This is a genomic window from Enterovirga aerilata (assembly GCF_013044135.1).
Classification (GTDB): Bacteria; Pseudomonadota; Alphaproteobacteria; order Rhizobiales; family Beijerinckiaceae; genus Enterovirga; species Enterovirga aerilata.
In genome coordinates, this window is the sequence record NZ_JABEPP010000001.1 from 886311 (window position 1) to 943746 (window position 57436).

The 57436-nt window shown below is 69.5% G+C and carries 47 protein-coding genes and 1 pseudogene (2 of these 48 only partly in view); 16 read left to right on the forward strand and 32 right to left on the reverse strand.

Annotation, left to right across the window (positions count from 1 at the left end):
• From flhB to alaS, 4 genes are all read left to right on the forward strand, one after another.
• Nucleotides 1–880, forward strand: the 3' portion of a protein-coding gene (gene flhB / locus HJG44_RS04440; RefSeq protein ID WP_171217080.1) for a flagellar biosynthesis protein FlhB. Its footprint begins 188 nt before the window's first position; 880 of the gene's 1068 nt are visible here — the last part of the coding sequence; its start codon lies off the left edge, out of view; the stop codon is at nt 878–880.
• 30 nt (nt 881–910) lie between these two features.
• Entirely contained in the window at nt 911–3436 is a 2526-nt protein-coding gene (gene cckA, locus HJG44_RS04445; RefSeq protein WP_171217081.1) for a cell cycle histidine kinase CckA, read from the forward strand.
• Nucleotides 3437–4354: 918 nt separating this feature from the next.
• Nucleotides 4355–5440 (forward strand): recombinase RecA, encoded by a 1086-nt coding sequence (gene recA / locus HJG44_RS04450; RefSeq protein ID WP_171217082.1) that lies wholly within the window; start codon nt 4355–4357, stop codon nt 5438–5440.
• A 135-nt stretch (nt 5441–5575) separates the two neighbouring features.
• The gene (gene alaS, locus HJG44_RS04455; protein ID WP_171217083.1) at nt 5576–8233 is read left to right on the forward strand and encodes an alanine--tRNA ligase; all 2658 of its coding nucleotides are present in this window, start codon (nt 5576–5578) and stop codon (nt 8231–8233) included.
• A gap of 27 nt (nt 8234–8260) precedes the next feature.
• On the opposite strand, the gene hutU is transcribed toward alaS, so the two are convergent.
• The 3 genes and pseudogenes from hutU to HJG44_RS04470 form a co-directional block, all read right to left on the reverse strand.
• Complete coding sequence (gene hutU / locus HJG44_RS04460; protein WP_171217318.1) at nt 8261–9928, reverse strand: urocanate hydratase; 1668 nt, start codon at nt 9926–9928, stop codon at nt 8261–8263.
• 95 nt (nt 9929–10023) lie between these two features.
• A pseudogene (hutH, locus tag HJG44_RS04465) lies at nt 10024–11547 on the reverse strand (histidine ammonia-lyase); the annotation flags it as partial.
• A 169-nt stretch (nt 11548–11716) separates the two neighbouring features.
• Complete coding sequence (locus HJG44_RS04470; RefSeq protein ID WP_171217085.1) at nt 11717–12262, reverse strand: adenine phosphoribosyltransferase; 546 nt, start codon at nt 12260–12262, stop codon at nt 11717–11719.
• 61 nt (nt 12263–12323) lie between these two features.
• Here HJG44_RS04470 and HJG44_RS04475 point away from each other — a divergent pair, with 61 nt between their 5' ends.
• The gene (locus HJG44_RS04475; protein ID WP_171217086.1) at nt 12324–12515 is read left to right on the forward strand and encodes a hypothetical protein; all 192 of its coding nucleotides are present in this window, start codon (nt 12324–12326) and stop codon (nt 12513–12515) included.
• Between the two features lie 4 nt (nt 12516–12519).
• On the opposite strand, the gene HJG44_RS04480 is transcribed toward HJG44_RS04475, so the two are convergent.
• The 8 genes from HJG44_RS04480 to HJG44_RS04515 all read right to left on the reverse strand — a co-directional run bounded on the left by HJG44_RS04480 (nt 12520) and on the right by HJG44_RS04515 (nt 21197).
• Complete coding sequence (locus tag HJG44_RS04480; protein ID WP_171217087.1) at nt 12520–13395, reverse strand: S-methyl-5'-thioadenosine phosphorylase; 876 nt, start codon at nt 13393–13395, stop codon at nt 12520–12522.
• Between the two features lie 77 nt (nt 13396–13472).
• Nucleotides 13473–14375: a cytochrome c1 gene (locus tag HJG44_RS04485; RefSeq protein ID WP_171217088.1), complete on the reverse strand. Its 903-nt coding sequence runs from the start codon at nt 14373–14375 to the stop codon at nt 13473–13475.
• A 31-nt stretch (nt 14376–14406) separates the two neighbouring features.
• On the reverse strand, nt 14407–15684 hold the full coding sequence (locus HJG44_RS04490; protein WP_171217089.1) for a cytochrome b: 1278 nt from the start codon (nt 15682–15684) through the stop codon (nt 14407–14409).
• A 21-nt stretch (nt 15685–15705) separates the two neighbouring features.
• Nucleotides 15706–16275, reverse strand: coding sequence for a ubiquinol-cytochrome c reductase iron-sulfur subunit (gene petA / locus HJG44_RS04495; RefSeq protein ID WP_281411465.1), 570 nt, complete (start codon nt 16273–16275; stop codon nt 15706–15708).
• Between the two features lie 186 nt (nt 16276–16461).
• Nucleotides 16462–17877, reverse strand: a complete 1416-nt coding sequence (locus HJG44_RS04500) for an MATE family efflux transporter (RefSeq protein ID WP_171217091.1) — start codon at nt 17875–17877, stop codon at nt 16462–16464.
• A 48-nt stretch (nt 17878–17925) separates the two neighbouring features.
• Entirely contained in the window at nt 17926–19776 is a 1851-nt protein-coding gene (locus HJG44_RS04505; protein WP_171217092.1) for an ABC transporter ATP-binding protein, read from the reverse strand.
• 80 nt (nt 19777–19856) lie between these two features.
• Nucleotides 19857–20279: a nuclear transport factor 2-like protein gene (locus HJG44_RS04510; RefSeq protein ID WP_210260898.1), complete on the reverse strand. Its 423-nt coding sequence runs from the start codon at nt 20277–20279 to the stop codon at nt 19857–19859.
• 60 nt (nt 20280–20339) lie between these two features.
• A complete protein-coding gene (locus HJG44_RS04515) occupies nt 20340–21197 on the reverse strand; it encodes an SDR family oxidoreductase (RefSeq protein WP_171217094.1) in 858 nt (285 codons plus the stop codon).
• 230 nt (nt 21198–21427) lie between these two features.
• Between HJG44_RS04515 and HJG44_RS04520 the strand changes: the two genes are divergently transcribed.
• On the forward strand, nt 21428–23044 hold the full coding sequence (locus HJG44_RS04520; protein ID WP_171217095.1) for a peroxidase family protein: 1617 nt from the start codon (nt 21428–21430) through the stop codon (nt 23042–23044).
• On the opposite strand, the gene HJG44_RS04525 is transcribed toward HJG44_RS04520, so the two are convergent.
• Genes HJG44_RS04525 through HJG44_RS04535 form a run of 3 tightly spaced genes read right to left on the reverse strand, consistent with a single transcriptional unit; the run spans nt 23041 to nt 26155 of the window.
• On the reverse strand, nt 23041–23985 hold the full coding sequence (locus HJG44_RS04525; RefSeq protein WP_171217096.1) for a serine/threonine dehydratase: 945 nt from the start codon (nt 23983–23985) through the stop codon (nt 23041–23043). The two genes, HJG44_RS04520 and HJG44_RS04525, sit on opposite strands and share 4 nt — an antisense overlap.
• 45 nt (nt 23986–24030) lie before the next feature.
• The gene (locus tag HJG44_RS04530) at nt 24031–24933 is read right to left on the reverse strand and encodes an aldose 1-epimerase family protein (protein ID WP_171217097.1); all 903 of its coding nucleotides are present in this window, start codon (nt 24931–24933) and stop codon (nt 24031–24033) included.
• Between the two features lie 49 nt (nt 24934–24982).
• Nucleotides 24983–26155 carry a lytic murein transglycosylase gene (locus HJG44_RS04535; protein ID WP_171217098.1) on the reverse strand — a complete coding sequence of 391 codons (1173 nt, stop codon included), beginning with the start codon at nt 26153–26155 and terminating at the stop codon, nt 24983–24985.
• A 134-nt stretch (nt 26156–26289) separates the two neighbouring features.
• On the opposite strand from HJG44_RS04535, the gene ftsH reads away from it, so the two are divergent.
• Nucleotides 26290–28152, forward strand: coding sequence for an ATP-dependent zinc metalloprotease FtsH (gene ftsH / locus HJG44_RS04540; protein ID WP_171217319.1), 1863 nt, complete (start codon nt 26290–26292; stop codon nt 28150–28152).
• A gap of 132 nt (nt 28153–28284) precedes the next feature.
• On the opposite strand, the gene leuD is transcribed toward ftsH, so the two are convergent.
• The 6 genes from leuD to HJG44_RS04570 all read right to left on the reverse strand — a co-directional run bounded on the left by leuD (nt 28285) and on the right by HJG44_RS04570 (nt 35957).
• Complete coding sequence (gene leuD / locus HJG44_RS04545) at nt 28285–28887, reverse strand: 3-isopropylmalate dehydratase small subunit (protein ID WP_171217099.1); 603 nt, start codon at nt 28885–28887, stop codon at nt 28285–28287.
• A gap of 198 nt (nt 28888–29085) precedes the next feature.
• A complete protein-coding gene (gene fdxA, locus HJG44_RS04550; protein WP_171217100.1) occupies nt 29086–29421 on the reverse strand; it encodes a ferredoxin FdxA in 336 nt (111 codons plus the stop codon).
• A gap of 120 nt (nt 29422–29541) precedes the next feature.
• The gene (locus HJG44_RS04555; protein ID WP_171217101.1) at nt 29542–29844 is read right to left on the reverse strand and encodes an RNA-binding S4 domain-containing protein; all 303 of its coding nucleotides are present in this window, start codon (nt 29842–29844) and stop codon (nt 29542–29544) included.
• 9 nt (nt 29845–29853) lie between these two features.
• Nucleotides 29854–33438, reverse strand: coding sequence for a helicase-related protein (locus HJG44_RS04560; protein ID WP_246736072.1), 3585 nt, complete (start codon nt 33436–33438; stop codon nt 29854–29856).
• Between the two features lie 390 nt (nt 33439–33828).
• Nucleotides 33829–34620: a DUF3108 domain-containing protein gene (locus HJG44_RS04565; protein WP_171217102.1), complete on the reverse strand. Its 792-nt coding sequence runs from the start codon at nt 34618–34620 to the stop codon at nt 33829–33831.
• An 80-nt stretch (nt 34621–34700) separates the two neighbouring features.
• Entirely contained in the window at nt 34701–35957 is a 1257-nt protein-coding gene (locus tag HJG44_RS04570) for a GTP cyclohydrolase II (protein ID WP_171217103.1), read from the reverse strand.
• Nucleotides 35958–36145: 188 nt separating this feature from the next.
• Between HJG44_RS04570 and HJG44_RS04575 the strand changes: the two genes are divergently transcribed.
• Nucleotides 36146–36670, forward strand: coding sequence for a hypothetical protein (locus HJG44_RS04575; RefSeq protein WP_171217104.1), 525 nt, complete (start codon nt 36146–36148; stop codon nt 36668–36670).
• Here HJG44_RS04575 and ppa read toward each other — a convergent pair.
• Both ppa and HJG44_RS04585 read right to left on the reverse strand, forming a co-directional pair.
• Nucleotides 36661–37227, reverse strand: coding sequence for an inorganic diphosphatase (gene ppa, locus HJG44_RS04580; RefSeq protein WP_171217105.1), 567 nt, complete (start codon nt 37225–37227; stop codon nt 36661–36663). The two genes, HJG44_RS04575 and ppa, sit on opposite strands and share 10 nt — an antisense overlap.
• Before the next feature lie 94 nt (nt 37228–37321).
• Nucleotides 37322–37828: a GNAT family N-acetyltransferase gene (locus HJG44_RS04585; protein WP_171217106.1), complete on the reverse strand. Its 507-nt coding sequence runs from the start codon at nt 37826–37828 to the stop codon at nt 37322–37324.
• A gap of 224 nt (nt 37829–38052) precedes the next feature.
• Between HJG44_RS04585 and HJG44_RS04590 the strand changes: the two genes are divergently transcribed.
• Nucleotides 38053–38775 carry a fused DSP-PTPase phosphatase/NAD kinase-like protein gene (locus HJG44_RS04590; RefSeq protein ID WP_171217107.1) on the forward strand — a complete coding sequence of 241 codons (723 nt, stop codon included), beginning with the start codon at nt 38053–38055 and terminating at the stop codon, nt 38773–38775.
• On the opposite strand, the gene HJG44_RS04595 is transcribed toward HJG44_RS04590, so the two are convergent.
• Nucleotides 38759–40618: an ATP-binding cassette domain-containing protein gene (locus HJG44_RS04595; protein ID WP_171217108.1), complete on the reverse strand. Its 1860-nt coding sequence runs from the start codon at nt 40616–40618 to the stop codon at nt 38759–38761. The two genes, HJG44_RS04590 and HJG44_RS04595, sit on opposite strands and share 17 nt — an antisense overlap.
• 98 nt (nt 40619–40716) lie before the next feature.
• On the opposite strand from HJG44_RS04595, the gene HJG44_RS04600 reads away from it, so the two are divergent.
• Entirely contained in the window at nt 40717–41313 is a 597-nt protein-coding gene (locus HJG44_RS04600) for a formyltransferase family protein (protein WP_171217109.1), read from the forward strand.
• A 78-nt stretch (nt 41314–41391) separates the two neighbouring features.
• The gene (locus tag HJG44_RS04605) at nt 41392–41706 is read left to right on the forward strand and encodes a hypothetical protein (protein ID WP_171217110.1); all 315 of its coding nucleotides are present in this window, start codon (nt 41392–41394) and stop codon (nt 41704–41706) included.
• A 7-nt stretch (nt 41707–41713) separates the two neighbouring features.
• Here HJG44_RS04605 and recF read toward each other — a convergent pair whose 3' ends face one another.
• From recF to HJG44_RS04620, 3 genes are all read right to left on the reverse strand, one after another.
• Nucleotides 41714–42859: a DNA replication/repair protein RecF gene (recF, locus tag HJG44_RS04610; protein ID WP_171217111.1), complete on the reverse strand. Its 1146-nt coding sequence runs from the start codon at nt 42857–42859 to the stop codon at nt 41714–41716.
• Nucleotides 42860–42965: 106 nt separating this feature from the next.
• Nucleotides 42966–44099: a DNA polymerase III subunit beta gene (gene dnaN, locus HJG44_RS04615; protein ID WP_171217112.1), complete on the reverse strand. Its 1134-nt coding sequence runs from the start codon at nt 44097–44099 to the stop codon at nt 42966–42968.
• A 117-nt stretch (nt 44100–44216) separates the two neighbouring features.
• Nucleotides 44217–45251, reverse strand: coding sequence for an aspartate-semialdehyde dehydrogenase (locus HJG44_RS04620; protein ID WP_171217113.1), 1035 nt, complete (start codon nt 45249–45251; stop codon nt 44217–44219).
• 1847 nt (nt 45252–47098) lie between these two features.
• On the opposite strand from HJG44_RS04620, the gene HJG44_RS04625 reads away from it, so the two are divergent.
• Nucleotides 47099–48811: a cation:proton antiporter gene (locus tag HJG44_RS04625; protein WP_171217114.1), complete on the forward strand. Its 1713-nt coding sequence runs from the start codon at nt 47099–47101 to the stop codon at nt 48809–48811.
• 145 nt (nt 48812–48956) lie between these two features.
• On the forward strand, nt 48957–49277 hold the full coding sequence (locus HJG44_RS04630; RefSeq protein WP_171217115.1) for a hypothetical protein: 321 nt from the start codon (nt 48957–48959) through the stop codon (nt 49275–49277).
• On the opposite strand, the gene leuB is transcribed toward HJG44_RS04630, so the two are convergent.
• On the reverse strand, nt 49271–50380 hold the full coding sequence (gene leuB / locus HJG44_RS04635) for a 3-isopropylmalate dehydrogenase (RefSeq protein ID WP_171217116.1): 1110 nt from the start codon (nt 50378–50380) through the stop codon (nt 49271–49273). The two genes, HJG44_RS04630 and leuB, sit on opposite strands and share 7 nt — an antisense overlap.
• 128 nt (nt 50381–50508) lie before the next feature.
• Between leuB and HJG44_RS04640 the strand changes: the two genes are divergently transcribed.
• Nucleotides 50509–51576 carry an Ldh family oxidoreductase gene (locus tag HJG44_RS04640; RefSeq protein WP_210260900.1) on the forward strand — a complete coding sequence of 356 codons (1068 nt, stop codon included), beginning with the start codon at nt 50509–50511 and terminating at the stop codon, nt 51574–51576.
• Here HJG44_RS04640 and HJG44_RS04645 read toward each other — a convergent pair.
• Both HJG44_RS04645 and ykgO read right to left on the reverse strand, forming a co-directional pair.
• Entirely contained in the window at nt 51558–51707 is a 150-nt protein-coding gene (locus HJG44_RS04645) for a hypothetical protein (protein ID WP_171217118.1), read from the reverse strand. The two genes, HJG44_RS04640 and HJG44_RS04645, sit on opposite strands and share 19 nt — an antisense overlap.
• Nucleotides 51708–51795: 88 nt before the next feature.
• On the reverse strand, nt 51796–51921 hold the full coding sequence (ykgO, locus tag HJG44_RS04650; protein WP_171217119.1) for a type B 50S ribosomal protein L36: 126 nt from the start codon (nt 51919–51921) through the stop codon (nt 51796–51798).
• Between the two features lie 196 nt (nt 51922–52117).
• On the opposite strand from ykgO, the gene HJG44_RS04655 reads away from it, so the two are divergent.
• Nucleotides 52118–52804, forward strand: coding sequence for a fumarylacetoacetate hydrolase family protein (locus HJG44_RS04655; RefSeq protein WP_171217120.1), 687 nt, complete (start codon nt 52118–52120; stop codon nt 52802–52804).
• Between the two features lie 70 nt (nt 52805–52874).
• Nucleotides 52875–53327 carry a DMT family transporter gene (locus HJG44_RS04660; RefSeq protein ID WP_171217121.1) on the forward strand — a complete coding sequence of 151 codons (453 nt, stop codon included), beginning with the start codon at nt 52875–52877 and terminating at the stop codon, nt 53325–53327.
• 21 nt (nt 53328–53348) lie between these two features.
• Here the strand turns inward: HJG44_RS04660 and dnaA are convergent, their stop codons facing one another.
• From dnaA to HJG44_RS04675, 3 genes are all read right to left on the reverse strand, one after another.
• Nucleotides 53349–54794, reverse strand: a complete 1446-nt coding sequence (gene dnaA / locus HJG44_RS04665; RefSeq protein WP_430395032.1) for a chromosomal replication initiator protein DnaA — start codon at nt 54792–54794, stop codon at nt 53349–53351.
• Between the two features lie 764 nt (nt 54795–55558).
• On the reverse strand, nt 55559–55825 hold the full coding sequence (gene rpsT / locus HJG44_RS04670) for a 30S ribosomal protein S20 (RefSeq protein ID WP_171217123.1): 267 nt from the start codon (nt 55823–55825) through the stop codon (nt 55559–55561).
• A gap of 160 nt (nt 55826–55985) precedes the next feature.
• Nucleotides 55986–57436: the 3' portion of a lysine--tRNA ligase gene (locus HJG44_RS04675; RefSeq protein ID WP_171217124.1), read on the reverse strand. It continues 244 nt past the right edge of the window; the window shows 1451 of its 1695 coding nt (coding positions 245–1695); its start codon lies off the right edge, out of view; the stop codon is at nt 55986–55988.

Sequence of the window (57436 nt, forward strand, 5' to 3'; positions counted from 1 at the left end):
CCATTTCCTGGGGAATGCGCACCTGGTGCCGGACGGTCCGGGCGCGATGCTGGCGGCCGGGCGGCGCGCCCTCCTCGTCGGGCTGCAGGCGGCGGCGCTGCCGGTCGGCTTCCTGATGGTCGCGGCACTGGCAGCCGGGCTGCTGCAGCACCGCCCGCTCTGGACGGTCGAGCCGCTGAAGCCGAAATTCGAGCGCCTGTCCCCCGGCGCCGGCTTCAAGCGGATCTTCGGGCTGCAGGCCCTCGGCCGGTTCGGCAAGGGCCTCCTGAAGATCGCCGTGGTCGGCGTCGTCGCCGGGGTGGCGCTCTGGGGCGAGCGCGAGCGGCTGGAGGCGCTCGTCACGCTGGAGGCGGCGGACCTCGTCCGGGTCATGACGCAGGTCGCCCTGCGCCTGCTCGGGCTCGCGCTCGCGATCTACGCCGTGATCGCGATCGGGGACTACGTCGTGGCCCGCTTCTCGTGGATGCGCCGCCTGCGCATGTCCAAGCAGGAGCTGAAGGACGAGCTGAAGGAGCAGGACGGCAATCCGGAGATCAAGGCGAAGCTCCGGCAGATCCGCGCCCAGCGCCTGCGCCGGCGCATGATGGCCGAGGTGCCCAAGGCGACCGTCGTGGTCGCCAACCCGACTCACTTCGCGGTCGCGCTGCGCTACGAGGCGGGCCAGGCGGCCCCGGTCTGCGTCGCGAAAGGCGTCGACGAGCTCGCGCTGCGCATCAGGAGCGTTGCCGAAGAGCATCAGGTGCCGGTCGTCGAGAACCCGCCGCTCGCCCGCGCGCTGCACGCCGCCGTCGAGATCGACGACGAGATACCGGTCGAGCACTACAAGGCGGTCGCGGAGGTGATCGGCTTCGTCTTGCGGCTGAAGCGGCGCGCATCGTAACGAGGTCTGGCCGGAGGGCGACGCGGCAGCATGGCCGAGTATACGCAAGTCACGAACGGGTTGGCGATCGATCGGTCCGAACGCCCGGGCTATGTCGGGCTGCTGCTGGCGCTCGGCGCGGTCTTCGTGGCCGCCTTCGCCGGGCTGAGCTTCGTGTCCAACGAGCAGGCGCAGCCGCTGATCCTCGGTCTTCTCGCCGTACTGGCGATGATCGGCGTCTTCTTCGTCTTCGCGGTCGCGATCGGGACGGTGCGCTTCGCCGGCGCCGGCGCCCGCAACGACCTGACCAAGATCCTGGCGGACAGCTCCGCCGACGGGCTGCTCGTCGTGGAGGAATCCGGCCGCGTCATCTACGCCAACGAGCGCTATCTCCGCCTGTCCGGTGCCGAGAAGGGCGCCGAGGTGAGGACGGTGGAGCGCCTCTTCACCGGCGGGCCGGAGATCTCCGAGGCCGTGTACCGCCTGGCGCAGGCGGCGCGGGAGCAGCGGACGGCGACGGAGGAGGTCCGCCTCAGCCCCGCGCTCGGCGGGGCCCGGGAATTCGGCTGGTACCGCCTGCAGGTCAGGCCGCTGCCCCGTCCCGGCAACAGGGTGGCGACGCTCTGGAGCGTCGCGGACGTCACGCAGGACCGCGAGCGGCACGAGAACGTCTTCCAGGAGCTCCAGCACGCGATCGACTATCTGGACCATGCGCCGGCGGGGTTCCTGTCGACCGACCGCTCGGGCGCGATCGTCTACATGAACGCGACCCTGGCCGAATGGCTCGGCCACGACCTCGCCAAGGTCGGTTCGGGCGGGCTCAAGCTGCCCGACATCATGCCCGACGCGGTCGTGGCCATGCTGATCTCCGCCTCGGGCCCGCCCGGCGAGGCGCGCACCGAGACGCTCGATCTCGACCTGCGGCGCCGGCAGGGCGGCACGCTCCCGGTCCGGCTCTACCATCGGGTCGCCTTCGGCCCGGACGGCACGGCGGGTCCCTCGCGCACGCTCGTGCTGAACCGCTCGCCGGGAAGCGGGCTGGAGGAGGGGCAGCGCGCCGCCGAGGTGCGCTTCGCGCGCTTCTTCAATTCCTCGCCGCTGGCGATCGCGACGCTCGATGCCGGGTTCCGGATCGTCGGGTCCAATCCCTCCTTCCTGCGCCTTTTCGGCGAGCGCGCCGGCCCGGGGCGGGGGAATGCGGCCTCGGCCCTCGACCTGGTCGCGCCGCCGGACCGCGCCCGGCTCGAGGCGGCCCTCGCCGCCGCCGCCTCGGGCGAAAGCCGCGCGCTGGACGTCGCCCTCGCGCGCGAGGGGGGCCGTTCGGCGCGGCTCTGGATCAGCGCGGTGGCGGACGGCGACGCCGCCGAAGACGAACGCGCGATCCTCTACGCGCTCGACACCACCGAGCAGCGGCTCCTCGAGCAGCAATTCGCCCAGGCGCAGAAGATGCAGGCGATCGGCCAGCTGGCGGGCGGCGTCGCGCACGATTTCAACAACGTGCTGCAGGCGATCATCGGCTATTCCGACCTGCTCCTCGCGAGCCACCGGCCGACGGATCCGTCCTTCCAGGACCTCATGCAGATCAAGCAGAACGCGAACCGGGCGGCGAGCCTGGTCCGGCAGCTGCTCGCCTTCTCCCGCCGCCAGACGCTCCGGCCGGAACTCGTCAAGCTCGGCGAGACGCTGTCCGACCTCTCCCTGCTCCTGAAGAGGCTGCTCGGCGAGCGCGTGCAGCTCGAGATGCGCCAGGGTCGCGATCTCTGGTTCGTCAAGGCGGACGTGAACCAGCTCGAGCAGGTGATCATCAACCTGGCCGTGAACGCCCGCGACGCCATGCCGGACGGCGGCACCGTGACGATCGCGACGGAGAACGTGGACGAGGCGGAGGCGCGCCGCCTCGACCTCGCCGGGATGCCCGCGGCGGATTACGTCCGGATCGAGGTGTCCGATACCGGCACGGGCATCCCGCCCGACATCCTCGACAAGATCTTCGAGCCGTTCTTCACCACCAAGGAGCTCGGCAAGGGGACCGGCCTCGGCCTCTCGACGGTCTTCGGCATCGTCAAGCAGTCGGGCGGCTTCATCTATGTCGATTCGACGGTCGGCAAGGGCACCACCTTCTCCATCTACCTGCCGCGCTTCGTTCCCGAGGCGGAGGCGGAGGCCAAGCCCGACCAGAAGGAGGAGAGGCGCGCCGCGGACATGACGGGGCAGGGGACCGTGCTGCTCGTCGAGGACGAGGATGCGGTCCGCGCCGTCAACGCCCGCGCGCTGTCGGCCCGCGGCTACACCGTCCTGGAGGCGGCCTCGGGCGTCGAGGCGCTGGAGATCGTGGATGCGCACGAGGGCACGATCGATCTCGTCGTCTCGGACGTGGTGATGCCCGAGATGGACGGGCCGACGCTCCTCGGGGAGCTTCGCAAGCGCCGGCCGGAGCTCAAGGTGATCTTCGTGTCGGGCTATGCCGAGGACGCCTTCGCCAAGCACCTGCCGGAAGGCGAGAGCTTCTCCTTCCTGGCCAAGCCCTTCAGCCTGAAGCAGCTCGTCGAAACCGTGAAGGGCGCCGTCCAGCGCTGAGGGCCTGCCGGCGTGACGGAGAGCCCGGCCGCCTTTCCCGGCCCTGCGGCCGCCGGGGATGACGCCGGCGTCTCCACTGTCATTCCCGGCCGGAGGCGCCTGAAGGCGCCGGAGGGGAAGGGAATCCAGGGGCGTCGTCCGCGGTGGGAGGTGTGCTGGATCCCCTTCCCGGCCCTGCGGGCCGCCGGGGATGACGGTGGAGCCGCCTTTCCCGCCTGCTGCGCAGGCGCGGGGGATGACAGGCGGCTTGACATTCATAGGAATATAGTCTAGATCGGCTCCGTCCTCTTCGCCGAGGGGCGCTCTCGCGAGGCGTCAACAGAGCGGAAGAGCTTGAATGGGCCGGAATGGGCGAGAGCCCAGGCCGGCTGACGCGGCGCCTGCGGGCGGGTTTCGCGAACCCGCACTCGGGGAGCCGGACCAGCGCCGCCCTCCGGGTAATACGGCCCGGGCGCCAGTGCAGCATGGCTAGTGTTCTCTCCTCCGGCAACGGGCGAGGGGGCGGAAGAGCGGCAGGTCCGGTCCAAAATCGCCGCCCGTGCCGGGAAAACCCGGACGCGGTGCTTGTCGTCTGGATCCTCGGGTCAAGCCCGAGGATGACAGGCGGGCGGGCATCGCGGGGACGCCGAAAGGCTCCTCTAAAAAATTGATCGAGCGTTTCGGCGTCCCACGCCCCTCGACCAATTCACCCGCTCTTTGAAGTCGCCCGTCCTGACCGACCCCGCCCCGGGGAGGGACGGCGCGTGGGCGCTTTCAGGAGAGCGCCCGGAGATGGGCCGCCGCATGGCGCTTCCGGTCTCGAACACCCGCGGGCTCCGACGGGTCCGACCGGGCTTGCAGGATGAGAACAAAACAGGTACATGTGGCGTACAGCTCGCGTTGAGCTGACGCGCCCAGCCTGCCATAAGGACCCGCCCAATGGCTCAGTCAGCCCTTCGGATCGTCGAAAGCCCCTCCATGGACAAGACCAAAGCGCTCGACGCGGCGCTCTCCCAGATCGAGCGCTCGTTCGGCAAGGGCTCGATCATGCGGCTCGGCAAGAACGAGAAGGCGGTCGAGATCGAGACGGTGCCGACCGGCTCGCTGGGCCTGGACATCGCGCTCGGCGTCGGCGGCCTGCCGCGCGGCCGCGTGGTCGAGATCTACGGGCCCGAATCCTCCGGCAAGACCACCCTCGCGCTGCATACGGTCGCGGAGGCGCAGAAGAAGGGCGGCATCTGCGCCTTCATCGACGCCGAGCACGCGCTCGATCCGGTCTATGCCCGCAAGCTCGGCGTGAAGCTCGACGACCTCCTGATCTCGCAGCCCGACACGGGCGAGCAGGCCCTCGAGATCGCCGATACGCTCGTCCGCTCCGGCGCCGTCGATGTGCTCGTGGTCGATTCGGTCGCGGCGCTGACCCCGCGCGCCGAGATCGAGGGCGAGATGGGCGATCTGCAGCCCGGCTCGCAGGCCCGCCTCATGAGCCAGGCGCTGCGCAAGCTCACGGCCTCCATCTCCCGCTCGAAGGCGATGGTCATCTTCATCAACCAGATCCGGATGAAGATCGGCGTCATGTACGGCTCGCCCGAGACCACGACGGGCGGCAACGCGCTCAAGTTCTACGCCTCCGTCCGCCTCGACATCCGCCGCGTCTCGACCCTGAAGGACCGCGACGAGGCGATCGGCAACTCGGTCCGCGTCAAGGTCGTCAAGAACAAGGTCGCGCCGCCCTTCAAGCAGGTCGAGTTCGACATCATGTTCGGCGAGGGCATCTCCAAGGTCGGCGAGCTCATCGACCTCGGCGTGAAGGCCGGCATCGTGGAGAAATCCGGGGCCTGGTTCTCCTTCGACAGCCAGCGCCTGGGCCAGGGCCGCGAGAACGCAAAGACCTTCCTCAAGGAGAACCCGGACATCGCCGGGCGCATCGAGAGCGCGATCCGGCAGAATGCCGGGCTTCTCGCCGAGCGCATCCTGGAGAACGCGACGCCGACGGACGACGATCTCGACGAGGGCCAGCCGTAACCCGGAGCGTCGCGGCCGGGCTCGTCTGGCGGGCGCCGCCACCGCGCCTCGCTCGACAAGCTCCTGACCCGTCACTAGAACTCGGGTCTCTCGGCCGCCGACCGGCGGCCGCACGCATTTCAGGTTCCGCGCGCGATGTCCGGCGTCAACGAGATCAGGTCCACCTTCCTCGACTATTTCGCGAGGAACGGACACGAGGTGGTGGCCTCCTCGCCCCTCGTTCCGCGCAACGACCCGACATTGATGTTCACCAATGCCGGGATGGTCCAGTTCAAGAACGTCTTCACCGGCGTCGAGCGGCGGCCCTACGACCGTGCCGCCACCGCCCAGAAATGCGTGCGCGCGGGCGGCAAGCACAACGATCTCGACAATGTCGGCTACACGGCCCGGCACCACACCTTCTTCGAGATGCTGGGCAACTTCTCCTTCGGCGACTACTTCAAGGACCGCGCGATCGAGCTCGCCTGGAACCTGATCACGAAGGAGTTCGGCCTGCCGAAGGACAAGCTCCTCGTCACGGTCTATGCCGACGACGAGGAAGCCGCGGGGCTCTGGCGCAGGATCGCGGGCTTTCCCGACGAGCGGATCATCCGCATCGGCACCTCGGACAATTTCTGGCAGATGGGCGATACCGGCCCGTGCGGGCCCTGCTCGGAGATCTTCATCGACCAGGGGCCGGCCCTGCAGGGCGGCCCCCCCGGCTCTCCGGACGAGGACGGCGACCGGTTCCTGGAGTTCTGGAACCTCGTCTTCATGCAGTTCGAGCAGGTCGAGCCGGGCAAGCGCATCCCGCTGCCGCGGCCCTCGATCGATACCGGCATGGGCCTGGAGCGGATCGCCGCCATCCTGCAGGGCGTCCACTCGAACTACGATACCGACCTCTTCCGCGCGCTGATCGATGCGGTGGCGCACCAGATCGGCCGCGGCCCCGACGAGGGCACGCGCGCCTCCTACCGGGTCATCGCCGACCATCTGCGCGCCTCGGCCTTCCTCGTCGCCGACGGGGTGCTGCCGTCCAACGAGGGCCGCGGCTACGTGCTCCGCCGCATCATGCGCCGGGCCATGCGGCACGCCCAGCTCCTCGGGTCGCGCGAGCCGCTGATGTGGCGCCTCGTCCCGGCGCTCACGCGCGAGATGGGCCAGGCCTATCCGGAACTGATGCGCGCGGAGCCGCTCATCGTCGAGACGCTGCGGCTCGAGGAAACGCGCTTCCGGCGCACGCTCGAGCGCGGCCTTGCGATCCTGGAAGACGAGACCCGCGGGCTCGGCCCCGGCCAGTCCCTGTCCGGCGAGACGGCCTTCACGCTCTACGACACCTACGGCTTCCCGCTCGACCTCACCCAGGACGCGCTCAAGGCGCGCGGCATCGGCGTCGACACGGAGGGCTTCAAGGCCGCGATGGAGCGCCAGCGCGAGAAGGCCCGCGCCGCCTGGGCCGGGTCGGGCGAGGCCGCGACCGACGCCGTGTGGTTCTCGCTCCGCGAGCGGGTCGGCGCCACCGAGTTCCTCGGCTACGACACCGAGAGCGCCGAGGGCGTGGTCACGGCGCTCCTCAAGGACGGCCGGGAGGTCGAGGCCCTGTCGGCCGGCGAGACGGGCCTCGTCGTCGTCAACCAGACGCCCTTCTACGGCCAGTCGGGCGGTCAGGTCGGCGATACGGGCCAGATCCGCGCAGCCGGCCTGCTGGTCCAGGTCGCCGATACGGAGCGCAAGCTCGGGGACGTCTTCGTCCATCATGCGGCGGTGGAGGAGGGGACGCTGCGGGTCGGCGCCGCCGTCGAGCTTCATGTCGATTCCCGGCGCCGATCGGCGATCCGGGGGCACCATTCGGCGACGCATCTCCTGCACGAGGCGCTTCGCCGCGTGCTCGGCGATCACGTCGCCCAGAAAGGCTCGCTGGTCGAAGCCGAGCGGCTGCGTTTCGATTTCAGCCACCCGAAGCCGATGACCGAAGCCGAGATCCGCGAGGTCGAGGACATCGCCAACCGGCTCGTTCTCCAGAACGAGCCGGTCGTGACGCGGCTGATGGCGGTCGACGAGGCGGTCGCTTCCGGCGCGCGCGCCCTGTTCGGCGAGAAATACGGCGACGAGGTCCGGGTCGTGTCGATGGGCACGGATCGCGAGGCCGGCGGCAGGTCGTTCTCGGTCGAGCTCTGCGGCGGCACGCATGTCGGGCGCACCGGCGATATCGGGCTCATCGCCATCGTGTCGGAAGGCGCGGTCGCGGCGGGCGTGCGCCGCATTGAGGCGCTGACCGGGGAGGCGGCGCGGCGCCATCTGGCGGGCGAGAGCCGGACGCTGCGCGAGATCGCGGGCCTTCTGAAGGTGCCGGTCGCGGAGGCGCCCGAGCGGCTCGCGGCGCTGGTCGAGGAGCGCCGCCGGCTCGAGCGCGAGGCCGCGGAGCTCCGCCGCAAGCTCGCCATGGGCGGCGGGGGCGGCGGCTCGGCCGACGAGATCCGCGAGGTGAGCGGGGTGAGATACCTCGCCAAGGTCCTGCGGGACGTGCCCGCGAAGGACCTGAGGCCGCTCGTGGACGAGGCGAAGAAGCGCGTCGGGTCGGGCGTGGTCGCCTTCGTGGCCGTGGACAAGGACGAGCGGGCCTCCATCATCGTCGGCGTGACCCAGGACCAGGTCGCGAACCGCAACGCCGTCGATCTCGTGCGGGCCGGCGCTGCCGCGCTCGGCGGCAAGGGGGGCGGAGGACGGCCCGACATGGCCCAGGCGGGCGGGCCGGACGGAGCTCAGGCCGAGGCGGCCCTCAAGGCCGTCGAGGCGGCGCTCGCGGCCGCCTGACGGGCAGAGGCGGGCGCGACGGCCTTTTCAGCCGAGGCTCGGCAGGTTGAGGCCGTGCTCTCGGGCGCAGGCGACGGCGTCGTCGTAGCCGGCATCGGCGTGGCGCATGACGCCGGTGGCGGGGTCGTTCCACAGCACGCGCTCGATGCGCATGGCGGCTTCGGGGGTGCCGTCGCAGACGATCACCATGCCGGAATGCTGCGAGAAGCCCATGCCGACGCCGCCGCCATGGTGCAGCGAGACCCAGGTCGCGCCCGAGGCGCAGTTGAGGAGCGCGTTCAGCAGCGGCCAGTCCGAGACTGCATCGGAGCCGTCCCGCATCGCCTCCGTCTCGCGGTTGGGCGAGGCGACCGAGCCCGAATCGAGATGGTCGCGGCCGATCACGACCGGCGCCTTCAGCTCGCCCCTGGCGACCATCTCGTTGAAGGCGAGGCCGAGCCGGTGGCGGTCCCCGAGCCCGACCCAGCAGATGCGCGCCGGGAGACCCTGGAACTTGATCCGCTCCTTCGCCATGTCGAGCCAGTTGTGGAGATGGCTGGCGCCCGGCATCAGCTCCTTCACCTTGGCGTCGGTGCGGTAGATGTCCTCCGGATCGCCCGAGAGCGCGCACCAGCGGAACGGCCCGACGCCGCGGCAGAAGAGCGGGCGGATATAGGCCGGCACGAAGCCCGGGAAGTCGAAGGCGTCGGCCACGCCCTCCTCGAAGGCCATCTGGCGGATGTTGTTGCCGTAATCGACCACCGGCACGCCCATGCGATGGAAGTCGAGCATGGCCCGGACATGCTCGGCCATGGAACGCTTGGCAGCCTTCGTGACGCCCGAAGGATCGCGCTCGCGCGCCTCCTCCCATTGCGCGACGCTCCAGCCTTTCGGCAGGTAGCCGTTGACCGGGTCATGCGCCGAGGTCTGGTCGGTGACGCAGTCGGGCCTGACGCCGCGCCGGACGAGCTCGGGGAGGATCTCCGCCGCGTTGCCGAGAAGCGCGACCGAAAGCGGCTTCTTCGCCGCGCAGCTCCGCTCCACGATGGCGAGCGCATCGTCGAGGTCGCGGGCCTGCACGTCCACGTAGCCGGTGCGGAGGCGCATCTCGATCCGGCTCGCCTGGCATTCGATGGCGAGGCATGAGGCGCCCGCCATGGTCGCAGCGAGCGGCTGCGCCCCGCCCATGCCGCCGAGCCCGGCCGTCAGGATCCAGCGGCCGGCGAGGCTGCCGCCGTAATGCCGGCGGCCCATCTCCACGAAGGTCTCGTAGGTGCCCTGAACGATGCCCTGCGAGCCGATATAGATCCAGGAGCCGGCCGTCATCTGGCCGTACATCATGAGACCCTTGCGATCGAGCTCGTGGAAATGCTCCCAGGTCGCCCAGTGCGGCACGAGATTCGAGTTCGCGATCAGCACGCGCGGTGCGTCCGCATGGGTGCGGAACACCCCGACCGGCTTGCCGGACTGGACGAGCAGCGTCTCGTCCGCCTCGAGCCGCTTCAGGGCCGCCACGATCCGGTCGAAGCTCGCCCAGTCGCGCGCCGCCCGCCCGATCCCGCCATAGACGACGAGCTCGCCCGGCCGCTCCGCCACGTCCGGATCGAGGTTGTTCATCAGCATGCGGAGCGGCGCCTCGGTCAACCAGCTCTTCGCCTCGATCTCCGGGCCGTGCTTCGCCCGGATCACGCGGGCATTGTCGAGGCGGGGGGGCAGCGTGCTCATGCTAGGCTCTTCGGGGGAACGGCAGGAGAAGGCGGCGGCGGCGCGCTCCGAGGCTGGAGGCGTTCAGCTTCGGGGAGGTTCGGGTCGTCCACGGCCGGCAATCGACAGGCGACGGCCCTGGCGAGCTCACCGCTGCGGACGAGTTCCGCCGCCGCCGCGATGTCCGGCGCGAAGAAGCGGTCCTCGACGAGGGGCGGCACGGCTTCGCGCAAGCGTGAGAGCGCCGCCTCGAGCGCCGGGCTCGACGCCAGGGGGCGGCGGAACTCGCAGCCCTGGGCTGCCGCCAGCAGCTCGATCGCGACGACCTGGGCGGCGTTCTCCGCCATGGGCAGGAGGCGGCGCGCGCCATGCGCCGCCATGGAGACGTGGTCTTCCTGATTGGCCGAGGTCGGTATGGAATCGACGCTTGCCGGATAGGCGCGCTGCTTGTTCTCCGAGACGAGCGCGGCCGCCGTCACCTGCGGGATCATGAAGCCGGAATTCAGCCCGGGCCTCGGTGTCAGGAAGGCAGGAAGGCCGGACAGCACCGGATCGACCAGCATTGCGATCCGCCGCTCGGCGAGCGAGCCGATCTCGCACAAGGCCATGGCGATCATGTCGGCCGCGAAGGCCACCGGCTCGGCATGGAAATTTCCGCCCGAGAGGACCTCGGCGGTGTCGACGAGGACGAGCGGGTTGTCGGAGACGCCGTTCGCCTCGGTCGCCAGCGTGACCGCCGCCTGGCGCAGGAGGTCGAGGCAGGCGCCCATCACCTGCGGCTGGCAGCGCAGGCAATAGGGATCCTGGACACGGTCGTCGCCCGTGAGATGCGAGGCGCGGATCTCGCTCCCCCTCATCAGCTCGCGGAGCGCGGCCGCGATCTCCGCCTGGCCGCGATGGCCGCGGAGCGCCTGGATGCGGGCATCGAAGGGCGTGTCGGAGCCGCGCGCCGCATCGGTCGTGAGCGCGCCGGTCACGAGCGATGCCTGGAGGACGCCCTCCGCGCGGAACAGGCCCGCGAGCGCGAGCGCGGTCGAGAATTGCGTGCCGTTGAGGAGGGCCAGACCCTCCTTGGCGCCGAGCCCGAGAGGCGGCAGCCCGAGCGCGGCAAGGCCCGCATCGGCCGGAACGACGGCGCCCTCGCGCCAGAAGGAGCCCGAGCCCATCAGCGCCGCCACCATATGGGCGAGAGGGGCGAGGTCGCCCGAGGCGCCGACCGATCCCTGGCCCGGGATCACGGGCAGGATGCCCGTCTCGAGGCAGCGCGTGAGATAGGAGAGGGTGCTCCATCGGATGCCGGAGGCGCCCTGGGCGAGGCTCGCGACCTTGAGCGCCATCATGAGGCGGGTCACGGCCGGATCGATCGGCTCCCCGACCCCGGCCGCATGCGACAGGACGATGTTGCGCTGGAGCGTCTCGAGATCGGCGCGATCGATGCGGACGCTCGCGAGCTTCCCGAACCCGGTATTCACGCCGTAGACGGGATTTCCTTTCCGGACGATCCCGCCGATCACGGCGGCGGAGGCGTCGACCGCCTCCCGGCAGCCCTCGTCGAGCCGCACCTCCGCGCCGAGATACACCTCGCGCCAGGCGGAGAGGGGGACCGATCCAGGTCTTAGCGAGACCGGCATGGCACGCTCTCCTCGTTGCGCTCGAGAAGGCGCCGAAGGCGGTCGGACAGGCGCGGATCGTCGGCGTCATTGCGCCGCGACATGCGAAGCGCGCGGCGTCCTGGCTTGGGGAACTCGACGGCCATGATCTTGCCTCCCCGAAGGTGTCCTTCGAGCTCCTGGCGACCGTTCAATGCCCCTCGAAGCTCATGAGCGTGCGCACCTCGAGGCCCGCGTCGCGCAGCTTATCCGCTCCCCGGAGCTCGGGCAGGTCGATCACGAAGCAGGCTGCGATCACCTCCGCCCCGATTTGCCGCAGCAGCTTCACGGCGGCGAGCGCCGTGCCTCCCGTCGCGATCAGGTCGTCGACCAGGATCACGCGCTCGCCCTTGACGAGCGCGTCGGCATGCATCTCGATCTCGTCCTCGCCGTATTCCAGCAGGTAGGAGACCCGTACGGTCTTGTGCGGCAGCTTTCCCTTCTTGCGGATCGGCACGAACCCGGCCGAGAGCTGATGGGCCACGGCTCCCCCCAGGATGAAGCCCCGCGCCTCGATGCCGGCGACCTTGTCGGCCTTGCCGCCCGCATAGGGATGGACGAGCTCGTCGACCGCGCGGCGGAACGCTCCCGCGTCGCCCAGGAGGGTCGTGATGTCCCGGAACATCACCCCGGGCTTCGGATAATCCGGGATGGTGCGGATGGCGTCGCGCAGGTCGCGGGGGAGGAGCTGGTGCATGGCGGCGCTACGGATGCCAAAGTCATGCCCCGCGTCAACCCGAGCCGGAGCCATCGCGCCGATGAACGGATCCAACAATCCCGTCACCCTGGTCGATATCGACGTGCCCTTCGGCCGGCTCGTCGCCTTCTTCGTCAAGGCGAGCCTCGCGGCCATCCCGGCCGCGATCATCGTCTGGGTGATCCTGTGGCTGATCGCGGCGGTCGTCTGGGGCCTGCTCGGGTTGTCGTTCTTCAGGCCTTTCCAGATCTAACGGCTCAGGCCCGCAGCACGCGCCCGGCGACCGCATCGAGCTTGGCGAGGAGGGCCGGATCGCGCGCGGCGGGCGCGGTCATGATGGCGTGGTCCAGGGCCCGGTCGGACTTCGCGGGGCATGGTTCCCGCTCGGCCGGGAAGTCGCGCGCGAGGCGGGCGACCAGGCGGGCAGCGTTGCCCGCATTCGCCTTCGCGACCGCGATGATGTCGGACACCTCGACCGCATGGTGCTCCGGGTGCCAGCAATCGTAGTCCGTCACCATGGCGACTGTCGCATAGGTGATCTCGGCCTCGCGCGCGAGCTTCGCCTCCGGCATGTTGGTCATGCCGATCACGTCGTAGCCTGCCGCCTTGTAGGACAGCGACTCGGAGAGGCTGGAGAATTGCGGCCCCTCCATGCACAGATAGGTCCCGCCCCGCGCCACATCGATGCCTTCGGCGGCGGCGGCCTCCGCGATCCGCTGCTGCAGGCGAGGCCCGACCGGATGCGCCATGGAGACATGGGCGACGCAGCCCTGGCCGAAGAAGGAACTCTCCCTCTTGTAGGTCCGGTCGACGAACTGGTCGACGAGGACGAAGCGCCCGGGCGGCAGCTCCTGCTTGAAGGAGCCGCAGGCGGAGATCGAGACGAGGTCGGTCACGCCGGCCCGCTTCAGGACGTCGATATTCGCCCTGTAATTGATATCGGACGGGGCGTAGCGGTGGCCGCGGCCGTGCCGGGGCAGGAAGACGACGGTAGTCCGCCCGAGGCGGCCGATCCGCAGCGCATCCGAGGGCTCGCCCCAGGGCGAGGCGATCCGCTCCTCCCGGATCTCCTCCATCCCGGGCAGGTCGTAGACGCCCGAGCCGCCGATCACGCCGAGGATGGCCTTTGTCATGTCCGCCCCAAAACGAAGATGGCCGGGTTTGTCCCGGCCATCGCGATCGAAAGCAAGCTTCGGGCTGACCGCAAGCGTCAGCCCGTCGGTCCGAGCGGCGCCGTGCCGGGCGCGCCTTCGGCCTCGCCGCCGACCTGCGCCCAGACCTTCTTCTTCACGTAGTACATCAGGTACGAGAACACCGCGAGGAAGATGATGACCATGAAGCCCATGCGCTTGCGCTGCTCGAGCGCGGGCTCGGCGGTCCACATCAGGAAGGCCGCGAGGTCCTTCGAGTACTGCTCGACGGTCTCCGGGACGGGGGAGCGGCCGTCGGGCCCCTTCGGATACTCGACCTGCCCGTCGGAGAGCGGGTTCGGCATCGCGATGACGTGGCCGGGGAAGTACTTGTTGTAATGCCCGCCCGGCGGGACCGTGAAGCCGGCCGGCGGCTCCTCGTAGCCCGTCAGGAGCGCGTGGATGTAGTCCGGCCCGTGCTCCTGGTACTGGAGGAACGGGATCACGTCGACGATGAACCAGGGGAAGCCGCGCTCGAAGCCGCGCGCCTTGGCGATCACCTGCAACGGGGGCGGCGCCTTGCCGCCATTCGCCGCGGCCGCCGCGTTCTCGTTCGGGAACGGGGGCGGAATGAAGTCGGCCGGCCGCCCGGGACGCTCGAACATCTCGCCCGCGTCGTTCGGGCCGTCCTGAACCTTGTACTCGGCCGCGAGCGCCGTGACCTGGGCCACCGAGAACTGGGGCCCGCCGTTCTGGGCCAGCGTGCGGAACGGGATCTTGAGCTGGTGGCAGGCCTGGCAAACCTCCCGGTAGACCTTGAAGCCGCGCTGCAGCTGGGCCCGGTCGAAAGTCCCGAAGACGCCGGCGAAGGTCCAGCTCTGGCGCGGCGGGTTCGGCGTGCCTTCGGCCGCCTGGACGGTCGCCGCACCGGCGAGGGTCCCCACCGCGAGGGCTGCGGCGAGAAGGGCGTGTCTGGTGTTCATCTGGATGTGAGCCCCGAGATCTCGATGCCGGTCAGCCGCGGGTCGACGGTTCGGCCGCCGCGCCGACCGGCATGCCTGCTCCGCCCTTCTTGCCGAGCACCGTCTCGGCGATGGAGGAGGGAAGCGGCTTCGGGGTCTCGAACAGCCCGAGGAGCGGCAGGACGACGAGGAAGTGGATGAAGTACCAGGCGGTGCAGATGCGGGCCGCGATCACGTAGCCGCCCTCCGGCGGCTTGGCGCCGAGCCAGCCGAGCAGCACGCACACGATCACGAACACCCAGAAGAACTGCCGGTACAGCGGCCGGTAGTTCGCCGAGCGGACGCGCGAGGTGTCGAGCCACGGCACGAGCGCCAGGACGACGATGGCGCCGAACATCGCGATCACGCCGCCGAGCTTGTCCGGGATCGCGCGCAGGATCGCGTAGAAGGGCAGGAAGTACCATTCCGGCACGATATGCGCCGGGGTGACCGCCGGGTTCGCCGGGATGTAGTTGTCCGCATGGCCGAGATAGTTCGGCAGGAAGAACACCCACCAGGCGAAGAACATCATGAAGACGACGGTCGCGAACAGGTCCTTGACCGTCGCGTAGGGCGTGAACGGAACGGCGTCCTTGCCCGACTTGATCGGGATGCCGGCCGGGTTGTTCTGGCCGACCACGTGCAGGGCCCAGATGTGCAGGACGACGACGCCCGCGATCATGAAGGGCAGCAGGTAATGCAGCGCGAAGAAGCGGTTCAGCGTGGGATTGCCGACCGAGTAGCCCCCCCATAGCAGCGAGACGATCGTGTCGCCGACCACCGGGACGGCCGAGAACAGGTTGGTGATGACCGTGGCGCCCCAGAAGCTCATCTGGCCCCAGGGCAGCACGTAGCCCATGAAGGCGGTCGCCATCATCAGGATGAAGATGATGATGCCGAGGAGATAGAGCACCTCGCGCGGCGCCTTGTACGAGCCGTAATAGAGGTTGCGGAAGATGTGGATGTAGACGGCGATGAAGAACATCGACGCGCCGTTGGCGTGCAGGTAGCGCAGCAGCCAGCCGTAGTTCACGTCGCGCATGATGGCCTCGACCGAATCGAAGGCCAGGTTCGCATGCGGCACGTAATGCATCGCGAGCCAGACGCCCGTGACGATCTGGGCGGCCAGCATGAAGATCAGGATGGCCCCGAAGGTCCAGAAATAGGTCAGGTTGCGCGGGACCGGGAAGGCGATGAAGGAGGAATGGACGAGTCCCGCCAGCGGCAGCCGGCTTTCGAACCACTTCGCGAAGCGGCTCTTGGGAACATACGTGGTCGCGTGCTGGCTCATGACGTCGCCCTGGTCTCGATCTTACGCGTGTGCAGCTTTGGGGGCGGCGTTCGATTCCTCGCCGATCCGGATCTTCGTGTCCGACACGAAGGTATAGGGCGGGACGGGGAGGTTGATCGGCGCCGGGCCGCCGCGGACGCGTCCCGAGGTGTCGAAGACCGAGCCGTGGCACGGGCAGAACCAGCCGTGGAACGGGCCCTCGTTGCCCAGCGGCACGCAGCCGAGATGGGTGCAGTTGCCGTAGACCACGAGAATGTTCGGATGGCCCTCCTTCACGCGGGCGGAATCGGGCTGCGGGTCGGGCAGGCTGGCGAGATTGACGTCCTGCGCCGCCTTGATCTCCTCCTCCGTCCTGTTCCTGACGAAGATGAGCTTGCCGCGCCAGAACACCTTGACGATCTGACCGGGAGAGATCGGCGCGAGGTCCACCTCGACCGGGGCTCCGGCCGCGACCGTCTGGGCATCGGGCGCCAGCGAGGCGACGAAGGGCCAGGCGAGCGCCCCGACACCCACGGCGCCGACCGCTCCGGTCGCGATCATCATGAAGTCCCGTCGGGTGTGTTGCGGCGCTCCGGTTGCGGTCGTGGCCAAGTCTCGGCTCCAGGCGGGATCGTTCAAGAACAGGCGGGACGGCTGCGCGTTTCCGGCTGCCGAGCTTGGCCCCGAGAAGCATTGCCGCGCGAACGCGTGCAATGCGACCCGGGGTCGCCCGCGGCGGCTGTTTGGCATAGCTCCAAAGCGGTGTCCACGCCCGTGCGGCGCTTCCTCGGCGGCGGCTCACATGGCGCGGCGAGGCGGAACGAGACCGCGGCGCTCGCGCGCCCCCCAGCGCTGAAGATGGAGGAGCGACACCGCCGCAAGCCCGACGGCGAGGCCGATCCAGAGCCCGGCGCCGCCCAGGCCGCCCGGAAAGGCGAGCGCAAGGCCGACGGGGGTTCCGACACCCCAGTAGCCGAGGGCGGCGTTGAGCATCGGGCGTCGCGTGTCCTTCAGCCCGCGCAGCATCCCGGCGGCGACCACCTGGGCGCCGTCCGCCAGCTGGAACACGGCTGCGAAGAACAGGAACTGGACGGCCAGCGCGATGACCGGCCCGTTGGCGGCGAGTCCCGGGTCGAGAAAGGCGCGGACGAGATGCCCCGGAGCCGCGACCAGCAGGAGGGCCGTGAGCGTGCCGAAGCACATGGCGATCCCGAACGCGGCCCAGCCCGCCCGCCCGATGCCCTCCCGGTCCCGCGCCCCGAGCGCGTGCCCGACCCGGATCGTCGCCGCCTGCGCGATCCCGAGCGGGACCATGAAGCAGAGCGCGGAGATCTGCAGCGCGACCGTATGCGCGGCGAGCTCGGTGGTGCCGATCACGCCCATGACCAGGCCGGATCCCCCGAAGAACGCCACTTCGAAGGCGAGCGTGGCCGAGATCGGCATGCCGATGCGCCAGATCGCTCGAAAGCGGTTCCAATCGGCGCGCCAGAGCCTGCCGAAGATATGATAGCGGCGGAAGCGGCGGTCTGTGACCGCGACGAACCCGAGCGCCGCGAAGCCGAGCGTCGCCGTGATCGTCGTCGCGATCCCCGCCCCGACGAGCCCGAGCGCGGGTGCGCCCAACCTGCCGAAGATCAGCATCCAGGCGAGAAGCAGGTTGAGCGGCAGTCCGGCCAAGGCGACCGCAAGGCCCCAGCCGGGCCGGCCGAGCGCGGCCATGAAGAGGCGAAGGACCACGAAAGCGAGGTTCGGCAGGAGAGCCCATTGCAGGGCGCGGAGGTACTCGCCGGCGGCCGCCGCCAGCTTCGCTTCCTGCCCGAAGGCGCGCAGCAGCATCTCGCCCTGGTACAGAACCATCCAGGCCGGGATGCAGATCGCCAGCGCGACCCAGAGTCCTTGGCGTACGGTCCGGCGGATCTCGCGCACGGCATGGCGGCAGCGGCCGTATTCCGCCGCCACGAGCGGAGATACGGCGTTCACCAGCCCGATCGAGCTGATCATCACGGCGTGGAACAGGTTGGTGCCGAGCGCAGCCGCCGCGAGCGGCTCGGGTCCCAGGCGTCCCACCAGAATGACGTCGATCGTCGCCATCCCGGTTACGGCGAGGTTGGAGAGGACCATCGGCCAGGCGAGCGCGAGGGTCGCAGCCACCTCCGTGCCCCATGCCGTCCGCCGTCCCGGCCGCGCGCGTCCCTCCCCTTCTGGCTTCGTCATGGGGCGGCGTGTAGCCGCCGGGCGGGCCCCCGGCCAGCGCGGGCGCTGTTATTCCGCCGCGACCTGATCGACCTCGCCCAGGAAGCCGCCTGACTGCCGCCGCCACAGTCGCGCATAGAGCCCGCCGCGCGCGAGGAGTTCGGCGTGGCTGCCTTCCTCCACCACCCGGCCGGCCTGGAGGACGACCAGCCGGTCGAGCGCGGCGATCGTCGAGAGCCGATGCGCGATCGCGAGCACGGTCTTGCCCTCCATCAGGCTCGTCAGCGCGTCCTGGATCGCGGCCTCGACCTCCGAATCGAGTGCGGATGTCGCCTCGTCCAGGATCAGGATGGGCGCGTTCTTCAGGATCACGCGGGCGATGGCGATGCGCTGCCTCTGGCCTCCCGACAGTTTCACGCCCCGCTCGCCGACCTGGGCGTCGTAGCCGCGCCGGCCCTTGTGGTCCTCCAGGTCGCGGATGAAGGCGTCCGCATGGGCGAGCCGCGCGGCCTCCTCGATCTCGGCCTCGCTCGCGCCGGGCCGTCCATAGGCGATGTTCTCGCGGATGGAGCGGTGCAGGAGCGAGGTGTCCTGGGTGACGACGCCGATCTGCCGGCGCAGCGAATCCTGCGTCACGGCCGCGATGTCCTGCCCGTCGATCAGGATGCGGCCGCTCTCGACGTCGTGCAGCCGGAGCAGGAGCGAGGTGATGGTCGTCTTGCCCGCGCCGCTCGGACCGACGAGGCCGACCTTCTCGCCGGGCCGGATCGTGAGGTTCAGGTCCTCGAGGATGCCCGCCTCGCGCCCGTAGTTGAACGAGACGTTCTCGAACCGGATCTCGCCGGCCCGGACCACGAGCGGCCGGGCGTCCGGCCGGTCGACCAGCCCGTGCGGGCGGGCGATCGTCGCCATCGATTCCTGCACGACGCCGATATTCTCGAAGATCCCGCGGACCGTCTGCATCACCCAGCCGGACATCGCCAGGATCCGCATGACGAGCGCGAGTCCCGCGGCGGCATCGCCGCTCGTCATCTGCCCTCGCGACCAGAGGAGGAGGGACAGTCCGGCAGTCGCGGCGAGCAGGGCGCTGTTCATGACCGACAGCACGCCCGTGACGCCGGTGATCAGCCGCATCAGGTCGAGGAATGCGGCCATCCAGCGGGCGAGCGCCTCGCGGACGGAGGAGCGCTCCTCCTCGCCGCGGGCGAAGAGCTTCACGGTGAGGATGTTCGTGTAGCTGTCCACCACGCGGCCGACCATCACGGAGCGTGCATCCGCATTGGCGAGCGAGCGCTCCTGCGCCCGCGGGACGAAGTAGCGCAGGAGCGCGAGATAGGCCGCGATCCAGGCAAGCATCGGCAGCGCGAGCCACAGGCTGATGGAACTGAATAGTCCCAAGGCGGCCAGGGCGAAGACGGCGACGTAGACGAGCGTGTCGAGGATCGTGACCGCGATCTCCCGGATCGCGGGTCCGGTCTGCGTGATCCGGTTTGCGAGCCGGCCGGCGAAATCGCCCTGGAAATACGAGAGGGAGTGGCCGAGCGTGTACAGATGCGTCCGCCAGCGGATCATCGTGGTCGATTGCGGCACGACGATCTGGTTCGACACGTATTCGTGGGCGGTGTGGAGGACAGGCCGGACCGCCAGGACGAGAACCGCGACGGCAGCGAGGGCCATCCCGTGCTCGGCCAGGATGCGGTCCGGCGACGACGTCGCCAGGATGTTCACGAACCAGCCGATGAGGAGATAGAGGCCGGATTCGAGCATGCCGACCGTGAGCGACAGGCCCAGCAGCACCAGGAGCCAGAATCGGATCGGCCTGAGATAGTGCCAGGCGAAGCGGCCGACGGTGGTCGGCGGCATCTCGCCCTCGGGAAATGGAGCGAAGGGCTCGATCAGCGTCTCGGGACGGCGGAACATGACGGCTCTTATCTGCCCGCGCGGCAGATCACTTCAACGCCGGGCTGCCTCCCGCGTTCGTCCCGGCCGCCGGCAGCCGGTCACATCGGCGCGCGCAGTCCCGCCGCAAGCGGCCGCGATCGGCGGAAGCTCGCGATGCGGGTGATGCGCCCATCCGGGTCGAAGGCGAGCAGGAGGGTGAGAAGCTCGCCCGTTCCGTCCCGCAGGACCAGCGACGCGGAAGCCCGATCGCCCAGGGCGCTCACGAGCTCCAGCTCGCCCACCCTCGCCCTGATCTCCGGACAGGCGGCCAGGAACTCGTCGCGGCTTCGGTACAGCACGCCTCCCGGCGCGCCGCCCTTCGTGACCGGCACCTCGACCTGGAGGTCGGCGGTCATGCTCCTCCTCATGGCGTCGAGGTCGGTCCGGTTCCAGTGCCGAAGAAGCTCGACCGCCCAGGCGTCGTCTCCGGGGGGCTTGCGTTCCGCGTTCAGCTCCGCTCCTCCCCCGGCCGCAACTGCCAAGCTAGGGGGGTGTATCCTCGGACGCAACCGGCTTCGCGCGACGAGGCTTCCGGCGATCGCTCAAATGATGGGCTTGCCGCCCGTTACGGCGACCATCGTGCCCGAAACGTAGCTCGCCTCGTCGCTCGCGAGCATGACGTAGACCGGCGCGAGCTCGACCGGCTGACCGGGCCGCTTCATGGGGACCTGCTGTCCGAAGTTCTTCACCTTCTCGGCCGGCATGGTGGACGGGATCAGGGGTGTCCAGATCGGCCCCGGCGCGACGGAGTTCGCCCGGATGCCCTTCTCGGCCAGCATCTGCGACAGGCTCGCGGTGAAGTTCTCGATGGCTCCCTTCGTGGCCGCGTAGTGCAGCAGCTGTGGGCTCGGATTGTCGGCATTCACCGAGGCCGTGTTGATGATGGAGGCGCCGGACTTCATGTGCGGGAGCGCCGCCTTGGTGATGGTGAACATCGCGATGATGTTCGTCTTGAAGGTGAGCTCCACCTCCTCGTCCGTCAGCTCCTCGATGGTTTGCACCGTGCTCTGGTGCGCGGCGTTGTTCACCAGGATCTCGATCCCGCCGAAGGCGTCGACCGTCTTCTGCACGATGTCGCGGCAATGCTGGGGCTGCGAGATGTCGCCGGGCAGGAGCAGAACCCGGCGGCCGGCTTCCTCGACGTGGCGGGCCGTGTCCTGCGCGTCCTCGTGCTCGTCCAGATAGGAGATCGCGACGTCGGCGCCTTCCCGGGCGAAGGCGATCGCGACCGCGCGCCCGATACCCGAATCGCCGCCCGTGATGAGCGCGCGCTTGCCGGCGAGCCGGCCGTGGCCCTTGTAGCTCGTCTCGCCGTGGTCGGGCACCGGCTTCATGACATCGGTGCGGCCGGGCATCGGCTGGCTCTGATCGGGGAAGGGAGGCCTGGGATAGTCGGGCATGGTCCGTCGCATCTGCTGACCTGCCGGCGCGGCAGATCGTCGAGGCGATAACGGCCTGACGCGGTGCGGGTTGCGGCCGGGTTCTGGGCACGTTGCGGGCGGGTAATGGGCTGGTCTTGGGCGGGTTGCGGCGGGGTTGCGGGTCGTCGCCCCGGCCGCACAGCTCTTGACATTCCGCGGCGGCAATATGCAACCTGAAGGTGCATGTTCTCTCATGCCGGATGGCCGCCATGGATGTCACCAAACCCGTCGTCACCACGCCGACGCTCCCCAAGGTCCATGGCCGCCGGCCTCCGCGGGGGCTGGAAAGCACGCCCTCGTCGCCGCACGCGCTCGGCCGGTTCGGCCGCATGTTCCGCAACCTCCCGGTGTTCGAGCAGGATCCGGCCGACCTCGTCGCCCTGGCTGACACGATGATCGATGCGCGCGGCCCCGACGAGCCGGTCGATCTTCCCCTCGGTGCGGCGGACGAGGACGAAAACACGAAGATCGCGTCGGGCTATACCTATCTCGGCCAGTTCATCGACCACGACATCACCTTCGATCCGGTGTCGAGTCTGCAGCGGCAGAACGATCCGGATGCGCTCGAGGACTTCCGCACGCCGCGCTTCGACCTGGATTCGATCTACGCGCGCGGCCCGGCGGACCAGCCTTATCTTTACGAGGCGGACGGGTTGCGTTTCGTGCTCGGCGAGACGGTGTCCGAGGACCAGCTCTTCGCCGGGCCCGACCTGCCGCGGAACCAGCCTTCCACGGGCGAGCGGCGCGCCTTGATCGGGGATCCGCGCAACGACGAGAACCTGATCGTCTCGCAACTCCACTGCACCTTCCTGAGATTCCACAACCGCATGGTGGACCTTGTCGCGGAGGAACTGAGGGCGCGTCGCGGCGACGACACTCCTGCGCCTGCGGCGGACATCTTCAAGGAGGCACAGCGGCGCGTGCGCTGGCACTACCAGTGGGTGGTCCTGTGGGACTTCCTCCCGCGCGTGCTCGGCGGCCGCGCGGACGGCGCGGGCAGGGACCTGGTCGAGGAGATTCTCGCGCCCGCCGACGGAAGCGCTGGTGCGACGCCGCGGCTCCGCTTCTATGACCTCCACCGCGAGCCCTTCATCCCGGTCGAGTTCTCGGTCGCGGCCTACCGGTTCGGACATTCGATGGTGCGGCCCACCTATTTCTTCAACGACCGCGTGCGCGGCTTCACGCAGGATGCGCATGGGCGCATCCAGGATCCGGCCCAGAGGCTGAACACGCCGATCCGCACGCCGATCTTCTCGCTCGATTTCGGGGACCCTCTCGCGCACATGAACGGGTTCCGTCCGCTGCCTGGGGAGTGGGGCTTCGAGTGGAAGTACTTCTTCGATATGGGCGCGACAGAGGCGGGATTGCCGCAGCCGAGCTACAGGATCGACGCGGTCCTGGCGGAACCGCTCAGGAATCTTCCGGACAAGGTCGCCTCGGGCGACAGTCCCTTCTCGCTGGCGGAGCGGAACCTCCTGCGCGGGCGCGCTCTCGGCCTTCCGTCTGGCGAGAGCGTCGCGCGGGCGATGGGAGAGACGCCGCTCAGCCCTGACGACCTCGGGATCGACCAGCCCTCGCTCAGGGGCAACAGCCCGCTCTGGTACTACATCCTCAAGGAGGCCGAACTCGAGGCCGGCGGTGAGCATCTCGGCCCCGTGGGCGGCCGCATCGTGGCGGAAACCTTCATCGGCCTTCTCTGGGGCGACCCTCTTTCTTTTCTGAGAGTCGAGCCGGCCTGGACGCCGGAACTGGCGGTCCGGGGCACGTTCGGGATGCCGGAACTGATCGCCTTCGCGGTGCCTGAGCAGGCACCAGCGGTTACCTAGACCGCGATCTCGGCGAGACCGCGCGCGTCGATGTTGGTGCCGCACAGAAGCACGCCGATGCGCTCGCGGGCGGACGGCCGGTAGGCGCCGGACAGGAGGGCGGCCGTCGCGGCTGCGCCGCCCGGTTCGGCCGCGATGCGGAACTCCTGCCAGAGCCGGCGCTGCGCATCCCGGATCGCCGCGTCGCTCACGAGCACCACCTGGTCGACCGTGTCGCGGCAGGTCCCGTACACGAGCTCCCCGACGTTGCGGGCCCCGAGCGAATCGGCGGCGACCGAGTTCACCTCGACATCGGCCGCTCCACCTGCCGCGAGCGCCGCGTGCAGGGCCCGCGAGCCCTCCGGTTCCACGCCCACCACCCGAATGGTCGTACCGGCCCACCAGGTTGCGATCCCGCCGATGAGGCCGCCCCCGCCGACCGCGACGAGAACCGTGTCGAGCTCCGGCGCCTGCTCGTCCCATTCCAGGGCGACGGTGCCCTGTCCCGCCATCGTCGCGGGCGCGCTGAAGGGGTGGATCAGGAGCGCGCCGCTGCCCGCGGCATGCCGGTCGCAGGCGGCCTGGGCATCGGCGTAGCGCTCGCCGGCGATCACGATCTCCGCGCCGCAGCGGCGGATGAGCGCGATCTTGGCGGCGGAGGCGATTTTGGGCACGAAGATGCGGGCCGGGATGTCGAGTTCCCGAGCCGCAAAGGCGACAGCCGCGCCATGGTTGCCGCCGGAGGCCGCCGTGACACCGGCAGCCGGAATTGGCTGCGACAGGAGCGAGTTGAAGGCGCCCCGGGTCTTGAACGAGCCTGCATGCTGCAGAAATTCCAGCTTGAGGCTCACCGGGCCGTCATGGCCGAGCTCCCCGGGCACGAGGTCGAGGACGGGAGTGCGCCGGATGCGCGGCCGGATGCGATCGAAGGCGGCGCGGATATCGGATCGGGACAGGTTCATGCCGGACCTGTAGGGCCGCCAACCGGCACGGGCCAGCGCCGGGGATCAGCCCCGGCCCCGCTCCCAGCGCAGGGTGACGGCATGCCGCCCGGTTTGACGGGGCCGCAGATTCGTCATGGAGGCGCGCTCGCCGAGCTGCCCGGAGGCGTCCTCCCAGTCGGCGTGGCCGGACCAGCATTCGAGCGACAGGAAGGGCGCGGTCGGGCGCGACCAGACCGCGAGATGGGGAAAGCCCTCCGTCTGCATCAGGATCGCGGCGCCATCGGGGGCTTCGAAGCGCATCCAGCGGCTCTTCGCATCGAGGAACACCATCGCCTCGGCGAAAAGCTCGGGCGAGAGCGGCAGCTTCCGGCCGTTCATCGGCACGCGCCGGGAGCGCCGGGCCAGCAGACCGCCCGCCGCGACCTCGGGGACGAGGTCGCTCTCCTCCGCCTCGAAGACCACGCGGTGCCCACCCTTGCCGGTTCCGGAAAGCGGCCACGGGAAGGCCGGATGGAAGCCGATGGCGTAGGGTAGGTCACGGTCGCCGGTGTTGGTGACCTCCAGGCCGAGCCTCAGCGAATCCGGCCCTAGCCGGTAGCAGGCGTCGAGCTCGAACTCGAACGGATAGTGCTCCCGCGTGGCCTCGCTGTCGCACAGCCGAAGGCGGGCGCTAGCTCCATTCTGCTCGATGAGCCGGAAGGCCGCGCGCCGCGCAAAGCCGTGCTGGGGCATGGGGAAGAACTCGTCCGCCACCTGCACGACGCCGCCGGACGAAGCGCCGACGCGCGGGAAGAGGATCGGCGCATGGAACTCCCAGTGCTGCGGGTCGCCGCGCCAGAGCAGCTCGCGCCAGTCCACTTGCCATGAGACGGACTCCGCGCCGCGGAGCGCGATGGCGGTGGTCGTGTCTCCGGCCGCGAGGTGGATCAACTCGGCGGCCGTTCGGGTGCGGTTCCACTCGGGCATAGCGCGGCATCGCCGGGCTTTCGGCCGGCGTCAAGCGCAGCCGGAGGTCTCACCGGAGCGCCTGGAGGACCCGTCCACCCGGGCGGCCGGTCGGCTTCATGCCGAGCTGGCGCTCGATATCCTTGATGGCCTCGCGCGTCTTCTGCCCGACGCGGCCGTCCGGCTCTCCGACGTCGTAGCCGCGCGCCGTCAGCTTCTGCTGCAGGATCCGGCGCTCGGCCCGCGACAGCGGCGGATCGTCGGTGGGCCAGGCGGTCTGGATGCCCGGCCTTCCCTTCAGCCGGTCCGACAGGATCGAGATCGCGAGCGCGTAGGAATCGGCTCCGTTGTAAGAGTAGGCGCAGTCGTAGTTCTTGAACACCAGGAAGGCGGGCCCGTCCCGGCCGGCCGGCATGATGAGCCCGGCTTTGCCGGATCCGCTGAGGGCGGCGCCGTTGACCTTCCTCAGGCCGCGCGCCGTCCAGAACGAGACCGGGTGCTTGCTGGTCCGGCCGGTCGGGCCGGAATAGCCGTCCGGCACCCGGACCTCGTAGCCCCAGGTGTTTCCGGTCTGCCATCCGGCCTTGGCCATGAAGTTCGCGGTCGAGTGGAGCGCGTCCGCGACGGAGTTCACGAGGTCGCGGCGGCCGTCGCCGTCGCCGTCGACCGCAAGGCGGAGATAGGTCGAGGGAATGAACTGCGTGTGCCCGAAGGCGCCGGCCCAGGAGCCCTTGAGGTCGCGCGCCTCCAGGTCGCCGCGCTCGATGATCCGCAGCGTCGAGACGAACTCGTCGCGGAAGAAGCCCTGCCGACGCGGCGCGTAGCAGGCGCCGGTCGCAAGCGCCTGGACGAGCGGCATCGTGCCGCCGGCCTTGCCGTAGTCGCTTTCCACGCCCCAGACCGCCACGATCGTGTGCCGGTCGACGCCGAAGCGCGCCTCGGCTGCGGCGAGGATCGGCGCGTAGCGGCGCAGCATTTGCTGGCCTTCCGCCACCTTCTCCTCGTCGTTCAGGGTCGCGAGATAGTCCCAGATCGGCGTCTTGAACTCCGGCTGATTGTTCATCAGCTCAATGACCTTCATGTCGGGTTCCAGGCCGCGCGTGGCACGGTCGAAGGTGGAGCCGGATACGCCCTTCGCGGTGGCAGCGGCTTTGAGCCCAGACAGGCAGGTGTCGAAATTGGCTAGGGCCGGCAGTGTCGACAGGCAGGTCGCGACGAGGATCGCGGCCGAACGGGTCAGCATCGGTCGGGGCTCCGGGTTGGTGGCCCGATCAATGCAGCCTTTCGTGGTTAATCTTTGATGAGCGGAGCGGCCGTCTTGCCAGCTGCGGCCGAGCTTCCCACCTGTGGCCGGAATACCGCAGCCGAGATCGCATGATGGCCCGAGCACCGGTGACGCCCAAGGACCCGAAGACCTTCCACGTCTCGTACTGGCTGATCGCATTCCTGGGCGTGATGCTGATCCAGTACATCTATGCGGGCTATTCCCAGGTTGCGAACATTCCCTACAGCCAGTTCGAGCAGCTGCTGCGCGACGGCAAGGTGGCCGAGATCGGCGTCTCGGACCGGTTCATCCAGGGCAAGCTGAAGGAGCCGCTCGACGGCAAGAGCGTGTTCGTCACGACGCGGGTCGATCCGCAATTCGCCGACGAACTCGCGAAGTACAATGTCCGCTACACCGGGCAGATCGAGAGCACCTTCCTGCGGGACCTTCTGTCCTGGGTGCTGCCCGTGCTCCTGTTCTTCGGCATCTGGGCCTATCTCGGCCGGCGCATAGCGCAGGGGCTCGGCGGCCCAGGCGGCCTGATGGCCATCGGCAAGTCGAAGGCACGGGTCTATGTCGAATCCGACACCGGGGTGACGTTCGCGGACGTCGCCGGCGTTGACGAGGCCAAGGAGGAACTGCGGGAGATCGTCGAATTCCTGAAGGATCCGGAACGCTACGGCCGGCTCGGCGGCCGAATGCCGAAGGGCGTGCTGCTCGTCGGTCCGCCCGGGACGGGCAAGACGCTGCTCGCCAAGGCGGTGGCCGGCGAGGCAGGTGTTCCGTTCTTCACCATCTCGGGTTCGGAATTCGTCGAGATGTTCGTCGGCGTGGGCGCCGCGCGCGTCCGCGACCTGTTCGAGCAGGCCAGGCAGAAGGCGCCCGCGATCATCTTCATCGACGAACTCGACGCGCTTGGCCGGGCCCGCGGCATCGGTCCATATGCGGGCGGTACGAGCGAAAGCGAGCAGACGCTGAACCAGCTCCTGGTCGAGCTCGACGGGTTCGACAGCCGCACGGGCCTGGTCCTCCTTGGCGCGACGAACCGGCCTGAGATCCTCGATCCGGCGCTGCTGCGCGCCGGCCGCTTCGACCGCCAGGTGCTGGTGGACCGGCCCGACAAGAAGGGCCGCATCGACATCCTGCACGTCCACATGAAGAAGGCGAAACTCGCGCCGGACGTCGACGCCGAGAAGGTGGCGGCGCTCACACCCGGCTTCACAGGTGCCGACCTCGCCAACCTCGTCAACGAGGCGACGCTGCTCGCCACCCGGCGCGGCGCGGAAGCCGTCACCATGGCGGATTTCGGCAATGCCGTGGAACGGATCGTCGCCGGGCTGGAGAAGCGCAACCGCCTTCTTAATGCGCGCGAACGGGAGATCGTCGCCTATCACGAGATGGGCCATGCCCTCGTGGCGCTGTCGCTACCGGGCTCCGACCCGGTCCACAAAGTCTCGATCATCCCGCGCGGGATCGGGGCGCTGGGCTACACGATACAGCTTCCGACCGAGGACCGCTTCTTGATGACCCGCGAGGAACTGGAGAACAAGATGGCCGTCCTGCTTGGCGGGCGCGCGGCCGAGCTCGTCGTATTCGGCCACTACTCGACCGGCGCCGCCGACGATCTCCGTCGCGTCACAGACATCGCACGCTCCATGGTCACCCGCTACGGCATGTCGCCGAGGCTCGGGAGCGTCGCCTACGAGCGCGATGCCCGCGGGTTCCTGCAGGGGCCGGACCTTCCAGCGATGCCGCGGGAGCGCGATTTTGGCGAGGAGACGGGCAATGCGATCGACGAGGAGGTGAAGTCGATCGTGCAGACCGCCCTCGACAGGACGGTTGCGATCCTCAAGGAGAAGCGCGACGTCCTGGAACGCTGCGCGCGGCGGCTGCTGGAGAAAGAGACGCTGGACGAGAAGGAACTCGCGGCGCTGGTCGGAGTGCCGCCGGCGCGCCTGCCGCACGCGGCCGAGTGAAGCGCTTGCCGGCTGGTCAGGCGTTTCAGTGCGGACCCTGCCGGCGGCCGAGTGCCCATGTCAGGGCCGGAGATGTGGGTGGCGCACCGGCCGCGGAGCTTCGACGCTAGCGACGACAAGGCCGCCAATCAGTCACGCCCAGGCGCGGTCGGCGAGCTTCTTCTCGTAGGCCTCGATGGCCGGCGCCTTCTCGAGCGTGAGGCCGATATCGTCGAGCCCGTTCAGCAGGCAATGCTTGCGGAAGGGGTCGATCTCGAAACGGAGCGTGCCGCCGTCCGGGCCCTGGATGGTCTGGTTCTCCAGGTCGATCGTCAGCGTCGCGTTGGCGCCGCGCTCGGCGTCGTCGAACAGCTTCTCCAGGTCCTCGGGCGAGACCACGATCGGCAGGACGCCGTTCTTGAAGCAGTTATTGTAGAAGATGTCGGCGAAGCTCGTCGAGATCACGCAGCGTATGCCGAAGTCGAGCAGCGCCCAGGGCGCGTGCTCGCGCGAGGAGCCGCAGCCGAAATTGTCGCCCGCGACCAGGATCTGCGCATTGCGGTAGGCAGGCTTGTTCAGGACGAAGTCAGGATTTTCGGAACCGTCTTCACGGTAACGCTCCTCGGCGAAGAGACCGACGCCGAGCCCGGTGCGCTTGATCGTCTTCAGGTAGTTCTTGGGGATGATCCGATCGGTATCGACATTGGTGCTCCGCATCGGAGCTGCGACACCCGTGAGAATCCTGAACGGCTGCATCGGCTTCAACTCCCCAGATCGACCGGCCGCGGTACCCCGAAAGAAGTCGCGGCCCTGTCATGTAGCCATGTTAATGAAGCGCTAACCTCAATCCCGCACCGTGCTTGGAAGCGGTCATTAGTCCGCTTCCACCCAAGCGCCGGGAGAGACCGCGGATGGACCGGCTCTCCCGCGCACTTGGGGCGCGTGGAGGAACCGCTAATCGCCCCCTCCCGGATTGGGCGAGAATAGCTGCAATTTCCCGGGTTTCCCGTCCCATTCCTTAGCGTCGGCCGGCTGCTCCTTCTTTCGGGTGAGGTTTGGCCAGCTCTTGGCATAGTCGGCGTTCAGCTTCAGCCAGCTCTCGAGGCCCGGCTCCGTGTCCGGCCGGATGGCTTCGGCCGGGCATTCCGGCTCGCATACGCCGCAATCGATGCACTCGTCCGGGTGGATGACGAGCATGTTCTCGCCTTCGTAGAAGCAGTCGACCGGGCAGACCTCGACGCAGTCCATGTACTTGCACTTGATGCAGTTCTCGGTGACGACGTAGGTCATCTGGTCGGTCCTGGCCCCTCGCCGGCTCGGGAAGGTGGTGGCGATCCGGCCTGAGCCGGAAAGCGTCCCGGATCAGGGCTTTGCGCGCGACCCGGAACGATGGCGTTTTCGTGATTGCGCTTAGCCGCTGGTCCGTGAGGTGACAAGCGCAGCGTCGTCGCGTCCGACATCCTCATAGAGCAGGCGCGCCTCCGGTGCCGGCCCGCGGCGTTCGCCCGCGGCGAGGACACGTACTACCGCCGTCACATGCTGGGCCGCGATGGTCAGGACGTCACCCGCGCCGACGAGCCTCGCGGGCGCCTCAGTCCGCACGCCGTTCACCCGGACGGCCCCTTGCGTGACGAGCTTCGCGGCGAGCGTGCGGGTCCTGGCGAAGCGGGCGAACCAGAGCCACTTGTCCAGCCGCTGGCGACCCTCCCGCATGCGCCGCCTTCAGCTCTTGTTCCGGTCGCCGGCCTCGAGCTGCGCCTTCAGGGCGGCGAGCGCCGCAAAGGGCGAGTTCGGGTCCGGCTGGCGCTCGCGCCGTTCCGGCCTGCGGTCCTCGCGACGCGCTCCTTCGGGTCGCGGTCGATCCTCCCGTCGGGGGCCGCGCTCCTCGTTCGGGCGCCCGCTCCCCTGCGGCCGACCGCTCTCGGCCCGGAAGCGCTCGCGCCCGCCTTCCTGCCCGCGGCTCGCTCCCGGGCCGCTGCCCTGGCCTGCCCGGCGCTGCTCGCCCGGCCGGTTCTGGCCCTGGCCGCCGGGGCGGCGATTGCCGTCGCGGCCGCCCCGCCCGTCGGGCCGGTTGCGGGCATTGCGTCCGCGGGGATGCTGGTCGCGCTGGTGACGGTTGAGCCGCCACACCTCGATCATCTCAGGTTCGGCGGGCATGCTGGCCGCCTCGCCGAGGCCCCCCGCCGCCGCATCGGCCACCGAGATGGGCGCCGTGGCTTCCACGGCCTCTCCGGCCGCTGCCGCATCGGGCGTTGCCGCGAGGCTCGTCGCGTCCGAATCCTCGCCCGGCTTGAGGCTCGCAGCCGGATTAGACACCTCGTCCGGGAGGAAATCGGCCCCTGCAGGCACCTCGACCTGATCCGGGATCGTGCCGGCGATCTCGTCCGCACGCGGATCGGCGACGCGCGAGCTGTCCGATTCCTCCGCGGCCGCCACGGCTGGCGCATCCTGGAACCCCGGATCTGGCTCGTCCGCATCCTCTACCGGGCCTTCATCCGTTCCGGCCGGCGCCGATGCCTCCGCCAGCAGCCGGTCCGCCGCCTCCTCGAGCACCGGATCGACCAGGCCGCCGCGCGGCGCCTCACCCGTCGGATCGTCCTGAATGCCCGGATCGGGATCGTCCGCATCGTCGATCCGCTCCGGATCGTGGTCCGCGCCCGCGGGCGGCGGCTCGACATCCGTGGTGTCGTCCGTCTGGTCCCCCGTCCCGGGCTCGGTCGGCAGCGTGGGCACGGGCTCGATTCCCGGGCCGTCCGGGTTCGTAGGTTGTCCGGCCTCGCCGCCCGCTTCGGTGATCGGCGCGGAGGTCCCCACCGCGCGCGCCGGCACGAGCGGCACCGTGATGGCGGGACCCGGCCGCTTCTCGGAGACGTAGCCCAGGGATTTCAGGATGGAGCCGAAATCCTCGCCGGAGGTGCCGACGAGCGAGGTCATGGCGGGTGTCGGGACGAACCCTTCGCCGTCGGCCGCGCCCGGAGGCGGATCGCCGGGCGTAACGCCCGGGCGGTAGGCGATCGCCGGCCGGATCAGATCGGCTAGCCGCTCCAGGATGTCGACCCGGACGGCACGCGCGCCACAAACGCGGAAGCCGGCGGCGCGGTAGAGCCCGCGCGCGATCTCCGGATCGGCCGCGAAGGAGGTGCGCCCAGAGCCGGCGAGATGCGCAATCTCGTCGATGCCCTTCTGGTCGAGGCCGCCATTCCGCAGGGCCCAGAGCTGTGCGGCGAGGATGCGCGGCGCGGGTTTCACCAGCGCGGGCAGATAGACGTGGTACGCGCCGAAGCGCACGCCCTTGGCCCGGAGCGCCGCGCGGCCGGCCTGGTCCAGGCTGCGCAGGTCCTGCGCCACCTTTGAGCGCTCCAGGATGCCCTGCGCCTCGGCGACCTGGAACGCGATCCCGCGGGCGAGGCCGGTCAGCGTCGCATCGTTCTCCAGCTCGATGAGGGGGCCGAGAAGCCGCGTGACATACGCCTTGAGCCAGGCCTTCAGGCGGGCATCGACCTTGTCGCGCGCCGGGCCCGTGAGCTGCTCGTCGGCGATGATGCGGAAGCTCGGCTCGAACAGCTTGTCGCCGGCCTCGAGCTTCGCGACCGGGTCGCCCGTCCAGCGGATCGTGCCATCGTTCGAGAGAACCAGCGTCGCGTCGGGCGCGGCTGCGAAGCGGTCGGCCCGGGCGTCGATCTCCCCGGCGAGCGCCTTCTGAGCGGCGTTCCGCAGAGCGCGGGCTTCCTCCCCGGTCGCGCCCGGATCGGGTACGAAGTGGAACCCGTGCAGGTGCCCCACATGCTGGCCTTCGACGGTGACGTCGCCGCCAACGCTGATCTCGGCTTCCATCGTGGCGTTCTCTCTCAGGCGCCGCAGGAGGACGCTTGTGCGGCGGTCCACGAAGCGGGCCGCCAACCGTTCATGCAAGGCATCGGACAGCGTGTCCTCTACTCGACGCGTCACGCCCTGCCAATGCTCGGGGTCGGCGAGCCAGTCGGGCCGGTTCGCGACGAAGGTCCAGGTCCGCACATGCGCGATGCGGTGGGACAGCGTGTCGATGTCGCCGTCCGTCCGGTCCACCATCTTGATGTGGCGCGCGAACCAGTCTGCCGGCACGCGCCCGTCCTTCATCAGGAAGCGATAGATCGCGCCGACGAGGTCCGCGTGGCTCGCGGGAGAGACCTTGCGGTAGTCCGGGATCTGGCACACCTCCCAGAGCCGCTCTACCGCCGCGCGGCCGCGCGACAAGGCCCTGATGTCGTCCTCCCGAGCCAGGATGTCGAGCGCTGCCACGTCCTCCCCGATCGGGGCGCGCGTCAGGCCCTGCTCGTTCGGCACTTCTGAGAGGCTGCGCTGCAGCGCGCCGAGCGAGCCGAAGTTCAGGTCGGGGTTGCGCCACTGGATGACGCGGACCGGCTCGAACCGGTGCGTCTGGAGCGCGTCGACGATCTCGGGGGCGAGCGGGTCGCAGCGACCGCTGGTACCGAAGGTGCCGTCGCGCATGTGCCGGCCCGCACGACCTGCGATCTGGCCGAGTTCGGCCGGAAAGAGCTTGCGGAAGCGGAAGCCGTCGAACTTCCGGTCGGACGCGAAGGCGACGTGATCGACGTCGAGGTTAAGTCCCATTCCGATGGCATCGGTCGCGATGAGGTAATCGACGTCGCCCGACTGATACAGCGCGACCTGCGCATTGCGGGTGCGCGGCGACAGCGCCCCGAGCACGACCGCGGCCCCGCCGCGCTGGCGGCGAATGACCTCGGCGATCGCGTAGACCTCCTCGACCGAGAAGGCGACGATGGCCGAGCGCGGCGGCAGGCGGGAGATCTTCTTCTCGCCTGCATAGAACAGGTTGGAGAGGCGAGGGCGCGTGATCACCTGGACGCCGGGGATCAGGGCCTCCACGAGCGGCCGCATGGTCATGGCTCCGATGAGGAGGGTCTCCTCGCGGCCGCGCTGGTTCAGGAGCCGGTCCGTGAAGACGTGGCCGCGGTCGAGATCGGCCGCGACCTGGATCTCGTCGACCGCCACGAACGCGACGTCGAGGTCGCGCGGCATCGCCTCGATCGTGCAGATCCAGTAGCGGGGATGGGCCGGCTTGATCTTCTCCTCGCCGGTCACAAGCGCCACTGCCTCGGGCCCGACCTTCTCGACGACCCGATTATAGACCTCGCGCGCCAGGAGCCGGAGCGGCAAGCCGATCATCCCGGAGGAATGGGCGACGAGGCGCTCGATCGCGAGATGCGTCTTGCCCGTGTTCGTGGGCCCGAGCACGGCGGTTACGCCGCGTGCGCGCAGGTTCGGAGGCAGGGAGCGGCGGGCCAGCAAGGGGATAACGCCTCCGGGTTCGGCGCGGCTCTGGCGGAGCGGGCCAGAAGGGAGATGTCGGGCGGAGACCAGCGCTCTAGATAGGAACGGACAGCGGAACTCGCCAGCGGCGAAGCCGGATGGGAAGTTGCTCGGCCGGTCAGCCTTCGATTGCCGCGAGCACGGCGTGAGGATTGTGCGCTACCACCGGAAGCGGGCGCTGCGCAGCAGGATCGGGGGATGGCGCGCGCCTCCTCCGAGTCGCGCACGGTGGCAAGAGTCAAGCTCAGTACAGCCGCGGAACCTCCTTGGGCCATCCGGAGCTTCGGCCGAACCTCCCCGGCAGGAAGCACGACGCGAAGGCCGTGCGGCTCGTAATCGGATCGTAGCCCTTTTCGATCCGGGAGATCACTCCAGTGCCCATCTCTCCGCCTCGACGATGCTCATGCCGAAATAGGTCATGAGATTGACGCGGAGCGGAACGAGCACGCGCGTCCCCTCGACGGAGGCGAGCCAGACCGCCATCTCGCGGTTGTCCTGCATGTACTTCACGGCCCAGCGCTGCGGGCGGTGCCCGGCCAGGGGAACGTAGCGTGCATTGCAGACGAGCACGTCGCCGGAGAAGCCGGGTTTGTGGACGCGCTGCGTGCCGGCATAGCTCAGGACCACGTTGAAGCGCTGGGTGCCGTCGAAGACAGGAAGCGTACGGTTGCAGAGCGCCGGATCGTCAGGCCTTCCCTTGGTCGGCGCAACCGCGAGCACGGCGGACAAGGGATCGACGATCCCTTTCCTGTGGCTCTCCTCCAAGGGCACGCGGTCCGGCCGGGGTTCGAAGGGCGGTTCGATCCTGACCTCGGTCGCGTTGCCGGCGGCGAGCGCGATCTGCACGGTCCGCTCCGAGCCGCCGGACCGGCCGGTCGCCGAGAAGCCGGAGGGAAGCGCCCTGTTGCCGGAGAGAGCACCGGTCGCCATCGCGCCGCCGCGCCCGCTCGCCGTGAAGAGGCCGGCGAGCCCCGTGAGCTGCGCGTTCATGCTGAGGTCGTAACGCTCGCCCTCGATCTTCGCCCGGAGTTCGGCTTTGCCGAGCGTCAGCCCCGCAAGCGTGATGCGGTAGTCGACCCGCAGATCGGCCGCTGCGACGGGCGGAGCGGCGCAGGCTGCCAGCAATGCTGCTCCAAGGAGGCTTAGGCGGACCTGCATCAATCGTTCCGGCTGGGGTGAGCCCGGAAATCGGACTCGCATATTCGGGCGGGCCCGGCGACGCGACCATTCGCGCGGGCTCAGTAGCGGTCGAGCCCGCGTCCCTTCACGGCGTCGAGCGAGGCGGCGACAGGGTCCGGCGCGTAATAGCCGGCCGCCTTCTTCGCCTCGATCTCGACGGAGGCGTCGGGCGGCACGAGCTCGGGCGGGATCGGCACGCGCTCCCCGACCTCGATGCCTGATCCGACGATCGCGTCGTATTTCATGTTCGACATCGACATCAGCCTGTCGATGCGGCGGATCCCGAGCCAGTGCAGCACGTCCGGCATGAGCTGCTGGAAGCGGGCGTCCTGGACGCCGGCGACGCATTCGGTCCGCTCGAAATAGGTCGCGGCGGAATCGCCGCCTTCCTGCCGCTTGCGGGCGTTGTAGACGAGGAACTTGGTCACCTCGCCGAGCGCCCGGCCTTCCTTGCGATTGTAGACGATCACTCCGGCGCCGCCGCGCTGCGCCTCCTTCACGCATTCCTCGATGCCGTGCACGAGATAGGGCCGGCAGGTGCAGATGTCGGAGCCGAACACGTCCGAGCCGTTGCACTCGTCGTGAACCCGGCAGGCGACCGTCCGCCTGGCGTCGGCGAGCGCTGCCACCTCGCCGATGACATAGACCGTGGCTCCGCCGATCGGCGGCAGGAACACGCACATGTCCGGGCGCGTGACGAGCTCGGGGAACATCCCGCCCGTTTGCTCGAAGAGCGTGCGGCGAAGCTCCCGTTCGCTCGTGCCGAAGCGCTCGGCGATGCCGGGAAGCCACCACACGGGATCGACCGCGATCTTGGTGACGGAGATGTCGCCGTTGCCGTGCAGGATGCCCCCGTCCGGCGCGAGCCGGTGTGCGGCCATGGCGGCCAGGATCTCGGGCATGTTCAGCCGGGCCTTGGTGACCGCGATGGTGGGCCGCACATCGGTGCCGGTCGCGATCTCGCGCGCGAAGACCTCGCCTGCCATGTGGCCCCAAGGATCGAGGGAGACGATGCGCCCCGGCTCGGCCCATTGCGGGTGGGGCCCAATCGGCACGACGGGATGCGTGTTGTGCAGGTCGGGCCGGGCCAGCGGGTTCAGGGCCCGCGCCGATATGGCAAGGGCGCGATAGACCGAGTACGACCCGCCATGCGAACCGATCACGTTGCGGTCTGCTGGATTGGTCACCGACCCGATGATGGGGCCGCGCTCGTGCGGATCGGCAGCGCCCCACCGGACGGGAAAGCGCGTCGTGGCCTGCCCGGGCTCGGGATGCGACGTGAGCCGGATATGCTGCGTGCGGTTCGGTGCATTCACGGCCGAGATCCTGTCCGCCGCGCGATCCGGCAGCGGAAGAGCGGGCGCCGACGATCGGCCGATCCTGCGCGATGCCGCGGCTGATCGTCAAATCGTCAGCGCTTTCCACATAGGAACCCGAGCAATCTTAACGAAAACTTGACCATATCTGTCGAAAGTTCCCTCCGACGAGCGGGGAACAGGTCCAGATGGGTCAGCCGGCTTTCAGGATCACGGAAGAGGCGGACGAAGCGCCTTCAGCCGCGATCATCCCGCTGAAGGTCACTCAGCCCGCGGCCCCTGCCCGCCCGGCCTTCACGGTCGTCCAGCCGAAAGCTGATCTTCCCGGCCTGCTCGGCATGATCTCACGCGCTTCCGGCCTGCTCGCAAGCCATAAGGATCGCGCCGACACAATGGAACAGCGGGCGGTGGCCGCGGAGGAACTGCTCAAGGCCGCCAACCGCAGGATTGCGGAGGCTGAGGTCAAGCTTCGCTCGGCCCTGGACGAAGCCCGCACGGAGCGGGAGCGGGCGGCGGAGGTACAGAAGCGGTCGAGCGAGGTGGTCGAGAGGACCCGCGCCATGCTGAGCGAGGCCGGGGAGCGTTTGCGCGCCGCCGAGAGCCGGGCGGAGCGCGCCGAAAGCAAGTTCTCCACGCTGAGGAACGCGCTCGAGCAGGGTCTCGGCCAGCATCTCGGGCTCGCCGTGCCCCAGGACGCTCCCTCTCAGGTCTGAGGGCCGCCGAGCGGCGAGGGATTGGTCGCCTCCGACTTCGCGCGCTCGATCGCTTCGGAGATGATCCGCTTCGCTTCGTCCGCGTCGGCCCAATGCAGGATCTTCACCCACTTGCCGGGCTCCAGGTCCTTGTAGTGGGCGAAGAAATGCTCGATCTGCTGGATCGTGATTTCAGGCATGTCCTTGTAGGACGCGACGTTCTCGTAGCGCCGCGTCAGCTTGGTCGTCGGCACCGCGACGATCTTCTCGTCCTGGCCGCCATCGTCCTCCATCAGCAGCACGCCGATGGGCCGCACGTTGATCACGGCGCCCGGCACGATCGCGCGGGTATTCGCCACGAGCACGTCGCACGGATCGCCATCGCCCGACAGGGTGTGCGGGATGAAGCCGTAATTCCCAGGATACCGCATGGACGTGTAGAGGAAGCGGTCGACCACGAGCGTGCCGGCCTCCTTGTCCATCTCGTACTTGATCGGCTCGCCGCCGATCGGCACCTCGATGACGACATTCACGTCCTCCGGGGGATTCTTCCCGACCGGAATTGCCTCAAGACGCATCAAGCCTCTCCACAGCCTGATCGAGCAGGCCGGAGCCGTCTACCCGCGGCGCGAGCACCCGGCAAGGATGCTGCGGTGCTCGGTCCGGTCGCGACTACCTGAACAGGAAGCAGCTTTTCGCGACGGCTACCCCCGAGAAGCGCTCGACCGTCTCGGCGATCATGCGCCCGCCCATGCGCCGGTAGAACTCGCAGCCGCGGTCGTTCTCGGTGAGACACCAGATGGCGACGCGCTTGGCCCCGCGGTCCTCCAGGTCGTTGCGGACGGCTCGGAGCATGCGCTTGCCGAAGCCGAGGCCCTGGTATTCCGGCGCGAGATACAGTTCGTCGATCTCTCCATCCGCGGGGAGGCCCCGGTCTCGGCAGCGGCCGTAGGATGCGTAGCCCGCGACCTTGTCGGCGATATCGAGCACGACGAGCGGGCGGCCCCGGCCGATGGTCGAGAACCACCAGCGCGGGCCGCGCCGGCCTATCATCCGCTCGAGCGACAGGGCCGGAAGGATGCCCTGATAGGCCTCGCGCCAGGCCGCGTCGAACACATCGGAGAGGGCGGCGGCATCCTCCGAGCGCGCCCGGCGGATGCTGATCGTGAGCTCTGACATGGGCCTGTCCGACATCCTCCGCGCTGGCGACGACTCCCGGGGACCTTTGGCCATCGTCGAGCAAGTCCGGGGCCACGTCGAGGGTGGCCCAACTGCTGCTCCGCCGATGTGACCAAGCTGCAACTGGTGCGAACCCTCCGAGATTGTCCGGCGGCGCCGGGGCTGGTATCCGCCGGTCTCGCGGCCGGCGCCTGAAACCGGTCCGCCCTCACTGTCCCGCCGTCGTGCTTAACAGATTCCTAAAGGCGGAACGCCGTTACGCCCGCCGCATGGCCCGCATCGCGAGGTGGGACCGGCCGATCTCCGGGCCCGTCGCCCGTGCCCGGGCCTGGGCCAACATGCTCCTCGTCGATCACGGCGTGTTCCGGCTCCTCTATCCAAACCGGGCGCGCGTGTCGGACGGGCTCTGGCGCTCCGCGCAGCCGAGCCCCGGGCACATCGCCTGGTTCGCCAGGCAGGGCGGCCGCACGGTCGTGAATCTCCGGGCCGGTCGGGAATACGGCTCCTGGCCGCTGCAGCGGGAGGCGTGCGAACGGCATGGGCTGAAGCTGGTCGAGTTCGTGCTGCGCTCGCGCGAGGCGCCGAGCCGCGACACGCTCCTCGCCGCGAAGGCCTTCTTCGAAGAGCTGGAATTCCCGGTCCTCGTTCATTGCAAGTCTGGGGCGGACAGGGCCGGGCTCTTCGCGGCGCTCTTCCTCCTCGTCGCCCGGAATGCGAGCGTTGCGGAGGCGAGGAAGCAGCTCTCGCTCCGTTTCGGCCATTTCCGCTTCGCCAAGACCGGCATCCTGGACGCGTTCCTCGACGCCTACGAGCAGGAGGGCGAGGCGAAGGGGATGGACTTCCTGGACTGGGTGGAGCGGGTCTACGATCCGGCATCGCTCGCGACGCGGTTCAAGCCGCGCTTCTGGTCGACGCTGATCGCCGACCGGCTTATCCGCCGGGAATAGCCAGCCCGTCCCCGCTGAGCTGCAGCCGCTGCAGCCGCGCATAGATGCCGGAGCCCGCTCCCAGGGCGCCGTGGGTGCCGGTCTCGACGATCCGACCCCCGTCCATCACGACGATCAGGTCGGCGTCGCGGATCGTGGACAGCCGATGCGCGATGACGAGGGTCGTGCGGCCTCGCATCAGATGCTGGAGCGCTTCCTGCACCTGCATCTCGGCTTCCGCGTCGAGCGCGCTGGTCGGCTCGTCCAGAAGCAGGATCGGCGCATTCTTCAGGAAGGCGCGGGCAAGGGACACGCGCTGGCGCTCGCCGCCGGAGAGCCCTGCGCCGCCCGGACCGACGCGGGTGTCGTAGCCGTCCGGAAGCGCCATGATGAAGTCGTGCGCGGCAGCGGCCCTGGCTGCCGCGACGACCTCGGCCTCGCTCGCGCCGGCCCGGCCGAAGCCGATATTGGCCCGGAGCGTGTCGTCGAAGAGCACGACGTCTTGGCTCACCACGGCGACGGCGGCGCGCAGGCTCTCCAGGGTGACGTCGCGCACGTCCTGCCCGTCGATGAGCACGCGACCGGCGCTCGGGTCGTAGAGGCGCGGCACGAGGGAGAGGAGCGTGGACTTGCCCGAGCCCGAACGGCCGACCAGCGCGGTCGTCCGACCGGCGGGTACGACGAGGTCGATCGCCTCGACCGCCGCCTGGCCTTCGCGATAGGCGAAGCTCACCTTCTCGAAGCGGATTTCGCCTCCCCGGACAGCGAGCGGCTTTGCGTTCGGCCGGTTCCGGATCTCGGGCTCCTCGTCGAGGATCGCGAAATATCGCTTCAGGGCAGCCGCGGCCTCCTGCAGGATGGCGTTGAGGTTGCCGAGTGCACGCACGGGCTGCGCCGCCATGATCAGGGCGGTGATGAAGCCCGCGAAATCGCCGACCGTCGAGCGCCCGTCGAGGATGCGCCAGCCGATGAAGGAAAGGACCAGCGCCACCGCAATGCCGCCGCCGGCCTCGAGCAGCGGGTCGAGCCGCGCCCGGGCGTTGGCCGACTTCATCTTGAGGCGGCGGATCTCCTCGAAGGTGCTGCGGGTCCGCTCCTTGAGGTAGGCTTCGAGGCCGAACGTCTTGGCGATGCGGGCCCCGGCAAGGCTTTCCGAGACGAGCCCCGCCATGCGGCCGATCTGCTCCTGGCTGGAGGAGGCGTTGCGCCGCAGCTTCTTGCCGATCCGCGCCACCGGGCGGGCGAAGAAGGGGGCGGCGACGGCCGCGATCAGCGTCAGGACCGGGTCGATGGCGATCATCGCAACGACCAGCGCCGTGACGGTCGCGATCTCGCGCAGGAACACGGTCGAGAGCCGGGTGAGCGCCTCGCGGATGAAGGCGAAATCGGTCGTGAAGCGCTGGGTCAGCGAGGCAGCGCTCTCGCGGCCGAGCTGCGCCAGATCCGCGTCGATCAGATGCGCATAGAGCGCGCTCTGCATGTCGGCCTCGACGCGCGTGACCACGCGGTTGGTCAGCACGGTGGTGGCGTAGAGCGCGAAGCCCTTGATCGTCGTCACCACCACCACGAAGACGGGCGCGAGCAGGATCGCGCTTTCCCGGTCCAGGACGAAGCGGCGGACGATGAGGTTGATCTTGATCGGGGCGCCGGTGCCCGAGCGGTTCGTGAAGGCCTCGAAGGCGGCCTTGATCAGGATCGGATAGAGCCCCGTCGTGCAGGCGATCACGACGGTAAGCGCGAGGATGAGCGCAAGCGTGCCGCGATGGGGGCCTAGCCATTCCCGCCAGAGGCGGAGGACGAGCGCGCGCGTGTCGCCCTCGGCCCAGGCCGCTGCCTTGGCTTCTCTGAGGAGTTCGAGTTTCACCGACCGGAATTACACCGCGCCCGCGCCGGGGCGCAAACTGCGCCGGAGTCGCGCCGGCCGATGTTGCATCGCATCAGGAAAGCTTTATCCGCCCTTCCATGAAGATCGCTCTTGTCGGGACGCGCTGGTTCGGCGCGGAGGTGTTTCGCCTCCTTCGGGAGGCGGGCCACGAGGTCGTGGTCGCGGCCACCAACGGCGAGGACACGCTCGCCAAGGCGGCGCGGGGGGCGGGCGTGCCGCTCGTGGTCCGCGAGGAGCCGCGCCGGGTCGGGGCGGAGGACATCGCCGCCGACGAGGTCGACGCGATCGTGGCCGCACACACGCACGCCTTCGTGACCGCGGATGCGCGCAGGAAGGCGCGCATCGCGTCCATCGGGTACCACCCTTCGCTCCTCCCGCGGCATCGGGGCATCGCGGCCGTCGAGTGGACCATCAAGGAAAAGGACCCGATCGCGGGCGGCAGCGTCTACCATCTGTCGGGCGGCATGGATGCCGGCGCGCTCGCGGCCCAGGACTGGTGCTTCGTCTATCCGGAGGACGATGCCCGCAGCCTCTGGCAGCGCGCGCTCGCCCCGATGGGCCTCCGCCTGCTGGTGAAGGTCGTGCAGGACATGGAGACCCGCGGCTTCGCGGATGCCTGGGAGCAGGACCCCAGGGCGGTCACGCTTGCGCCGCCCCTGACCGAGCCGGTCTGATCCCGGGCCGTCTTCCCTCGGACGGACGGGACCAAGTCGGCGCTTGGACGTTGTCTCTGCATAGCCAGGGAGAACGAAATGGCGAATGCCAGCAAGACGCATATGGGCCCGGCCACTCAGGGCAAGGGCTCCGGCACAGGGGCGATGACCGAACTGCCGGACGGTGTCCTCGAGGAGAACATGGTGCTCTCGAATCGGGACAAGAAGCAGCATAGCCAGGAGCGCGGCCTCGACAGCAGGACGGTCCAGACCGAGCAGTACCACGACCATGCCGGCGCCCGCCGGAACTTCGACGAGGCGTCGGGAGCCTCGGGCAATGCGAGCGGGCTGGCAGGCTCGATGTCCGACGATTCGGGCGAGAGGAGCAGCCTCGAATCGCAATCGGGCGGCTGAGCCGCCATCAGGCGCCGGCGATCCGGCCGGGGCTGACCGCGAAGAGGTCGGCCCGTCCCTCAAGGCCGGAGAACAGCGCCGGATCGGCTCCGGTCATCCAGACCTGGCTTCCGAGCGCTTCCAGCGCATCGTAGAGCGCCGCCCGCCGGCGGGGGTCGAGATGCGCTGCGACCTCGTCCAGGAGGACGAGCGGCGCCATGCCGCTCATGGCCTGGACCAGGCGGGCATGCGCGAGGACGAGCCCGAGCAGCAGCGCCTTCTGCTCGCCCGTCGAGCATGTTTCGGCCGGGAGGTCCTTGGGACCGTGCCGGACGGCCAGGTCGGTCGCCTGCGGCCCGAGAAGCGTGCGGCCGGCGGTTGCATCGCGTCCGCGGCCGTCGCGCAGCATCCGCCGGTAGCGGTCCTCCGCGTCGACGGCGGGGAGGGAGGCGACGAGCTCGTCGAGCTCGCCGATGAGCGAGAGGCGCGCGAAGGGGAAGGGCGAGGCATCGTCCCGCCCCGCGAGGAGCTGCGCATCCAGCCGCTCCACGGTCTCGCGGCGCGCGGAGGCGACTGCGATCGCCAGCTCCGCGAGTTCGCGCTCGACCGCGTCGAGCCAGATGCCGTCGGCAGAGGCTTCCTCGAGCAGCCGGTTCCGTGAGCGAAGGGCGCGTTCAAGGGCATTGACCCGGGCGCCGTGACGCGAGTCGATGGCGAGCACGAGCCTGTCCAGAAAGCGTCTCCGGTCGCCGGCCGGGCCCCGGAACAGGCCGTCGAGATCCGGCGTGAGCCACACGAGCCGCAGAAACTCGGCGAAGGCCGCGCTCGAGGGCGCGTCCGCCCCATCGATGCGGCAGCGGCGCAGCGCGCGTCCGGCCTCGCCGGGCTCCAGGCCGACCCCGAGCCGGTGCTCCCCGGCCGAGCTGTCGAGCGTGATCGAGACCGCGAAGCGTTCGGCCCCGTGGCGGGCCATGTCGCCGAGATCCGCGCGCCGCAGGCCGCGGCCGGCGGCGAAGAGCGAGAGGGCCTCCACCAGGTTGGTCTTGCCCGCGCCGTTCTCGCCGACGAGGGCCACGAGGCCGCGCGAGACCGGCAGGTCCAGCGCCGGGTAGGAGCGGAAATCCTGCAGGATCAGCCGCGTGACGCGGGGGGCGCCGGGCTGGAGCCCGGTCATTCCGGGTGCCGCGCCGCGGCGGTCCCGAACCCACCCGCATGCGCTCCGACCCGGTCGTGGGTGCCCGCTTCCCGCCCCCGGCAAGCCTCGCGACGACGGCCTGTTGTCACACCCGCATCGGCATCAGGACGTAGAGCGTCGGCGCGCCCTCGCGGTCCTGGATCACGGTCGGCGAGCCGGGATCGGCGAGCTTGAACAGGGCCGTGTCGCCGTCGAGCTGGCTCGTGATGTCGAGGAGGTAGCGGGCGTTGAAGCCGACATCGAGCGGAGGCGCCTCGTAATCGACGTCGAGCTCCTCGACGGCGTTCCCCGAATCCGGATTGTTGACCGACAGCGTCATGCGGCCGTCGTTCAGCGCCAGCTTCACGGCCCGGCCGCGCTCGGACGAGATGGTCGAGACGCGGTCCACCGCGCGCGCGAAGTCGCCGCGCTCGACCGTGAGCAGCTTGTCGTTCCCCGTCGGGATGACGCGCTGGTAGTCCGGGAAGGTCCCGTCGATCAGCTTGGACGTGAGCACGACCCCACCGCCGCCGTCGCCCCCGAAGGTGAGGCGGATCTTGGCCTGGGAGAGCTCGACCTTCACGTCCTCCGACGTGTCGTCGATCAGCTTCTGGATCTCGGCCACCGCCTTGCGGGGCACGATGATGCCCGGCATGCCGCCCGCGCCCGCCGGGGCCGGCAGCTCGATGCGGGCGAGCCGGTGCCCGTCGGTCGCGACCGCCCGCAGCATCGTTCCGTCCTCGCCCTCCACCGTGTGGAGATAGATGCCGTTCAGGTAGTAGCGCGTCTCCTCCGTCGAGATCGCGAACTGGGTCTTGTCGATAAGGCGCTTCAGGTCCGCGGCCGGCAGCGCGAAGGAGGTCGGCATCTCGCCGGCGGCGAGGTCCGGAAAGTCGCCCTCCGGGAGCGCCTGGAGCATGAAGCGCGAGCGGCCGGAGCGCAGCTGCATCTGGCCGGAATCGCCCGCCGTCTCGAGCGACACCTGGGCGCCTTCGGGCAGCTTTCTGACGATGTCGTAGATCACGTGCGCCGGCACCGTGGTCGCGCCCGCCTGCGCCACCTCGGCCGCGACCTCCTCCGTCACCTCCATGTCGAGGTCGGTCGCCTTCAGGCGGAGACCGCCATCGCTGCCGCGCAGCAGCACGTTGGACAGGATCGGGATCGTGTTGCGCCGCTCGACGACGCGATGAACGTGGCCGAGCGCCTTGAGGAGCGCCGCCCGCTCGACTGTGACCTTCATGGCTGTGATGACGACCCTCGGAGAGGCAGGGGCGGCACATTGGCGAAGCCCGCCCCCGAAGGCAAGGGCGGGCTTCGCCCGACTTTCAGTCGGCGACGGGCTGCGTCGCTCGCGGCTTCAGGCCGCGCGCCGGCGGTCCGCCAGGAGGCCGCGATTGGCGAGCGCCTCCGCGATCTGGACCGCGTTCAGGGCCGCGCCCTTGCGGAGGTTGTCGGACACGCACCAGAACGCGATGCCGTTGTCGACCGTCGGGTCGTCGCGCAGGCGCGAGATGTAGACCGGGTCCTCGCCGGCGCATTCGTGCGGGGTCATGTAGCCGCCGGGCTCGCGCTTGTCGTCGATGAGGATGCCGGGCGCGGCCCGCAGGATCTCGCGCGCCTCCTCGGCCGGGAGCGGCTTCTCGAACTCGACATTCACCGATTCCGAGTGGCCGACGAAGACCGGAACCCGCACGCAGGTGGCGACCAGCTTGATCTTGGGGTCGAGGATCTTCTTGGTCTCGACCACCATCTTCCACTCTTCCTTGGTGTAGCCGTCCTCCATGAACACGTCGATCTGCGGGATGAGGTTGAAGGCGATCCGCTTCGGGAACTTCTTCATCTCCATCTGGCCGAGCGCATAGACTGTCTTGGTCTGGTTGAAGAGCTCGTCCATTCCCTCCTTCCCGGCCCCCGAGACGGACTGGTAGGTCGACACGACCACCCGCCTGATCGTCGCGGCGTCGTGGAGCGGCTTCAGGGCGACGACGAGCTGCGCGGTGGAGCAGTTCGGGTTGGCGATGATGTTCTTCTTCGCGAAGCCCCGCACCGCCTCGGCATTCACCTCCGGCACGACGAGCGGCACGTCGGGATCGGTGCGCCAGGCGGAGGAATTGTCGATCACGACGGCGCCCTGCGCCCCGATCTTCGGCGACCAGGTCTTCGACACCTCGCCGCCGGCCGACATCAGGCAGATGTCCGTGTCGGAGAAGTCGTAATCCTCCAGCGCCTTCACCTTGAGCGTCCGGTCGCCGTACGAGACCTCCTGGCCGATCGAGCGGCGGGAGGCGAGCGCGACGACCTCGTCGGCCGGGAAGGCGCGCTCGTCCAGGATGTTCAGCATCTCGCGACCGACATTGCCCGTCGCGCCGACCACGGCGACCTTGAAGCCCATCTTTGTCTCCTGGTTGTCCGGCCCGCCATCTTCGGGGGCGCATTCATGTCCCGCTCCGGCGGGACGGCACATGGCGCGAGTCAGCGCGTCCGCGTTTTGAGCGGCGCCTTCCCCGGTTTCGGCGACGTCGTGACGGGTCGCATGGGTGCCACAGCCTCGCGGGCTCTGCCCGCTCACGATGCGAGCAACATGTAGGAGGCCCAAAAGTCAAGGAAAAGGTGGCGGCGCGGCTCGCCCCTCATCCGGGCACGCGCCGTCCTTCCCCGGCGCGGGGTCGGTCAGGACGGGCGACTTCAAAGAGCGGGTGAATTGGTCGAGGGGCGTGGGACGCCGAAACGCTCGATCAATTTTTAAGAGGAGCCTTTCGGCGTCCCCGCGATCCGGAACCCTCTCCGCGTCATGGCCGGGCTTGTCCCGGCCATCCACGAAGGGAGCCCCCGACCGCGTCCGGGTTTCCCCGGCACGGGCGGCGATTTTGGACCGGACCTGCCGCTCTTCCGCCCCCTCGCCCGTTGCCGGACGAGAGAACACTAGCCATGCTGCACTGGCGCCCGGGCCGTATTACCCGGAGGGCGGCGCTGGTCTGGCTCCCCGAGTGCGGGTTCGCGAAACCCGCCCGCAGGCGCCGCATCCTCCTCCGCTTCCACGACGCCTCGCGAGAGCGCCCCTCGGCGAAGAGGACGGAGCCGATCTAGACTATATTCCTATGAATGTCAAGCCGCCTGTCATCCCCGGCGGCCCGCAGGGCCGGGAAGGGGATCCAGCACACCTCCCACCACGGACGACGTCCCTGGATTCCCTTCCCCTCCGGCGGCTCCGCCGCCTCCGGCCGGGAATGACAGTGCGCGTGTCATCCCCGGCGCCTGCGCAGCAGGCGGGAAGGGGATCCAGCACACCTCCCACCACGGACGACGTCCCTGGATTCCCTTCCCCTCCGCAGCGCTGCCGCGCTGCTCCGGCCGGGAATGACAGTGGAGGCGGTCCGGTGTCATCCCCGGCGGCCCGCAGGGCCGGGAAGGGGATCCAGCACACCTCCCACCGCGGACGACGCCCCTGGATTCCCTTCCCCTCCGCGACGCTGCCGCACTGCTCCGGCCGGGAATGACAGTTGCGCGTGTCATCCCCGGCGGCCCGCAGGGCCGGGAAGGGGATCCAGAAAGCCTACGCGCCGCGCGAACGCCCCTGGGTTCCCTTCCCCTCCGCAGCGCTGCCGCGCTGCTTCGGCCGGGAATGACAGTGGAGGCGGTCCGGTGTCATCCCCGGCGGCCCGAAGGGGCCGGGAAGGGGATCCAGCACACCTCCCACCGCGGACGACGTCCCTGGATTCCCTTCCCCTTCGCGGCGCGCTCGCGCCGCTCCGGCCGGGAATGACAGTGAGCTCCATCCTCGGCCTTGAGCCGAGGATGGAGACTGGATGGTCGGGGCAAGCCCGACCATGACGGGGTTGTCGTTGCGAGCGCGCGCGGCGCACGCTCTTTCCCATACCCGGGTGCCCGAACCCGGGTGCGCCCGAATTCGGTTCATCTCCAGCGCGTGGCCGGGGATGACACGCGCAACTGTCATTCCCGGCCGGAGGCGGCGGAGCCGCCGGAGGGGAAGGGAATCCAGAGGCGGCTGCGGACTGCGAGGTGGCTGGATCCCCTTCCCGGCCCTACGGGCCGCCGGGGATGACACGCGCAACTGTCATTCCCGGCCGAAGCAGCGCGTCAGCGCTGCGAAGGGGAAGGGAATCCAGGGACGTCGTCCGTGTGGGAGGTGTGCTGGATCCCCTTCCCGGCCCTGCGGGCCGCCGGGGATGTTTCGACCCGCGACATTGAGAACGGCCGGGTCGCCGCTATAGCGGACCCATGCACGGCCTCCTCCAGGACATCGCGGTCTGCTCCATCGCCGCCTGGGCGCTCGGCGTCCTCGCCCATCTGGCCAGGCAGCCGGTCATCCTGGCCTATCTGGTCGGCGGCTTCGCGGTCGGGCCGAGCGGGCTCCGTCTCGTCCATTCGCAGGAGAGCGTGGAGGCCATATCCGAGCTCGGCCTCATCTTCCTCCTGTTCATGATCGGACTGGAGATCGACCTGAAGAAGGTCCTGAGCTCAGGCCGCACCATCCTCGCCACGGCCGGGGCGCAGATCCTCGGAGGCAGCGTGCTCGGCATCCTCTTCTTCGTCGCGCTCGGCGAGCGGATCGGCGGCGGGACCTGGGACGCGCTCTATCTCGGACTCGCGGCCGCGCTCTCCTCGACCGTCATCATCGTCAAGGTGCTCTACGACAAGCGCGAGCTCGACACGCTGCCCGGCCGGATCACGCTCGGCGTCCTGGTGCTGCAGGATCTGGCGGTCATCCTGTTCCTCGCCGTCCAGCCGAGCCTCAACGAGCTGCGGGTCGGGATCCTCGCCCTGTCGCTCCTGCGCGTCGCCGCCCTCGTGGCGACGATGCTGCTCGTCTCGCGCTTCGTGCTGCCGCACATCTTTCGCGGCGTGGCCCGCGTCCCCGAACTGGTGCTGGTCGGCGCGCTCGCCTGGTGCTTCCTCGGCGGCGAGCTCGCGCACCGGCTGCACCTCTCCCGCGAGATGGGCGCCCTCATCGCCGGCGTCTCGCTCTCCACCTTCCCGTATGCGCTCGACGTAACCGCCAAGGTGACGAGCCTGCGCGACTTCTTCGTCACGCTCTTCTTCGTCGGGCTCGGCATGACCATCCCGCTCCCGAGCTGGAGCGTGCTGGAGACCGCGCTCGTCCTCGCGCTGTTCACGGTCGCGAGCCGGCTCCTCACGACCATGCCGCCGCTCTACCTGATGGGGCAGGGAATCCGGGCGAGCTTCCTGCCGGCGCTCAACCTCGCCCAGATCTCGGAATTCTCCCTCGTCCTCATGCAGCTCGGCTTCGCGGCGGGGCACGTCACGGTCGAGACCAAGAACGCGACCTCCTTCGCCTTCGTGATCCTCGCGGTCCTGTCGACATTCGCGATGACGAACTCGAACCGCATCTCGCGCCCGACGGTGCGCCTCCTCAAGGGGCTCGGGCTGCGCGACCTCGATTCGCGCATCGAGGAGGGCGAGGGCAAGCCGCCCCGCATCGTGCTCCTCGGCTTCTTCCGGACCGCCAGCTCGCTCATCGCCGAACTCGAGCGCGAGAACGATCGCGTGCTGATCGACCAGATCAAGGTCGTCGACTTCAACCCCGTCGTGCTCCGGGGCCTGACGGAGCGCGGCATCCGCGTCCAGTACGGCGACATCAGCCAGCGCGAGACGCTCGTCCACTCGGAGATCGCGCAGGCCGAGATCCTCGTCTCCACCGTCCCGGACTACCTGCTCAAGGGCATCACCAACGAGCGGCTCGTCCGCCAGCTCCGCTCCATCAATCCGGAGGCCACGATCATCGCCCATGCCGACGTGCTGGCCGATGTCGAACGGCTCTATGCGGCCGGCGCGGACCACGTCTTCGTGCCGCGCCTGATCGCCGCCACCGAACTTCGCCGCATCCTCCATGCCGTCGAGGACGGTCTCCTGAGCGGCAAGCGGGAGGAACTGGACCGTTCGCTCGAGGAGCGCCGCGAGGTTCTGGGCTGAGTCGGTGTGTCGCCGCACCTCCGCCGGGCTTCAACTTGCCGGACCTGGGCGCGGCGGCGTGCAAAGGAACCTTTTCTGCTTCGGCCGCCTTGATTCACCCGAGAAGAGCGGGGCGTCGGCGCCTCGTATCGGAGAGGTTCGACACATGCGTCGCACAGCCTTGATAGCCGCATCCTGCCTCGGGCTCACGCTGGCCGGCACCGCCGCGAGCGTGGCCGAGCCGCTTCGCCTGAACGTCCGCCCGCGGAGCTGGCTCGACGCCGGCAACGTCGTCCAGCCCGGTTCCTCCGTGAATCCGGCGAGTGCCCGGGGCCAGATGGTCTCGTATTATCTCAGCCCGCCCTGGCACAACATGCGCGACCGCTTCGGCGAGGGCACGTTGCCCGATCCGTTCGGCGGCCCCTTCGTCGGCGCCAGGAACGAGCTCGGCCCGGTCGATTTCGGCGCCCCCTTCGCGGATTATTGAAGCAGGGGCGTGAGGGCGGCGCAGACGGCGTCGCCCATCTCGGCCGTCCCGAGCGCATTCTGGCCCGGGGCGGCGATGTCCCGGGTCCTGAGCCCCGCATTGAGCACCTTCGCCACGGCCTCCTCCACCCGGTCGGCGATCCCGCCCATGCCCAGGGAATAGCGCAGGGCCATCGCGAGCGAGCCGATCATGGCGAGCGGGTTCGCGAGCCCCTGGCCCGCGATGTCGGGCGCGGAGCCGTGGACGGGCTCGTAGAGCGCTGCCCTGCGGCCCGACGCATCCTCGGCGCCGAGCGAGGCGGAGGGCAGCATGCCGAGCGAGCCGGTCAGCATGGCGGCGGCGTCCGACAGGATGTCGCCGAACAGGTTGTCGGTGACGATCACGTCGTACTGCTTCGGCCGGCGGACGAGCTGCATCGCGCAGTTGTCGGCGAGCACGTGCTCGAGCTCGACATCGGCATAGTCGGCCGCATGGATTCGGGCGACGACCTCCTTCCACAGGACTCCCGACTTCATCACGTTGTGCTTCTCGGCCGAGGAGACCTTGTTGCGGCGCTTGCGGGCGAGCTCGAAGGCGACCCGCGCGATCCGGTCGATCTCGCCCGTGGTGTAGACCTGCGTGTCGACGGCGCGCTTCTCGCCGTTCTCCAGCGTCACGATCTCTTTCGGCTCGCCGAAATAGACCCCGCCCGTCAGCTCGCGGACGATCAGGATGTCGAGCCCCTCCACGATTTCCGGCTTGAGCGAGGAGGCGGAGGCGAGGGCGGGATAGCAGATGGCCGGCCGCAGATTGGCGAAGAGGCCGAGATCCTTGCGCAGCCGCAGGAGGCCGGCCTCGGGCCGATGCTCGTAGCGCACGCCGGCCCATTTCGGCCCGCCGACCGAACCGAACAGCACCGCATCCGCCTCGGCCGCGAGATTCACGGTCGCGTCCGTCACCGGGACGCCGTGGGCGTCGATCGCGGCGCCGCCGACGAGGTCGTGCTCCGTCTCGAACCTGCCGGCGCCGGCCTGCGCCAGCAGCCGCAGGACCTTCTCCGCCTCCCGCGCGACCTCCGGCCCGATGCCGTCGCCGGGGAGGAAGAGAAGCTTGTGCGTCGTCATAAGATGGTGGCCCGCGGAATGAAGGATGGCGCGGGTCTAAGCAGGCGAGGCGCTCCTGGCAACGCGGAGCGCCTCGGCGCATGAGGGCAACCGGGCGAGAGGGCAGGGTAGTGGCTGATCCCAAGACGTTGAGCATCGATGAGGCGGAGGAATTCGCGGCCGGGCTCCTGGTCGCGGCGGGCGTGGCGCCGGCACCGGCCGCGGCGGTCGCGCGACATCTGGCGAGTTCGGACGCGTCCGGATATCAGAGTCACGGGCTGAGCCTGCTGCCGCTCTATGTGGCGGAGATCAGGGCCGGGCGGGTCGATCCGGCGGCGACGGGCAGGTGGTTGCAGGAGGCCGGCCCGATCCTCGTGGTGGACGGCGAGCGTGGCCTGGGCGCTTCCGTCGCCTATCCGGCGCTCTCCCGGGCCGCGGAGGTGGCCCGCGCGGCCGGCGTCGCGCTGCTCGCGATCCGCAACACCCACCATCTCGGCCGGATCGGGGCCTTCGCGGAGGCTGCGGCGGAGCAGGGGCTCGTCTCGCTCCATTTCTGCAACGTGGTCGGGCGCGATCCCGTCGTCGTACCGGCGGGCGGGCGCGAGCCGCGCTTCGTCACCAATCCGCTCGCGATCGGGATCCCGCGGGCAGGCGACTTCCCGGTCGTGCTCGACATCGCGACGAGCGGGATCGCGCTGAACAAGGCGCGCGTGGCGAACGATCGCGGCGAGCGCGTGGAGCCCGGCTACCTGATCGATGCCGAGGGTCGGCCCACCACCGATCCGGGCGTCCTCTTCCGCGAGCCGAAGGGCGCGCTGCTGCCCTTCGGCGGCCACAAGGGATCCGGGCTCGCGATCCTCGGCGAACTCCTCGCCGGCGCCGTGACGGGCGGCCGGACGATCGCACCGCGCAACATCCGCGACGGCGCGATCCTGAACAACATGCTGTCCGTGTTGATCGATCCCGGCCACCTGGCGGGCGACGGCTGGCACGCGGAGGCGGAGGAGCTGCTCGCCTATATCCATGGCTGCGCGCCCGTGGACCCGCGGCAGCCGGTGCTCGTGCCCGGCGAGCCGGAGGCTCTCGCCCGGGAAGCCGCGGTCCGGGACGGGATCACCTATCCGGGCCCGATCTGGGGGGCCCTGGCGGGGCTCGCGGCGGAGCTGGGCGTCGGGGCGGAGCCGCGCCCCGCCGAGGCTCAGCGGAAGCTGTCGTAGCTGAGGATGGTGGTGTTCGGCGCGGCCTGCGGGTTCGGCAGGGCAGGATCGGCCGCCCCTGCGGCGGGCGGGCGGCGCCGGCTCGCGAAGCGCGCGAGCCGGAGGCGAAGCAATCTCAACAAGCCCTGCATGATCGCCTCCTGTCCCCGGCCGGGACGGAAGCTGTCATGCGGTCACGCGGGGCGGATGTGCGCCGGCGCACATCCGCCGGCGGGCGGCTCAGCCCTGGCGCGCCTTGTAGCGCTTCTGGGTCTTGTTGATGATGTAGATGCGGCCCTTGCGACGGACCATCTGGTTGTCGCGATGGCGGCCGCGGACGGATTTCAGCGAACAGCGGATCTTCATGGCGCTCGTCTCCGGTCGAGCCGTCATCGACTCGGATGGGGTCGTTCGGGAATGTCGGAAAGCGGCCGGAGCCGGAGCGCCGCCGCAAGCCGCGCTACATAATGGCACTCGGCCGGTTCGACAAGCCCGTTCCAAGGCTGTGGCCAGGCGGGCGGCCTCCGGCTAAGGCCGTGCCTGCGACTGACAGGATCCTCCGATGACCTATGTGTTCGAGCCGCCGCCCGTCGTCAGCCTCGGGATCGAGGGCGAGACGGCCCGTTTTCCCGTCCACCGCATCTATTGCGTCGGCCGCAACTATGCCGAGCATGCCCGCGAGATGGGCCATGACCCGGACCGCGAGCCGCCCTTCTTCTTCTCCAAGCCCGCCGACGCTCTCGTGGTCGACGGGGGCGCCTTCCCGTATCCGGGCCGGAGCAGCGACGTGCACCACGAGATCGAGCTCGTCGCGGCGCTCGGCTCGGGCGGCACCGACATCCCGGAGGGGGAGGCGCTGCGCCACGTCTTCGGCTACGGCGTCGGCCTCGACATGACGCGCCGCGACCTCCAGGGCGAGGCCAAGAAGATGGGCCGTCCCTGGGATACGGGAAAGGGCTTCGATCATTCGGCGCCCTGCTCCGACCTGAAGCGCGCCGCCGCGATCGGCCACCCGACGCAGGGGCGTATCTGGCTGAACGTCAACGGCGAGCTGCGGCAGGAGGGCGATCTCGCCGACCTGATCTGGTCCCTGCCGGAGATGATCGCCTATCTCTCGACCCTGTTCACCCTCCGGGCCGGCGATCTCATCATGACGGGGACGCCGGCCGGCGTGGCCGCGGTGACGCGCGGCGACGTGCTCGAGGGAGGCGTGGAGGGCGTCGGCACGCTGCGGACGGTCGTCGTCTGATCCGCTGATCCATGGAGGCGGGGCCGGGGCCTCGTCCGACCTCTCCGAAGCCCCGCGCGAGGTGACGGGCATGCCCTCCTTGCAGTTCGCGGTTCTGGCGGCGCTCGGCCTCGGGGCCGGCGCCAGCATCATCGTTCAGCAGGCGCTCGTCGCCAATCTCAGGAGCGCGCTCGACTCGGCCCTCTGGGCCGTCTTCGTGAGCTATCTCGGCGGGCTCCTCACGATGGCGCTCCTGCTCGCGGCCACCCGCCAGCCGCTGCCGAACGCCGCCCAGATCGGCGCGAGTTCATGGCTGTCCTGGGCGGGCGGGGTCTTCGGCGTCGTCTACATCGCCATCGCGGTCGCGATCCTGCCGCGGCTCGGCGCCGCCACCACGCTCGCCCTGATCCTCACCGGCCAGATGCTCGCCTCCGTGGTGATCGATCATTTCGGCCTGTTCGGGGTGCCGCGCCATCCCGCCGACCTCACCCGGGTCGGCGGGATCATCCTGCTCGGGGCAGGCGTCGCGCTGGTCTCCCGCTAGTCGCCGGAGGAGCCGCGCCGGCTATTCCTGCAGCATGCGCTTGAGGAGCTCGACCTCCTCGGAGAGCGACGGGTCCGCGCCGAGCGCCTTCTCGATCTTGCGCACCGCGTGCAGCACGGTGGTGTGGTCGCGTCCGCCGAAGCGGCGGCCGATCTCGGGTAGCGAGCGCAGCGTCAGCACCTTGGAGAGATACATCGCGATCTGGCGCGGCTTCACGACCGCGGCCGTGCGGCGCTCGGACAGGATGTCGGAGCGAGAGACGTTGTAGCGGGACGCGACCAGCTTCTGGATGTCCTCGATCTTGACGCGCTTCGGCTCGCGGGAGCGGACGAGGTCGCGGATGGCGACCTCCGCCGTCTCGATCGTCACGGCCGAGCCCGAGAGCGTCGCATGCGCGAGGAGCCGGTTCACCGCCCCTTCCAGATCGCGGCCGTTCGTCGTGATCGAGCGGGCGACGTACTGGATGACGGCCGGGCTCACGTCGAACCCGGGATGGGACGTCTTCACCGCCGCGATGCGCTGGTTGAGGATGCCGGCGCGAAGGCCCTCGTCGAGGGCCGAGATCTCGACGACGAGCCCGCCCGCGAGGCGCGAGCGGACGCGCTCGTCCAGGCTCTCGAGCTCGGCCGGCGGGCGGTCGGCCGCGACCACGACCTGGCGCCCGGCATCGATGAGCGCATTCAGCGTGTGGCCGAATTCCTGCTGGATGGTCCTGCCCTGGATGAACTGGACGTCGTCGAGGATCAGGAGGTCGATCCCGCGCAGACGCTCCTTGAAGGCGAGCGAGGTCTGCGCCTTCAGGGACGCCACGAAGCCGTACATGAAGCGGTCCGCCGTCAGGTAGATCACCCGGCGGCCGGAGAGGCGCGACTGGTTGCCGATCGCGTGCAGGAGGTGGGTCTTGCCGAGCCCGACGCCGGCCTGGATGAAGAGCGGGTTGTAGAGCGCCTGCGGGCCGTCATGCCGCGCGATGCGCTCCGCCGCAGCCTGCGCCAGCGCATTGGAGCGGCCGACCACGAAGCTCTCGAAGGTGAGGCGCGTGTCCAGCGGCGCGCCGGCGATCTCGCCGTCGCTGCGCGGGGCGGCCGGCACCGGGGCCGGAGCGGGCGGCAGGGCTTGTTCGGTCCCGCCATTCACATGGACGCCGTTCGGCTTCATGGCAGCCGCCGCGTTGCGGCGGGCAATCTCGGAGGCGCGGGACCCGGCGGCCTCGCGCGAGCCGGAGCGCACCACGATGGAGATGTTGGAGACGTCCGCCGCTTCGCTGCGATAGGCCGTGAGCACGCGCTCCAGGTAATGCGCCTCGATCCAGCTCTTCAGGAAGCGGGTGGGGACGCTGAGGCGCGCGCAGCTTTCCGTGACGTCCTCCATCTCGAGCCGTGCCAGCCAGCTCATGAAGACGTCCTCGCCCAATTCCGCGCGCAGCCGCCGCTTCACGCGCGTCCAAGCATCCTCGCCCAACCCCACCTCCTCACAACACTCAGCCACCCGGCCTCCTCAAGCCGGACGGACGCCACCCGTACTCTACTTGCGACCGGGCACACCTCTCCCGGTCACCGGCAAGTCCCCACGCAATAATAGCGCCGGGTCTTGGCCGGATAACAGAACCGTCAGTACTTCAGAGAACCAAACGCGCCAGAACTAGCCGACCCCAACCGCCAGCCAAGTCGTCGATCGCGAAAACCGTTCCATCCCGTCTCTTGCGATCGGCAACGCTCTACCTCGCCTCAAGTGAGCAGTTCTGTTCACTACACGCTTGAATTGCCCCTTCGGAGTACCCCGCCGAGGCCTCATGGAAGCTAGCCGCGGGTCTGCGAAGGCGCAACAGGCGACTCGCGAGTCGGCGGGAAGCGGCCCGGGCAGAAGGTCGAATGTCGAGGGCCTTCACGGGGCGCAAAGCCAAGGATTCACTGGATTTCAGCCGCATTTGAACGGTGCGCCGCATCGGTCGCGCGGCCCGAAAAATAGACCGCCCGCACCGGGGCTCCGGGCCTCCGCGGGCCCCCGATCGCCCCGAGTCTGGGGCTTTGGCAGCTAAGTCACTCGACTGTCATATGTTTATTTGCGCGGGCCGCATCCCCGAACCACCCCGGGCCGGACAAGATCCGTCAAGCGGAACGAAATAGGAACATAAAGGTGTCGCGCCGAGTGTGGCAGAAGATCAATAATCATGACGGGCACAAAAAAACCCGGCTCGCAGCCGGGTTTTCGATCCGCCGTGAAAGCCGCGTTCAGGCGCCGAGCGCCTTGATCCGGCTCGCCAGCCGCGAGACCTTCCGCGAGGCCGTGTTCTTGTGAACGATCCCTTTCTGGGCCGCCCGCATGATCTCCGGCTCGGCGGTGCGGAGTACCTCCGCGGCGGCGGCGCGGTCGCCGGCGGCGATCGCCTCCTCGACCTTGCGGATGAAGGTGCGCATGCGCGAGCGCCGGGCGCGGTTCACCTCGGTGCGCCGGGCGATCTTGCGCGCCATCTTCTTGGCCGACGCGGTGTTGGCCATCGGAAACCTCGCCAATAAGGATCGGGCGCCCATCCCGGGCGACGACGCGATCGCTGCTGATCTGAAAGCGGCAAGAACCCCGGCGAAGGCGCCAGGGCACTTGGTCGGCGGCTTATAACCTCGCTCGGCGGCGAAGGTCAACGCGCCGCGCGCAAAATCCTCACGCGGCCGCGCGGCCGGCGACGAAGGCCTCGTGCTCGGCGAGGAGCTCGCCCGCGAGCGCCTTGGCGATGAGGGCCCGCGTCTCGTCCACCCCGTACAGCGCCACGAAGGAGCCGAAGCGGGGCCCGCGCGCCTCCCCGAGCAGGACCTGGTAGATCGTCTGGAACCAGGCCTGCGAGACGCCGGGCCGTCCGTCGGGGCTCTTCGCCTTGCCCGACAGGTCGGGGAAATGCCGGCGGCCGACCTCGTAGACGGCCGCCTGGAGCGCCTCCGCATCCGTCGATCCGGAAAAGGGTCCGAGCGCCTCAGAGAGCTCCGCGAGCGCGGCGCGCTCGGCCTCGCTCGGCGCGCGGTAGGCCTTCGCCGGCCGGACGAAATCGCGGTAATAGGCGAGGGCGTGCCGCACCAGCCGGTCCAGGACGGGATGCGTCTCGGGCGAGGCGGAGGGCGCATAGCGCCGGATGAAGCCCCACAGCACGGCCGGGTCTTCCGTGTTCGCCACCGCCACGAGGTTGAGCAGCATCGCGAAGGAGATGGTCGCGCCGCGCTCGCCGGCGCCCTGGACCAGCTCCGGGGCGGGCGGATCGCCGGCATGGATGTGCCAGACGGGGTTGCCGAGGCGCAGCTTGGCGTCCTGTCCGGGATACTTCTCGAGGAAGGTCAGGTAGTCGTCCACCTGCCGCGGGATCACGTCGAAGAAGAGCCGCTTCGCCTCGCGCGGCTTGTTGTACATGAAGAGCGCCAGGCTCTCCGGCGTGCCGTAGGTCAGCCATTCCTCGATGGTGAGGCCGTTGCCCTTCGACTTCGAGATCTTCTGGCCCTTCTCGTCGAGGAAGAGCTCGTAGTTGAAGCCCTCGGGCGGCGTGCCGCCGAGCGCGCGCGCGATCTCGGAGGAGAGCTTGACCGAGTCGATCAGGTCCTTCCCGGCCATCTCGTAATCGACGCCGAGCGCCACCCAGCGCATGGCCCAGTCCGGCTTCCATTGCAGCTTGGCCTGGCCGCCGGTGACCGGCGTCTCGAAACGCTCGCCGCTGTCCGGGTCGCGCCAGACGAGCGTGCCGGCATCGCGCCGCACCTCCTCGATGGGGACCAGCATCACCTGCCCGGTCCTCGGATGGAGGGGCAGGAAGGGCGAATAGGTCTGCGAGCGTTCGGAGCGGAGCGAGGGCAGCATGATCGCCATCACGTCGTCGTAGCGCTCGAGCATCAGGAGGAGCGTCCGGTCGAAGCGGCCCGACCGGTAGCACTCCGTCGCGGACATGAACTCGTAGTCGAAGCCGAAGGAATCCAGGAAGGCGCGCAGGCGCGCGTTGTTGTGCTCCCCGAAGCTCGGATGCGTGCCGAAGGGGTCCGGCACGGAGGTCAGCGGCTGGCCGATATGGCGGGCCAGCATGTCTCTGTTCGGGACGTTGTCCGGCACCTTCCGCAGCCCGTCCATGTCGTCCGAGA

What these genes read in the sequence shown, in the direction of transcription:
- HJG44_RS04660 (WP_171217121.1), top strand. Translation starts at nt 52,875, where the DNA reads ATGCCCTCCTTGCAGTTCGCGGTTCTGGCGGCGCTCGGCCTCGGGGCC.
- recF (WP_171217111.1), bottom strand. Translation starts at nt 42,859, where the DNA reads ATGACCGGGCTCCAGCCCGGCGCCCCCCGCGTCACGCGGCTGATCCTG.
- HJG44_RS04505 (WP_171217092.1), bottom strand. Translation starts at nt 19,776, where the DNA reads ATGTTCCGCCGTCCCGAGACGCTGATCGAGCCCTTCGCTCCATTTCCC.
- fdxA (WP_171217100.1), bottom strand. Translation starts at nt 29,421, where the DNA reads ATGACCTACGTCGTCACCGAGAACTGCATCAAGTGCAAGTACATGGAC.
- HJG44_RS04605 (WP_171217110.1), top strand. Translation starts at nt 41,392, where the DNA reads ATGGCGAATGCCAGCAAGACGCATATGGGCCCGGCCACTCAGGGCAAG.
- HJG44_RS04645 (WP_171217118.1), bottom strand. Translation starts at nt 51,707, where the DNA reads ATGCAGGGCTTGTTGAGATTGCTTCGCCTCCGGCTCGCGCGCTTCGCG.
- HJG44_RS04555 (WP_171217101.1), bottom strand. Translation starts at nt 29,844, where the DNA reads ATGCGGGAGGGTCGCCAGCGGCTGGACAAGTGGCTCTGGTTCGCCCGC.
- ftsH (WP_171217319.1), top strand. Translation starts at nt 26,290, where the DNA reads ATGGCCCGAGCACCGGTGACGCCCAAGGACCCGAAGACCTTCCACGTC.
- HJG44_RS04500 (WP_171217091.1), bottom strand. Translation starts at nt 17,877, where the DNA reads ATGACGAAGCCAGAAGGGGAGGGACGCGCGCGGCCGGGACGGCGGACG.
- recA (WP_171217082.1), top strand. Translation starts at nt 4,355, where the DNA reads ATGGCTCAGTCAGCCCTTCGGATCGTCGAAAGCCCCTCCATGGACAAG.
- leuD (WP_171217099.1), bottom strand. Translation starts at nt 28,887, where the DNA reads ATGCAGCCGTTCAGGATTCTCACGGGTGTCGCAGCTCCGATGCGGAGC.
- HJG44_RS04485 (WP_171217088.1), bottom strand. Translation starts at nt 14,375, where the DNA reads ATGAACACCAGACACGCCCTTCTCGCCGCAGCCCTCGCGGTGGGGACC.
- dnaN (WP_171217112.1), bottom strand. Translation starts at nt 44,099, where the DNA reads ATGAAGGTCACAGTCGAGCGGGCGGCGCTCCTCAAGGCGCTCGGCCAC.
- HJG44_RS04565 (WP_171217102.1), bottom strand. Translation starts at nt 34,620, where the DNA reads ATGCAGGTCCGCCTAAGCCTCCTTGGAGCAGCATTGCTGGCAGCCTGC.
- HJG44_RS04620 (WP_171217113.1), bottom strand. Translation starts at nt 45,251, where the DNA reads ATGGGCTTCAAGGTCGCCGTGGTCGGCGCGACGGGCAATGTCGGTCGC.
- HJG44_RS04535 (WP_171217098.1), bottom strand. Translation starts at nt 26,155, where the DNA reads ATGCTGACCCGTTCGGCCGCGATCCTCGTCGCGACCTGCCTGTCGACA.
- leuB (WP_171217116.1), bottom strand. Translation starts at nt 50,380, where the DNA reads ATGACGACGCACAAGCTTCTCTTCCTCCCCGGCGACGGCATCGGGCCG.
- rpsT (WP_171217123.1), bottom strand. Translation starts at nt 55,825, where the DNA reads ATGGCCAACACCGCGTCGGCCAAGAAGATGGCGCGCAAGATCGCCCGG.
- HJG44_RS04470 (WP_171217085.1), bottom strand. Translation starts at nt 12,262, where the DNA reads ATGCACCAGCTCCTCCCCCGCGACCTGCGCGACGCCATCCGCACCATC.
- HJG44_RS04625 (WP_171217114.1), top strand. Translation starts at nt 47,099, where the DNA reads ATGCACGGCCTCCTCCAGGACATCGCGGTCTGCTCCATCGCCGCCTGG.
- HJG44_RS04525 (WP_171217096.1), bottom strand. Translation starts at nt 23,985, where the DNA reads ATGAACCTGTCCCGATCCGATATCCGCGCCGCCTTCGATCGCATCCGG.
- alaS (WP_171217083.1), top strand. Translation starts at nt 5,576, where the DNA reads ATGTCCGGCGTCAACGAGATCAGGTCCACCTTCCTCGACTATTTCGCG.
- HJG44_RS04630 (WP_171217115.1), top strand. Translation starts at nt 48,957, where the DNA reads ATGCGTCGCACAGCCTTGATAGCCGCATCCTGCCTCGGGCTCACGCTG.
- HJG44_RS04475 (WP_171217086.1), top strand. Translation starts at nt 12,324, where the DNA reads ATGAACGGATCCAACAATCCCGTCACCCTGGTCGATATCGACGTGCCC.
- HJG44_RS04515 (WP_171217094.1), bottom strand. Translation starts at nt 21,197, where the DNA reads ATGCCCGACTATCCCAGGCCTCCCTTCCCCGATCAGAGCCAGCCGATG.
- HJG44_RS04520 (WP_171217095.1), top strand. Translation starts at nt 21,428, where the DNA reads ATGGATGTCACCAAACCCGTCGTCACCACGCCGACGCTCCCCAAGGTC.
- HJG44_RS04600 (WP_171217109.1), top strand. Translation starts at nt 40,717, where the DNA reads ATGAAGATCGCTCTTGTCGGGACGCGCTGGTTCGGCGCGGAGGTGTTT.
- HJG44_RS04575 (WP_171217104.1), top strand. Translation starts at nt 36,146, where the DNA reads ATGGGTCAGCCGGCTTTCAGGATCACGGAAGAGGCGGACGAAGCGCCT.
- cckA (WP_171217081.1), top strand. Translation starts at nt 911, where the DNA reads ATGGCCGAGTATACGCAAGTCACGAACGGGTTGGCGATCGATCGGTCC.
- HJG44_RS04480 (WP_171217087.1), bottom strand. Translation starts at nt 13,395, where the DNA reads ATGACAAAGGCCATCCTCGGCGTGATCGGCGGCTCGGGCGTCTACGAC.
- HJG44_RS04530 (WP_171217097.1), bottom strand. Translation starts at nt 24,933, where the DNA reads ATGCCCGAGTGGAACCGCACCCGAACGGCCGCCGAGTTGATCCACCTC.
- ppa (WP_171217105.1), bottom strand. Translation starts at nt 37,227, where the DNA reads ATGCGTCTTGAGGCAATTCCGGTCGGGAAGAATCCCCCGGAGGACGTG.
- HJG44_RS04585 (WP_171217106.1), bottom strand. Translation starts at nt 37,828, where the DNA reads ATGTCAGAGCTCACGATCAGCATCCGCCGGGCGCGCTCGGAGGATGCC.
- HJG44_RS04655 (WP_171217120.1), top strand. Translation starts at nt 52,118, where the DNA reads ATGACCTATGTGTTCGAGCCGCCGCCCGTCGTCAGCCTCGGGATCGAG.
- HJG44_RS04490 (WP_171217089.1), bottom strand. Translation starts at nt 15,684, where the DNA reads ATGAGCCAGCACGCGACCACGTATGTTCCCAAGAGCCGCTTCGCGAAG.
- ykgO (WP_171217119.1), bottom strand. Translation starts at nt 51,921, where the DNA reads ATGAAGATCCGCTGTTCGCTGAAATCCGTCCGCGGCCGCCATCGCGAC.